44 protein-coding genes (2 of these 44 running past the window's edge) are annotated in these 57,671 nt (G+C 56.0%); 30 read left to right on the plus strand and 14 right to left on the minus strand.

The window, feature by feature from the left end:
• From recQ to KJW29_RS03200, 13 genes are all read left to right on the plus strand, one after another.
• Positions 1-801, plus strand: the 3' end of a protein-coding gene (gene recQ, locus KJW29_RS03140; RefSeq protein WP_214628726.1) for a DNA helicase RecQ. 1,410 nt of this gene lie to the left of the window's left edge; the window shows 801 of its 2,211 coding nt (coding positions 1,411-2,211); its start codon lies off the left edge, out of view; its stop codon occupies positions 799-801.
• 144 nt (positions 802-945) lie between these two features.
• Entirely contained in the window at positions 946-1,596 is a 651-nt protein-coding gene (gene mobA / locus KJW29_RS03145) for a molybdenum cofactor guanylyltransferase (protein ID WP_246608556.1), read from the plus strand.
• 22 nt (positions 1,597-1,618) lie between these two features.
• Positions 1,619-3,889: a formate C-acetyltransferase gene (gene pflB, locus KJW29_RS03150; RefSeq protein ID WP_214628727.1), complete on the plus strand. Its 2,271-nt coding sequence runs from the start codon at positions 1,619-1,621 to the stop codon at positions 3,887-3,889.
• A 29-nt stretch (positions 3,890-3,918) separates the two neighbouring features.
• On the plus strand, positions 3,919-4,659 hold the full coding sequence (gene pflA / locus KJW29_RS03155; protein WP_214628728.1) for a pyruvate formate-lyase-activating protein: 741 nt from the start codon (positions 3,919-3,921) through the stop codon (positions 4,657-4,659).
• A gap of 130 nt (positions 4,660-4,789) precedes the next feature.
• Entirely contained in the window at positions 4,790-5,500 is a 711-nt protein-coding gene (locus tag KJW29_RS03160; RefSeq protein ID WP_214628729.1) for a Crp/Fnr family transcriptional regulator, read from the plus strand.
• Between the two features lie 157 nt (positions 5,501-5,657).
• The gene (locus KJW29_RS03165; protein ID WP_214628730.1) at positions 5,658-6,161 is read left to right on the plus strand and encodes a hypothetical protein; all 504 of its coding nucleotides are present in this window, start codon (positions 5,658-5,660) and stop codon (positions 6,159-6,161) included.
• On the plus strand, positions 6,158-6,808 hold the full coding sequence (locus KJW29_RS03170) for a response regulator transcription factor (RefSeq protein WP_281426327.1): 651 nt from the start codon (positions 6,158-6,160) through the stop codon (positions 6,806-6,808). Before KJW29_RS03165 ends, KJW29_RS03170 begins: the two co-directional genes overlap by 4 nt.
• A 37-nt stretch (positions 6,809-6,845) precedes the next feature.
• Complete coding sequence (locus KJW29_RS03175; RefSeq protein ID WP_108993740.1) at positions 6,846-7,934, plus strand: PAS domain-containing sensor histidine kinase; 1,089 nt, start codon at positions 6,846-6,848, stop codon at positions 7,932-7,934.
• Positions 7,935-8,174: 240 nt separating this feature from the next.
• Positions 8,175-8,732, plus strand: coding sequence for a DoxX family membrane protein (locus KJW29_RS03180; protein WP_373271247.1), 558 nt, complete (start codon positions 8,175-8,177; stop codon positions 8,730-8,732).
• A 35-nt stretch (positions 8,733-8,767) separates the two neighbouring features.
• Positions 8,768-8,968, plus strand: a complete 201-nt coding sequence (locus KJW29_RS03185; protein WP_087566599.1) for a hypothetical protein — start codon at positions 8,768-8,770, stop codon at positions 8,966-8,968.
• Positions 8,969-9,100: 132 nt separating this feature from the next.
• Positions 9,101-9,520 carry a hypothetical protein gene (locus tag KJW29_RS03190; RefSeq protein ID WP_214628731.1) on the plus strand — a complete coding sequence of 140 codons (420 nt, stop codon included), beginning with the start codon at positions 9,101-9,103 and terminating at the stop codon, positions 9,518-9,520.
• A gap of 42 nt (positions 9,521-9,562) precedes the next feature.
• Entirely contained in the window at positions 9,563-10,519 is a 957-nt protein-coding gene (locus tag KJW29_RS03195; RefSeq protein WP_214628732.1) for a sugar kinase, read from the plus strand.
• Complete coding sequence (locus KJW29_RS03200; RefSeq protein WP_214630969.1) at positions 10,519-11,307, plus strand: DeoR/GlpR family DNA-binding transcription regulator; 789 nt, start codon at positions 10,519-10,521, stop codon at positions 11,305-11,307. The genes KJW29_RS03195 and KJW29_RS03200 overlap by 1 nt, the downstream gene beginning before the upstream one ends.
• Positions 11,308-11,913: 606 nt before the next feature.
• Here the strand turns inward: KJW29_RS03200 and KJW29_RS03205 are convergent.
• The 7 genes from KJW29_RS03205 to KJW29_RS03235 form a co-directional block, all read right to left on the minus strand.
• Positions 11,914-14,292 carry a glycoside hydrolase family 16 protein gene (locus KJW29_RS03205; protein ID WP_214628733.1) on the minus strand — a complete coding sequence of 793 codons (2,379 nt, stop codon included), beginning with the start codon at positions 14,290-14,292 and terminating at the stop codon, positions 11,914-11,916.
• 53 nt (positions 14,293-14,345) lie between these two features.
• A complete protein-coding gene (locus KJW29_RS03210; protein WP_214628734.1) occupies positions 14,346-16,382 on the minus strand; it encodes a DUF5107 domain-containing protein in 2,037 nt (678 codons plus the stop codon).
• Positions 16,383-16,401: 19 nt separating this feature from the next.
• Positions 16,402-18,045, minus strand: a complete 1,644-nt coding sequence (locus KJW29_RS03215; protein ID WP_214628735.1) for a response regulator transcription factor — start codon at positions 18,043-18,045, stop codon at positions 16,402-16,404.
• 66 nt (positions 18,046-18,111) lie between these two features.
• Positions 18,112-18,927 carry a carbohydrate ABC transporter permease gene (locus tag KJW29_RS03220; RefSeq protein WP_087566592.1) on the minus strand — a complete coding sequence of 272 codons (816 nt, stop codon included), beginning with the start codon at positions 18,925-18,927 and terminating at the stop codon, positions 18,112-18,114.
• A gap of 15 nt (positions 18,928-18,942) precedes the next feature.
• Complete coding sequence (locus tag KJW29_RS03225) at positions 18,943-19,854, minus strand: carbohydrate ABC transporter permease (protein ID WP_087566591.1); 912 nt, start codon at positions 19,852-19,854, stop codon at positions 18,943-18,945.
• Positions 19,855-19,947: 93 nt separating this feature from the next.
• A complete protein-coding gene (locus tag KJW29_RS03230) occupies positions 19,948-21,339 on the minus strand; it encodes an ABC transporter substrate-binding protein (RefSeq protein WP_214628736.1) in 1,392 nt (463 codons plus the stop codon).
• A gap of 141 nt (positions 21,340-21,480) precedes the next feature.
• The gene (locus tag KJW29_RS03235; RefSeq protein WP_214628737.1) at positions 21,481-22,848 is read right to left on the minus strand and encodes a carbohydrate ABC transporter substrate-binding protein; all 1,368 of its coding nucleotides are present in this window, start codon (positions 22,846-22,848) and stop codon (positions 21,481-21,483) included.
• A 136-nt stretch (positions 22,849-22,984) separates the two neighbouring features.
• Between KJW29_RS03235 and KJW29_RS03240 the strand changes: the two genes are divergently transcribed.
• Entirely contained in the window at positions 22,985-24,784 is a 1,800-nt protein-coding gene (locus tag KJW29_RS03240; RefSeq protein WP_214628738.1) for a cache domain-containing sensor histidine kinase, read from the plus strand.
• Here KJW29_RS03240 and KJW29_RS03245 read toward each other — a convergent pair.
• Positions 24,781-25,875 (minus strand): stalk domain-containing protein, encoded by a 1,095-nt coding sequence (locus tag KJW29_RS03245; protein WP_214628739.1) that lies wholly within the window; start codon positions 25,873-25,875, stop codon positions 24,781-24,783. The genes KJW29_RS03240 and KJW29_RS03245 overlap by 4 nt on opposite strands.
• A 296-nt stretch (positions 25,876-26,171) precedes the next feature.
• Between KJW29_RS03245 and KJW29_RS03250 the strand changes: the two genes are divergently transcribed.
• Positions 26,172-26,615: a cell wall hydrolase gene (locus KJW29_RS03250; protein WP_087566587.1), complete on the plus strand. Its 444-nt coding sequence runs from the start codon at positions 26,172-26,174 to the stop codon at positions 26,613-26,615.
• Positions 26,616-26,681: 66 nt separating this feature from the next.
• Here the strand turns inward: KJW29_RS03250 and nagA are convergent, their stop codons facing one another.
• Positions 26,682-27,872: an N-acetylglucosamine-6-phosphate deacetylase gene (gene nagA / locus KJW29_RS03255; RefSeq protein WP_214628740.1), complete on the minus strand. Its 1,191-nt coding sequence runs from the start codon at positions 27,870-27,872 to the stop codon at positions 26,682-26,684.
• Positions 27,873-28,598 (minus strand): glucosamine-6-phosphate deaminase, encoded by a 726-nt coding sequence (nagB, locus tag KJW29_RS03260; protein WP_214628741.1) that lies wholly within the window; start codon positions 28,596-28,598, stop codon positions 27,873-27,875.
• Between the two features lie 270 nt (positions 28,599-28,868).
• Here nagB and fni point away from each other — a divergent pair, with 270 nt between their 5' ends.
• From fni to KJW29_RS03310, 10 genes are all read left to right on the plus strand, one after another.
• Positions 28,869-29,945, plus strand: coding sequence for a type 2 isopentenyl-diphosphate Delta-isomerase (gene fni / locus KJW29_RS03265; protein ID WP_425517548.1), 1,077 nt, complete (start codon positions 28,869-28,871; stop codon positions 29,943-29,945).
• A gap of 20 nt (positions 29,946-29,965) precedes the next feature.
• Positions 29,966-30,970, plus strand: a complete 1,005-nt coding sequence (locus KJW29_RS03270; protein WP_246608557.1) for an MBL fold metallo-hydrolase — start codon at positions 29,966-29,968, stop codon at positions 30,968-30,970.
• A gap of 1 nt (position 30,971) precedes the next feature.
• Positions 30,972-32,801: a sensor histidine kinase gene (locus KJW29_RS03275; protein WP_214628743.1), complete on the plus strand. Its 1,830-nt coding sequence runs from the start codon at positions 30,972-30,974 to the stop codon at positions 32,799-32,801.
• On the plus strand, positions 32,794-34,323 hold the full coding sequence (locus KJW29_RS03280) for a response regulator transcription factor (RefSeq protein ID WP_214628744.1): 1,530 nt from the start codon (positions 32,794-32,796) through the stop codon (positions 34,321-34,323). The genes KJW29_RS03275 and KJW29_RS03280 overlap by 8 nt, the downstream gene beginning before the upstream one ends.
• A gap of 192 nt (positions 34,324-34,515) precedes the next feature.
• On the plus strand, positions 34,516-35,982 hold the full coding sequence (locus KJW29_RS03285; protein WP_425517483.1) for an ABC transporter substrate-binding protein: 1,467 nt from the start codon (positions 34,516-34,518) through the stop codon (positions 35,980-35,982).
• 93 nt (positions 35,983-36,075) lie between these two features.
• Positions 36,076-37,014, plus strand: coding sequence for an ABC transporter permease (locus KJW29_RS03290; RefSeq protein WP_087566580.1), 939 nt, complete (start codon positions 36,076-36,078; stop codon positions 37,012-37,014).
• 18 nt (positions 37,015-37,032) lie between these two features.
• The gene (locus KJW29_RS03295) at positions 37,033-37,950 is read left to right on the plus strand and encodes a carbohydrate ABC transporter permease (RefSeq protein ID WP_246608558.1); all 918 of its coding nucleotides are present in this window, start codon (positions 37,033-37,035) and stop codon (positions 37,948-37,950) included.
• A gap of 60 nt (positions 37,951-38,010) precedes the next feature.
• Entirely contained in the window at positions 38,011-39,330 is a 1,320-nt protein-coding gene (locus KJW29_RS03300) for a glycoside hydrolase family 125 protein (RefSeq protein ID WP_214628746.1), read from the plus strand.
• A complete protein-coding gene (locus KJW29_RS03305; protein ID WP_214628747.1) occupies positions 39,327-42,485 on the plus strand; it encodes a beta-galactosidase in 3,159 nt (1,052 codons plus the stop codon). The genes KJW29_RS03300 and KJW29_RS03305 overlap by 4 nt, the downstream gene beginning before the upstream one ends.
• 35 nt (positions 42,486-42,520) lie before the next feature.
• A complete protein-coding gene (locus KJW29_RS03310) occupies positions 42,521-45,268 on the plus strand; it encodes an alpha-mannosidase (protein ID WP_214628748.1) in 2,748 nt (915 codons plus the stop codon).
• A gap of 590 nt (positions 45,269-45,858) precedes the next feature.
• Here the strand turns inward: KJW29_RS03310 and KJW29_RS03315 are convergent.
• On the minus strand, positions 45,859-47,124 hold the full coding sequence (locus KJW29_RS03315) for a response regulator (RefSeq protein ID WP_214628749.1): 1,266 nt from the start codon (positions 47,122-47,124) through the stop codon (positions 45,859-45,861).
• 6 nt (positions 47,125-47,130) lie between these two features.
• Positions 47,131-48,936 (minus strand): cache domain-containing sensor histidine kinase, encoded by a 1,806-nt coding sequence (locus KJW29_RS03320; RefSeq protein WP_214628750.1) that lies wholly within the window; start codon positions 48,934-48,936, stop codon positions 47,131-47,133.
• A gap of 165 nt (positions 48,937-49,101) precedes the next feature.
• Here KJW29_RS03320 and KJW29_RS03325 point away from each other — a divergent pair, with 165 nt between their 5' ends.
• From KJW29_RS03325 to KJW29_RS03340, 4 genes are read left to right on the plus strand one after another with little or no spacing between them, the layout of a single operon-like run.
• Complete coding sequence (locus KJW29_RS03325) at positions 49,102-50,448, plus strand: ABC transporter substrate-binding protein (RefSeq protein ID WP_214628751.1); 1,347 nt, start codon at positions 49,102-49,104, stop codon at positions 50,446-50,448.
• Between the two features lie 26 nt (positions 50,449-50,474).
• Positions 50,475-51,359 carry a carbohydrate ABC transporter permease gene (locus KJW29_RS03330; RefSeq protein ID WP_214628752.1) on the plus strand — a complete coding sequence of 295 codons (885 nt, stop codon included), beginning with the start codon at positions 50,475-50,477 and terminating at the stop codon, positions 51,357-51,359.
• A 13-nt stretch (positions 51,360-51,372) separates the two neighbouring features.
• Complete coding sequence (locus tag KJW29_RS03335; protein WP_214628753.1) at positions 51,373-52,203, plus strand: carbohydrate ABC transporter permease; 831 nt, start codon at positions 51,373-51,375, stop codon at positions 52,201-52,203.
• 8 nt (positions 52,204-52,211) lie between these two features.
• Entirely contained in the window at positions 52,212-53,999 is a 1,788-nt protein-coding gene (locus KJW29_RS03340; RefSeq protein WP_214628754.1) for a glycoside hydrolase family 66 protein, read from the plus strand.
• Here the strand turns inward: KJW29_RS03340 and KJW29_RS03345 are convergent.
• Together KJW29_RS03345 and KJW29_RS03350 are read right to left on the minus strand one after the other, a co-directional pair.
• On the minus strand, positions 53,971-55,575 hold the full coding sequence (locus KJW29_RS03345; protein ID WP_214628755.1) for a response regulator: 1,605 nt from the start codon (positions 55,573-55,575) through the stop codon (positions 53,971-53,973). The genes KJW29_RS03340 and KJW29_RS03345 overlap by 29 nt on opposite strands.
• A 31-nt stretch (positions 55,576-55,606) precedes the next feature.
• The gene (locus KJW29_RS03350; RefSeq protein WP_214628756.1) at positions 55,607-57,334 is read right to left on the minus strand and encodes a sensor histidine kinase; all 1,728 of its coding nucleotides are present in this window, start codon (positions 57,332-57,334) and stop codon (positions 55,607-55,609) included.
• A gap of 277 nt (positions 57,335-57,611) precedes the next feature.
• Here KJW29_RS03350 and KJW29_RS03355 point away from each other — a divergent pair, with 277 nt between their 5' ends.
• On the plus strand, positions 57,612-57,671 hold the 5' end (the start) of the coding sequence (locus tag KJW29_RS03355) for an ABC transporter permease (protein WP_246608795.1). It continues 795 nt past the right edge of the window; the window shows 60 of its 855 coding nt (coding positions 1-60); its start codon is at positions 57,612-57,614; the stop codon falls past the right edge of the window.

Here is a 57,671-nt window from a genome sequence, read left to right on the forward strand (position 1 = left end):
GCGGAAGGGTATATGCGGCTCAGCGAAGGGCAGTATCCCACGGTATCTTTGACGGCGAACGCCTTGCCGGTGCTGGAAGGCAAACAAGTGATCACGCAGCGCGTACGAGCTTCGGTGCGGCAATCCAGCGGCGGCATGACGGCAGCAGAATCATCGCCGTTGTTCGAAGCGTTGAAGCAATGGCGGAGAGAAGCGGCAGCCCGGGAGAGCGTGCCTCCGTTCATGATATTTTTCGATTCTACGTTAAAGGATATTGCAGGCGCACGGCCGAGGCATGCGGAGGAGCTCATGTCCATCAAGGGAATCGGCGCGGCCAAGGTGAGCAAGTACGGCGAGGACATCGCGCGAATCGTTGCGGAGTTCGGAGGCGAAATATCCCATGGGGACGCCGGATCGGTCGGGACCAGTGCAGCGGATCGGTTGACCGGACATGCCGGAGGAGCCGGATCCGCAGGTAAGCAGGGAACTTCATCCCAAGTGACGCGAACTGCCCCCGGAGATGAACAGCCGAGCCATCTGCTCTCGCTGGAGATGTTCAACGAAGGGATTACGACGGGGGACATCGCCAAGGAGCGGGGACTGGGTCAAGTCACTGTGGAAGGACACATCATTCGCGCGGCGGGAGAAGGCTACGAGGTAGACTGGGATCGTATCGTTCCTCCAGGGCAAGAGCCGCTCATTCTTGCGGCCATCGAGAAGGTTGGCGCGGAAAAGCTGCGTCCCATCAAGGACGAGCTGCCGCCGGATGTTTCCTACTTTGCCATTCATGGCGTGCTGTGCAAGCACGGAATTACCTCATAAACGATTCTAATTCGCCCGCCGGATCCTACCGGCGGGTTTGTTTGTGAATTCCCCCTATAAGTTCGAGCGATCCAATTACCGACATAAACCTAAAATCGTGATTTTTTTCACAGCGCCAATATGCTCCTTTATGGTGAAATAGAGATGATCAAAGCAATAGCGGGAGGAGTGATCTCATTGTTATCCGGCGTTATTCTGGCTGGCGGCGCACACCGCGGAACGAACGGAAAAAATCGCGCATTCCTCACAATCGGGGGAGAGACTCTGCTGGAGAGGCAAATTCGTGAAATGAGAACCTGCTGCGACGAAATAACGATCGTGACAGGCGAGCCGGATTTATTGCGCCGTTCGGTGGACCGGGATGTCCGTATTATCAGCGATTACTTCGGCGGCGAGGGGTTGCTTAGCGGGTTCCATGCAGGCATTGCCTTGTCTGGAAATGAGGAAGTGTGGGTGCTGGGCTGTCATATGCCGTTCCCCTCATCACAAGCAGCTATGCTTCTCTACTCGCGAATGATGCAGGGGGGAGGCCTGGCGGCAATTCCGTTTATTAGAGGGGCGGCGATTCCGTTGCACGGGATTTACGATAGATCCGTGTCCGAGATTAGCGGCAAGCTGCTGGATCGCGGGCGGACGGAGTTTTCCGAGCTGCTTGCGGCCATTGACGTCGTCAAGGTTGAAGCCTATTCATTCGAGAGCGAAGGCGTAAACGGCAAGTTCGCAAGATCCGTTAGGACGGATGAAGAGTATCAGGCGCTTGTTGCGGAAAGCGAAGCTCGAATAGCGAAAGCGTGAATCTGAAGTGGAGGCGAATAGAATGGCAACGACGGAGAAGGATAGAGCGATCAGAACTACTGTGAACGAAGCTTGGCGGGGGTTTGCGTTCGGCGAATGGACGAAGGGAATCGACGTTAACTCCTTTATCGAGAAAAATTTGACGTCCTACGAAGGGGACGAGCGCTTCCTGGCCGGACCGACCGACCGTACGACTTCTTTGTGGGATCAAGTCAGCATCCTGCTTAAGGAAGAACGCGAGCGCGGCGGCGTGCACGACATTGATGTTCATACCATATCGACGATTACCTCGCATGGTCCCGGTTATATCGACAAGGAGAAGGAGACCATCGTCGGCCTGCAAACCGACGCGCCGCTCAAACGTTCGATTCAGCCGTTCTGCGGCATTCGGATGGCGATTGACGCGTGCGAGGCGTACGGCTATAAGCTGGATCCCGAGATCGAAGCTATATTCCGCGATATTCGCAAGACGCATAATCAAGGCGTATTCGATGCTTACACGACTGAGATGAGGCTTGCCAGGAAGGCGGGTATCGTCACGGGGCTGCCCGACGCTTACGGCCGCGGCCGCATCATTGGGGATTACCGGAGAGCCGCGCTTTATGGCGTGGATGCGCTCATTGAGGCGAAGAAAGCCGATCAGCTGGCGCTTGAGCCGGATGTGATGAGCGAGGATGTCATACGTCTCAGGGAAGAGCTGTCGGAGCAGATTCGGGCGCTGTCGGAGCTTAAAGAGATGGCGGCCGCTTACGGGTACGACATTTCGAAGCCGGCCCGCCATGCGGGCGAGGCCGTGCAATGGCTTTACTTCGCTTATCTTGCCGCCATCAAGGAGCAAAACGGCGCGGCGATGAGTCTGGGCCGCGTATCGAGTTTCCTCGATATCTATATCGAGCGGGATCTGCAAGAGGGCACGCTAACGGAAGCGGGCGCACAAGAGCTGGTCGATCACTTCGTCATGAAGCTGAGACTTGTAAAATTTCTTCGCACGCCGGATTACAACGAGCTGTTTAGCGGCGATCCCACTTGGGTGACGGAGTCGATCGGCGGCATGGGGCTGGATGGCCGTACGCGGGTAACAAAGAACTCGTTCCGCTTTCTGCACACCTTGTACAACCTGGGACCGGCTCCCGAGCCGAACTTGACCGTCTTATGGTCCAGGAGCCTGCCCGAAGCCTTTAAGACGTACTGTGCGCGCGTCTCGGCGGAGACCAGCTCGATCCAATACGAAAACGACGATCTGATGCGTCCGCAATTCGGCGACGATTATGGCATCGCTTGTTGCGTATCGGCCATGCGGATCGGCAAGCAAATGCAATTTTTTGGCGCCCGCGCGAATCTGGCGAAGGCGCTGCTATACGCGATCAACGGAGGCAAGGACGAGAAGCTTGGCATTCAAGTGGGGCCAGTCATGGCGCCGATCACATCGGAGGTGCTGGATTACAGCGAAGTGATGGCCAACTTTGATCTCGTAATGGATTGGCTGTCCAAGCTGTACATGAATACGCTGAACGTCATCCACTACATGCATGACAAATACGGCTACGAGCGCATCGAGATGGCGTTGCACGACCGGGATATCGTCCGGACGATGGCTTGCGGCATCGCGGGCTTGTCCGTTGTGGCGGATTCGCTCAGCGCAATCAAACACGCAAAAGTGCGGCCAATTAGAGACGAGCGCGGCATTGCCGTCGACTTCGAGATTATCGGCGACTATCCGCAATACGGCAATAACGATGATCGCGTAGACGACATAGCGGTTTCGCTTGTAGAAGGTTTCATGAATCGGCTGCGCGGTCACAGGGCGTATCGCGATGCGATTCCGACGTTGAGCGTGCTGACAATTACGTCGAACGTCGTCTATGGCAAAAAGACGGGAACGACGCCTGACGGCCGCAAAGCCGGAGAGCCGTTCGCGCCAGGGGCGAATCCGATGCACGGCAGGGACCGCAAGGGCGCCCTCGCTTCGCTGGCTTCCGTGGCCAAGCTGCCTTACGAGCACAGCCTGGACGGCATATCGAATACGTTCTCGATTATTCCCAAGGCGCTTGGGAAAGAAGAGGATGCTCGCCATCGCAACCTGTCCGCGCTGCTCGACGGTTATGCCGCTAGCGGCGGCCATCATCTAAATATCAACGTTTTCAATCGCGAGCAGCTTCTGGACGCGATGGAGCATCCGGAGTCGTATCCTCAACTCACGATCCGGGTCTCGGGTTACGCGGTCAACTTCATTAAGCTGACAAGGGAACAACAGCTTGACGTCATCGGGCGCACATTCCACGGAGAAATTTAGATTTTGCATGCGATAGGAGCGTGGCACTCATGTCAGGACGAATTCATTCGATAGACACTTTTGGAACGGTGGACGGACCGGGTATTCGCTTTGTCCTGTTCATGCAGGGCTGCGCCTTGCGCTGCGGCTTCTGTCACAATCCCGATACTTGGGACACGGCGGGAGGAAAGCAGGTGGAGGTAGAGGATATTCTTAGCGAGATTGAACCGTACTTGCCATACTACCAGGGTTCGGGAGGAGGCATTACGGTAACGGGAGGCGAGCCTACCCTGCAGGCGCCGTTTGTCGCCAAGCTGTTCAAAGCATGCAAGGAGAGGTACGGACTTCATACGGCGCTGGACAGCTCCGGCTTCTGCGACCCTTCTCATGCAGGGGAGCTGATGAGTTATACGGATCTTGTGCTGCTGGATCTGAAACAGCTTCATCCGGATAAGCATGTCCGGTTAACCTCGCAGCCCCATGATCGCATTCTGAAATTCGCAAGCTGGCTGTCGGAAATCCGCAAGCCGGTCTGGATCCGCCACGTCCTAATACCCGGATATACAGACGATAAAGAGGACTTGAGCCTGCTGGGGCAATTCGTGGGCGAACTAAGCAATGTCGAACGGCTCGAGCTGTTGCCGTACCACGAGATGGGCGTGTACAAATGGGAGCGGCTTGGCAAAGACTATCCGCTGGCAGGCGTGCGGCCGCCCGATGAGGAAGAAGTCAAACGGGCGCGTCGCATCATCGAGGAGTCCGCCCGCTCAGTCGGGACGGCTCATGCTTGACAGGGATCCTCGCCATCCGTCGAATATTCAGGGAGATTCCTCCCGTTTAATCAGTGCATTCCCCGATGCGGCTGCCGCGGTCCATAGCGTATGATAAATATAGAAGAAACGTACGGGAGGGATTGGCGTCATGACAGTGACTGCGGGAAGACAGAGCGGATTCGGAGCGATATTGACGGACGAGAGCTTCGAGAGGCTGCGGGGCATCATGTACATCAAGAACGTAGAGAAGGGCAGCTGCCTGTTTTGGGAGGGAGACGCAGCCGACAAGTTGTTCTACATTTTCGAAGGTCGAATCAAATCGACGAAGATGTCTGACGCAGGCCGTTCTTTGACCCTCTATCTGCATCAAAACGGAGATCTCATCGGTCAGATGGAGCCTTTTAAAGATTCCACGCACAGCACCTCTGCAGAGGTGACGGAGGATGCCAAGGTGGGCGTTATTCAGCGCAAGGATCTGGAGACTCTGCTCTGGCAGCATGGCGACCTGGCTTTGGAATTTATGAAGTGGATGGGGCTGATGCATCGGCTGACCCAGACGAAATTCCGTGATCTCATGTTGTTCGGCAAGACCGGCGCCCTCTGTTCGCTGCTGATCCGTCTATGCAATTCTTACGGAGAAGAGAACGAAGAAGGTATCCGGATCGATCTGAAGCTCAGCAATACCGAGATGGCGGACATGATCGGCGCAACCCGCGAGAGCGTCAACCGGATGCTTGCCGATCTTAAAAAGGAAAATGTGATTACGTACAAAGACGGTCACTATACCGTTAATCGGATTGAATACTTGAAGGAAGTATGCTGCTGCGAGAATTGTCCGAAGGAAGTATGCCGAATGTAACGTAGTTGGGAGTGCGTGTCCAAAAGTCCGGTTTAAGACTTTTTGACCAATCTCTAGAAGTCCCCGCCCGCAGACAGCCGGCGGGGACTTCTCGTTAACGATGCGGCCGGGCGCATACCCAGGTGGGGACAAGCGAGGCTTGAGAGGAGGAGCAATTGTGGAGTCATGGGAAGATCTAAATGGTTACGATAGGTTGGCAACGGCGCTGGAAGATGCTGCACGGGAGCTAGGAGGCGATTTTGCGGCATTGGCGAAGTTTGTCTTCCCCGAGCGGAGAGGCATATGGATCGGCACTTATGGTGCAAGCAGTTCGCGCCTTGCGCGAATGGAGCTGAGATCGGGCTTGGGTGTAGGCGGCATGGCTATTCGGCTCGGAGTACCCTATCAGGCAAGCACCGAAAAAAATGCCCATATGCTTGGCGAATGTCCCGTCATGCTGGCAGAGCGGCTGGCAGCCGCGATCGCCATTCCTTTGCCTGCGCCCGCGAACGAATACGGAAGCAGCGTTCTTGTGGTTGGCAGAAGGGAGGAGGCACATTCGTTTGAGGAGATAAAAATTCGGCAAATTTCCTCCAAAATGCCTTTATGGATTGAACTATCGGCACTCTGGCGGTATGATGGGGGGAAATGGAATGTCATGATGAATGGAGGAGTGGGATGATTAGGATTGTCATCGTGGATGACCATGCCATGGTTCGTTCCGGCCTGAAGATGCTGCTTAGCAGCAAGGGAGAAATCGAGGTCGTGGCAGAAGGCGCCGACGGAGACGAAGGCATTCGGGCGGCGATGGAGCATCATCCGGACGTCGTCCTTATGGATCTGAGCATGCCTCAAGGGAAAGACGGAATTACAGCTGCGTCGGAGCTCAAAAAGCTGCTGCCCGATGTGGCTGTTCTTATGTTGTCGATGCACGACGATTCGGAATATCTATTCCGCGCGATTGAGGCGGGGGCATCGGGGTACGTTCTAAAGAGCGCTCCCCACGAAGAGCTGCTGAACGCGATTCGCACCGTATCTTCGGGGGCAGCTTACTTGTATCCGTCGGCAACCAGGCAGCTGATGAATCGTTATGTGGCTGGCGCGAAAAAGGATGCAAGCGACGCCTTCGACTCCTTGTCGGAGAGAGAGAGGGAAGTGCTGTCCCTTGCGGCCAAGGGGTATGGCAATAAAGAGATCGCCGAGCTTCTCTTTATTAGCGTGAAGACGGTAGAGTCTCATAAGAGCAACGTCATGGAGAAGTTGGGACTGAAGACCCGGCCGGAGCTGATCCAATACGCTATGAAGAAGGGACTGCTGCAATTTGACTAAAGGCGAGAATGCTGGGGAGAACCTTCAAGGCAACAGAATGATTGCGGGGCGGGTCGACGCTTTGTTGTCCCAGCTGGCAGACCATGTAAGTGACGTGAGGTTCCGCGAGGAGCTGCGCCAGTCGCTCAAGCAACTTGCGGACGTGAAGTTTGCGCTCGATGAATCGTCGATTGTAGCCGTTACGGATGCGAGAGGCAAAATCGTATACGTGAATGATAAATTTTGCGAAATTTCCAAGTATCCGCGCGAAGAGCTGATGGGAAAAGATCATCGGATCATTAATTCAGGTTATCATCCCAAGTCATTTATGCGGGAGCTTTGGGCGACGATCGGTTCGGGCAAAGTATGGTCGGGCGATATTAAGAACCGCGCCAAAGATGGATCGAATTATTGGGTCAATACGACGATTGTGCCTTTTGTCGGCGAGAACGGAAAACCGTATCAGTATTTGGCCATCAGAAGCGAGGTTACCCGTCTCAAGAAGGTGGAGGAAGAGCTGAAGGAGACTCTGGAGAAGGTGTTGACGATCCAGGAGGACGAACGCAAGAAGTTTTCCAGGGAGCTCCATGACGGCATCGGACAAAGCTTGTTCTCGTTGCTCATCCAGTTGGATCGCGTTATTGCGAATCCGGATCGGGAAGTCGGCGATTTGCGGTTCTTGCGGGAAAATGTAGCCGGCATCATCGAGGAGGTCCGCGGTCTTGCATGGGAGCTGCGCCCATCGGTATTGGATGATATGGGCATTGAACCGGCGATTCGCTCGTACATCGGCAATTATGAGTCGCATTACGGCATCGAAATCGATTTTAAATGCAAGCTTGCGACCCGTCTCGGTATCCGAGTCGAGACGGTGATGTATAGAGTTATCCAGGAGGCGCTGACGAATATCGCCAAGTATGCAGACGTGTCCGATGCCGCGGTATCGATTCTTGAAGACAGCGAAGAGGTTGTAGTCCGGATCGTCGATGATGGCGCCGGCTTCGATACCACTGCAGTCTCTGTAGGCGTAGGACGTTTTAGCATGGCGGAGCGGGCCCGGATAGCCGGAGGCAGTCTTAACGTGGAGTCGGAGCTTGGCAGGGGGACGATCGTTACGCTCAGAATTCCGCATTCGCGGAAAAATTAATACATTGTGATTTAAATCACATACCCATTCAAAATCGTAGCTTATAATAAGAATCAAGAAGGAGGTTGAAGGCCATGAACAAAACGGCTTTCGTCATCGGATGCCAAGGAATCCGCTTCGCCAGAGTCAAGCGGCGATCCTGCCGCAGAAAATCGCAAGAGTCGTATTCGTCTAAATGACGGATTCCTCTACTCAATAATGTGAAATAAATCACATACTATACTATGGGAGTGAACAATCATGATGAAATGGTTGAGAGAAAATGTGTACGCTGCTGGTATCGTAACGATTGTAAGGTTGATTGTCGGCTGGGCTTGGCTGGATGCGGGCTTCCATAAACTGAAAGGCGGCTTTGACGCAACAGGATACTTGAAAAACGCCGTTGCCAACCCTGTCATGGATAAAGCAACGAACGAACTGGTGTATCCGACATTCACCAAATTCATCGAGCACTTCGCATTGCCTAACGTAAAGCTCATTAACATCTTGATCCCCGTCGGTGAGTTCCTGGTCGGCGTAGGGTTGATCGTCGGCGGACTGACGGCGGCGGCCGCTTTCTTCGGACTCGCGATGAACTTCATGTTCCTCTTCGCGGGAACGGTAAGCACGAACCCTTGGCTGGTACTGCTGGGCGTAATCGTACTCCTTGCAGGAACCAACGCCGGCAGATTCGGACTTGACCACTACCTGCTGCCGATCATTCGCAAAGGCTGGCTTCGTGTAAAAGGCAGAGGCGGAGCGGCGGGAACGGGAACAGGTGCGGGAGCGGGCGGCAAACTGAACGGCAATACGCTCTAATAAGATCACAATTCAAGGAAGCGGAGGCGTTGAACATGACTGCACAGGCAAAGAACGAGGACGTCGACAACGAGCTGACCCAATTCATGCTGCATCATTGCTATACCTGTCCCGACGCGAACGAGTGCGACACGGAGGCCAGATGCCGGGCTTGCATGGAGGAGAAGCGAGAGAAGAGGGAGGAGGAAGAGGGAAGGCAGCTGACTCGAAATCAATTAAAAGAATACGCGCTGTAAAGCGCGAAGCGCCTCAAGAGGCCAAGGGAAACCACGGCGCCTGAGGCGCTCTTTTTTTATCGTACATTTGAAAATATCGCGGATTCTGATAAACTATTAGCTATAGGTAAATTGAAACAGGAGGAATAGGACATGTATGAAGCAATGGTATTGTTACACGTGTTAGGAGCAGTCGGAATGGGGTTTTATGTCGTGCTGCCGATTATGCTGGGGGGAGCCTCCAAAAGCGACGGGAACGGACAAGCCGGTTTGGCGAAGGGACTATTATCCGCCAATCGCATTGCGCAATACTTTCTCATTGTGCAGCTGCTGACGGGCGGATATCTGATGTCCCAAGGCGATTACGCCGTCGCATGGATGATTATCATAACGCTCTTGTTTCTTGGCATTGCCGCTCTCGGCGGAATCGCATCCAAGCCGCTTAAGGGAATCGTATCGGCTATCCAGTCGGGTCAAAGTACGACAGCTTACGTCAATAAGGCAAAGATCATGAGCTTGATTATTCTCGTGCTATATGTAGCAATCGTTTATTTTATGGTATTCCGATTCTAAAATCATAATTTGAGTTGTCAGTACATTGAGGGGGAAGTTGCCGTGCGTGAGGGTTCACCACAGATTGTAACGTTCGGAGAGACAATGGCTCTCTTTATGCCGGAGGAGCACAAAGCGATTGAGAGGGCTTCCAAGCTGGAGCAAGGATTCGGAGGCGCGGAAAGCAACGTGGCCATCGGACTCGCGAGGCTGGGTGCCTCCGTAGGCTGGTTCGGCGCGCTTGGCAACGATCCGTTTGGCAAGCTGATCTTGAAAACGCTTCGCGGCGAAGGCGTCGATGTATCCCGCGCCAATCTAAGCGGCGAAGCACCGACAGGGATGATGTTTCGCGAGCATGTGGCGGGCCGTCTCGCCGTCCATTATTTCCGCAAACATTCGGCTGCCAGCCGCATGCGTCCCGAGGATCTCGACGAGGACTACATCCGCGGAGCAAAGCTGCTTCACATCACCGGCATTACGACCGCGCTCAGCGATAGCTGCCGCAGTACGGTCCGCCGCGCCATAGACGTCGCCAAGGAAGCGGGCGTGCAGATTAGCTTCGATCCTAACCTTAGGCTGAAGTTATGGTCCATCGAGGAAGCTCGCGAGACCTTGCTGCCGCTTATACAGGAAGCGGATTATTTCCTGCCGGGCTGGGACGAGCTGAAGCTGTTGTATCAGACCGACGATTACAAGGAGGTCAAGGCCAAGCTTGCAGAGCTTAAGGCAATCAGCGTAGTGAAAGGAATGGGAGACTCGACGATTGTGCTTAATAAAGGCGAAGAGACATCCGTTCCCTTCTACCCTGCGGAGCAGGTTGTGGATACCGTCGGCGCAGGCGACGGCTTCTGCGCGGGTTTCCTTGCGGGTCTGATGAAGGGCATGTCGCCCGTAGATGCCGTTCGTCTCGCCAGCATTAACGGATCGCTCGTCGTTCAGATGCGCGGCGATTGGGAAGCGTTGCCGGAATGGGAAGTCGTGGAGCAGCGGATGTCGGCGAAGGCGTGGGTGGAACGCTAATGACGACGGAGCTTACCGGAGGTTCCAAGGGCCAGCGACGGAGGGAAGCGATTCTGCAGCTGCTGAAGCAGCAAGGACGCATTACGATTACGGAGATGGTGGAGCGGTTCGGCTGCTCGGAGGCGACCGCGCGCAGAGATTTGGAGCAGATGGAAGGCGTATATCCCGTTATTCGCACGATCGGCGGAGCCATGTACGATGGCATGGGGACGATGCGAGAGCTGCCTTTCGCGGAGAAGGAAGGACTCTCTATTCTCGAGAAAGAGAAGATCGCGGCGCTTGCCGCGACACTGATTCAAGAAGGGGACGTCATCGGCCTTTCCGGCGGGACGACCAACTTCCTGCTCGCGAAGCTGCTCAAGCTGCGCAAGGGCATTACCGTCGTGACAAACGCGGTCAATATCGCGATGGAACTGGCAGGCAGTCAGATCCAGGTTGTCGTCACGGGCGGCATTATGCGCCATAACAGCTTCGAGTTATGCGGGCCTTTGGGCGAAGGGATGATCACGAATCTCCATATCGGCAAGATGTTCATCGGCATAGACGGCATTTCGGCAGGGGGCGGCATCTCTTCTTATTCCGAGCAGGAGGCACAGATCGCGAAGGCGCTTATCAAGCGCTCGCAGGAAACGTATGCCGTATTCGACCACACGAAGAGCAACCGCAACTCGTTGTTCTCGGTAGCGGACGTCGCAGAGCTGAAGGCTGTCATTACCGATCGGCCTCTGTCGGGAGACCTCGCCGCAGAGCTTGAGAGGCACGGCGTTACGGTTTATGTAACGGACTAATCAACGGACTATTGAACGGCTACGAGGACAAAACCGATTAAGCCGGCTAAGCATGCGACGAGGGTCGAAGCGGTCAAGTTGATTTCCAGAGCTCTGAAGCGGAAGGCGCAGTTGTACTAGAAGGACAGAGCTCTGTCTAGTTTGGCGGAGAGTTCAACAAGTAAAATGAAAAGCGCACACTTAGGGATTCCATTATCCCTTGGTTTGCGCTTTTTATAACTATATATTTCTCAGCAATGTTACGCGCTGTTTTGCCAAAGGACGGCGACAGCCGTTTTATCTTGCCTACAAGAAAGCGTAAGAGTTCGTTCATGCTTTCTCTATACGTTTATCGATGAAGTAAAATTGTTTGTGTACCAACACTTGGAACCTTCACAGGCAACAAAAAAGTAGGGTATCCGAAGAGTAAAGGGAAAATCACCCTCTAATCTAGCTAATATAACGGATTTTTCGGCTTTAATGGGAAATCCTCCCTCTAATCTCCATCCAATTGACGTCTGCCTTCTAGTCCACTTGATTTAGAGGGAGCATTTCCCTCTAACACTTCGAAGAAACAAAAAGGTAGTCAACTAGAGGGAGCATTTCCCCTTATTTCTTGTGACCCCGCTATTGCATGTTTACATCGTCGAAGTAGAAGGTGCCGCTCTGTTGCTTGTAAGCATGCAGCACGACGCGTACCTGGGAGCCGGCGGCGGTAAAGGTGAGCGACTTGTTCTGCACCAAGCTGCGGTAGTCGCCGACCTCATGAACGGCTGAGCCGTTGTAAACCCGCAAATAGCCGTATGTCGCGTTATCCGAGCTCCACATGTCGGCGCTGATCGTATAGGAGTGGTTCGGCGTCACGGCTACGTATTGCTCGGATTCGGCGGAAAAGGCGGTTGACGGGCTTAGGTTCAGCTTACCTCCCGAGATCAACGCCGATGCGGGAGATGCCGAAATATCCGTCCAGCCGGTCGTGTCCGAGAAGCCGCCATTGACGATCAAGTTCGGGCCGGAGGTCGGAGTGGGCGTGAGCGTAGGCGTCGGACTTGGCGTTGTTGTCGGACTCATCGTAGGCGTAGGAGAGGGACTTGGCGTAATCGTAGGCGTTGGATTCGGCGTCGCTGTCGGCGAAGGCGTGCCGCCGGTAGATTGCGCCTTAGGATACTGGTCGAAAGAAGCCCAATCGTTCGTGCCAGGGAAATACGATTCCGGAACGGAGACGTCGCCTGCTTGGTTGAACGGCGTAATGCGAACCCAGTCGACGACCATCTCCGTCGTGTCGAAGTTGGCTTTGCCAGCCCAGTTGCGAGGGAACCACGCCGCGATCCAGAATCTTGCCGTGTTGGTTGGGACATGCGTATAGGTCGTGTTCACCAGTTGATCGTCGACGTAGAATTCGACGCGCGGCGTCTGGCCGGAGTCGCCCGTATGCCAATCGAAGCGATACGTATGGAACTGGCCGTCGTCCTGAGGCGAACCCAGATCGGTGTAGTTGGTCGTATATTCGTCTTCGTTCTCGCCGACCCATGTATTCAGAAGCGCCTTGCTGAACGAGAAGTTTTCGTGCGCGGCGTTCGGCCGTCCCGGGAATTCGATGTCGATCTCGTGATTGATCGCGTAGTAGCCGTCATCGTCGATGCAGCCCACCGGTTTGCATTGAAAGCCGGGATCGGCCGGATACAGCTCCTGGTAGTGGAAGGTCCAGAGGGCCGACGAGACGCCAAACTTCGGAGCAACCTTCATTCGCACCTCGTACGAGCCCGAGCCGTAGTAGGCGTTGGTCGCCACGGCGGCTCCGACGCGCTTGCCGTCGGTTCGCTGGCTGCCGTCCTTGTTGATGCCCATGACGGGTCCGGTGTATTTGTTGCCATGGGCTTCGAGGATCAGATTGCCGTCACGCAGCTTCACGTTCTGCGGCACGACGCCGCCGTTAAAGCTCATCTGCCCGCCGAGCTGCCCGCCCCAGTTTTTATTGGCGATCTTCCATTTGCCGGGATCCAGCGCATCGCCCGTGAAGTCGTCGAACAAAACGTCGGTCTGGGCGGCAGGATCACGGTCGGACCAGCCGTCGTTCGGGAACGACTCCGGGAACCAATCGTCGCCAGGCTGTTCGAATGGCGTAATGCGTACCCAATCGACATCCAGCGTCTCGGTGTCGAAGTTCGGCGTGCCCGCCCAGTTGTTCGGGAACCAGGCGCCGATCCAGAGGCGGCTCGCGTTGGTCGGCACATGGTCGTAGTTGGTCTGAAGCAATACGTCGTCGATGTAGAACTCGACGCGCTTCTGCTCGCCGTCGCCGCCCGTATGCCAGTCGAACCGGTACGTGTGGAACTGGCCGTCGTTGACCGCTTGCCCCAGCTCCACGTATTCGGTCGTATATTCGTCTTCGTTTTCTCCGATCCAAGTATTGAACAGTCCGCGATCGTAGGAGATATTGGCGTGCGCGGGACCGGGTCTGCCCGGGAACTCCATGTCGATCTCATGGTTGACGGCGTAATAGTCTTGACCGCCGACGGGCTTTTCCTTGTAGGCGGGGTCTCCCGGATAGAACTCTTGATAGCTGAACGTCCAGATCGCGGAGGCAACGCCAAGCGAAGGCGCAACCTTCATGCGAACCTCGTAGCTGCCCGAGGCAAAATAATCTTTGGTAGCGATCGCTCCGCCAACGCGCTTGCCGTCGGCGCGGTGCGAGTAGTCCTTGTTTATGCCTTTGACAGAACCGGAATATTGATCTCCATAAGCCTCGATGATCAGCTTTCCGTCGTCAACCGACACGTTCTGAGGCAGAACGCCGCCGTTGGCGCCGCTGCCACCCCATTGTCTGTAAGCCTTCAGCCATTTGTTGGTGTCGAGCCCGTCGCCTTCAAAATCGTCGAAGAACACTTCCGTCTGATACGCGTTCGTAGAGTTCGGTTTCTCCAGCGCTATCATCCCCATTAATAGTGCGATGACCAGGAAGGCGATTGCAGGTACAGAATAAAATCTGAATTTTAAACTCACCATTCATTCCTCCTCTTCATTGTGAAATTCCTCTGACTGAACGCGCTCGCATTCTTCTACTCGCCTACAATTCGGAAGTCGATATTGTTAGGCGGCGGAAAGGACAGCTTCACCTCCTCGATGTGCTGCTCGCCGAATGGCTCTCCGAGCTCTTTCGCAAGTTTCCTCGAGTGATAGCCGTACCAGAGATCGATGATCAGCAGCTCTCCTTCGCGGATGACCGCGAATTCCTGCAGGAACAGGCGGTTGATAAAAGCTTCTTCTCCAAGCTCCAGAGCAGCCGCCCCGACGATGATCTGAATGCGGTCCGCGGATTGTTGCTTGCCCGGCAGAGATTTATAAAAGCTCCAAGCATCTTGGTAGCGTTCGGCCTCGATCAGCAGCCGGATATATTCTTCGGAGAGCGACTGATCCGGGAAGATTGGAGTCAAAGACAGCGCCTCGTCCCAATAGGCTAGTGCTTCCGCCAGCTTCCCGTCGCGTCGCATGGCTTCAGCCAGATTGCGGTACGCCCATATGGACGGCTGCAGGGAGAGCGATGTACGCCACGCCTCGATGGCTTCTTCCTCGCGGCCATGCTCGTATAACATGACGCCGAGATGGAGATGCTCGTTCCAGCTGCCATGGCGGACTGTCGACACAATGTCGGACAGCAGCGTCAACCACTCGTCCTGTACCATCCAGGAGCGCGGCTGCTCTTCCGGTTTTCGCTCCGGCATGCGACCATCCGCGAGCAAGCGGAGCCAATCCGCATATTCGGCATTCGCGTCTTCCGGATCGAGCGGAGGGAATACAAAGCCTTGCGGAAGCGATCTTCGGCCTTGCCGCTCGCGGCGCGCCTGTTCGAGCGATCCCCAGCCGGAGCCCGCGAACAGCGTTTCGCCAGGCGGCTTCAAACTTTCCTCCGCCAGCGTTTCGTGCAGCCTCAGCAGCTCCTCTTGCGGAATCTGCAGCTCCACTTGATCCCGGACATATCCGTTCGCCGGGTGCCAGTCTGGTCCGATCGCCCGATCGACAACCACGTCCGACATGCCGAATACTTGGGTAAAAGACCACTCCGTGTCCGGCGGCATGTCCAGCCCATGCATTTGCGTCGGAGCGAAGCCGCCTTGAATCTCGATATAGTTGCCTTCGCCGGGACGCGACAGGAAGTCGCACCAGCGCCTGCCGCCGGCATGATGGCCCCAGCAGAACATCTTGCGATAACGCAGCAAAGAGGAGGAACGCTCGTAGAACATCCTGCCGTCTTCATAGACGACCGCTTCCCATGGCGCCTTGACCGTCTCCGGCGTCTGGAAAAAATATTCGTTCGAGAACGGGAAGTTCATCGGGTACGACACGTCGGCGCCGGGAACGGTCGGCAGCAGGGGGAGGGTGCCAAGCCCGAATCCCTTGACGCCATGGTCGATATAGATCACCTCGTCCGTTTCCGAAAATACGCGCGCCTGCGGTGTCTCCGTAACCGCGATATTCGTCCACCAATACATGGGCACCGAAACGTCGTTATCGTTGACGATCCGAACATGGAGCTGCAATTGCTCCGAGCCGGGAGGCAGATGGAAATCCATTTGCCAGAACACGTTTTTGCAGCGCTCGTAATCAAACAGGCGAAGGAACTCATGGCCGTTTGCGTCGGTCAACTTGGCGGCGTGCAAGGGGGAGCAGGTGCCGAACGTATGACCGACCTGCCCGATGTTCCATTCGATGCCTCCCGAGAACCAGGCATTTAGAATCGCGAGATTGCCGGGGCGGAAGACGGGATTGGCATACAAGATATCGCGATTGGTCTCTTTGTCGACGAGGGAATACAGCCTGCCGCCATAGCGGGGGAGAAAGGTGGCGCGCAGCTTCTCGTTCTCGAGCACGATCGTTTCGATATTCATCGGCTGGAGCTTGCGGGAGTAACGGTCTTGCATTCGGTAAGGCAAGTAGCGCTCCCCCGTCTCGTATCCGAGCTTTTCGCGCTGCCGTTCGGTCAACGTCCCGTTGTCGTTCGTTTCCCGGTTCCGATTGCGGCTCATGAACATGGGCAGCGGATTGTTGCCTTCTATAGGGGCTCCGTCCAACTGAAGCATGGATGGATACACAGCCATGAATCTCAGCCTCCTGACGTTAGGTATGATGGCCCTCCAACACGTTTTTGCGGTATTCGGAGGGGCTTACGCCGACCATTTTCTTAAACAGCCGGTTAAAATAGAAAGGGTCTTCGATCCCGACCGATAATGCGACTTCCTTGATGCGCGCGTCTCGTTGCTTCAGGAGTTCCACGGCGCGGTCTATTTTGAGCTCGTTAATATATTGAAAAATGCTCTTGCCGGTGTCCTGCTTAAAGATCCGGCAGAGATAACTTTCGTTGAGGCTGACGCTTGTGGCCAGCATATCCAGCGTCATCTTGTCGTCCAGGCGCTCGTGCAGGATGGCGATGACCTGCAGCACTTCCTTGCGGCAGCTATGCCGCTTGGCGTCCCGCAGCATGGACGAGAGATGGCGCAGCGCCTCCTGTGCCGCTTCCGTGAGCTGTCCCAGCGATTCGGCCTGCATAATGCGCTGCCTGAACGCTGTCATGGAGCCGCCGCCGGACGACTCGCCGCTGCGGTCGTTCAGCTTTCGCCACTTGGCGACGATGTGCTCCAGATCCGTAAATAGAATCAGGAAGACATTGCATACGAGCTCCGGCGCGCAGCGCGCATCCGACATTTCGCCCAGCATGCCGGACATTAGCGCATCGAGCCGTTCTCCGTTTTCTTCTTCGAAGGCGGACTTGAAGCCGGCGGACCAATCGGGAAACCGCGTGCCCGTCAGTCTCTCGTCAAATGTGACGGAAGAAGCCGTCAGCACGAATCCCGCCTCCCGATAGAAGCTGATGACGGACGCGCCGCGGCATATCCGGAATTGCTCGCGCAACTGGCCCAGTCCGTCAAACCGACCGCTGATCGCGACGTTGACGTCCAGGTTCAAATACGTGCGTATTAGCCTAACGATATGGGAAGCAAGCTGCAAGCTGTCCGCGCCTTCCTCGGTCCAAGTCGTATCATACAGCAGGGCGGCATAGTGTCCGTCGCCAAAGTCGACCAGTTCCATGTCGGTCGCGTTCGACGCGATCTCTTTGATAATATTGATGACGGAGAAGTGCAGCAGCTTTCTGTTCTTCAGCTTGCCGGTCGCCAGCGTTTCCTTGTATCTGCAGATGGAGACGTAAAACAGATGCCCCTCCAGCCGGTCGAGCGGAATGGAGTATCGCTCCGCCTCGCGGATGGAGTCCTTTAATCCGCCGTCGTCCTCCAGAAGAAGCTCCTTCCAGGCGGCATTGCGCTTCTCGAGTTGCGTTTCGGTCAACTCGTGCTGAAGGCGCTGGCGATGCTCACGGTCCTTGCGGTCCCGGGACAGCAGCTCGCCCGCCTTGCCGATTGCCTGGAGTAGATCGTCGGGCTTCAAAGTCAGCTTAAGCAGGTAGTCTACGGCGCCGATCTTCATCGCCTCCCGGACAAGCTCGTAATCGCCATGGTTGCTGAGCACGACGCTTCGTCCGGCGAAGCCGCGTTCCGCCAAGGCGTGCAGCAGCTCGATGCCGTTCATGTTCGGCATCTTGAGATCGGTAATGACGATATCGATCGGGGAGGCGTCGATTAATTGAAGCGCTTGCTTGCCGTCGGCGGCGGTGTCGACCAACTCCAAGCCGTTTTCTTCCCAGGAGATCATGGTGCGCATGGCAACCCGGATTGTCCGTTCATCGTCGACGATAATAACGCGCAGCATCGCCTTCCCTCCTTCGTTCTATGTTGCGGATATAGAACCAATTCGAGCGAAGAGTGCCTTTATCCTTTATCCTTTAACCGCGCCTACCGTTATGCCGGATACGATTTTACCCGAGATAAAGATGTACAGTACGAATGTCGGAACGAATACGACCATCGAAGCGGCAAAGATGCCGGCGTAGTTGCCGGAATTGGTAAAACCCTGAACGATGGATTGCAGCGCCAGCGCCAACGTGTGCGTCTTTGGGTTGTTGGCGAAGATCAGCGCGAAAATATAGTCGTTCCAGATGGCGATGAAGTTGAAGATCGATACCGTGATGAGGCCCGGTTGGGCGACGGGGAGCATCACTTTGACGAACGACTTAACCGGACCGCAGCCGTCGATGGCGGCTGACTCCTCCAGCTCCTTCGGGATGGAGGAGAAGAAGCCCGACAACAGGAAAACGCTGAACGGCACGTTGGTGCAAATATAGATCAGCACAAGCGTCAGGAGGGAGCCCGTCAGCTTTAGCTGAACGAACATGGTGAACAACGGAATCGTGATGAGCAGCGCCGGGATGGACAGGGCGGACAAAAACATCGTCTCCACCAGTCTTCGGCCCCGGAAGCGGACTCTGCCCAAGATGTAGGCGGCAGGCGCGGCCACGACGAGGACGCCGATGCAGGCGCTCACCGTGTAGATAACGCTGTTGAGGAAATAACGGCCCATGTTCATGTCCTTAAACAGTACGAGATAATTGGAGACATGCAGGCCGCTCTCGAACAGTTCATTCGTGAAGATGCCTCTTGTCGTGCTAAACGACGCCAGGATGGCGAAGCCGAACAGGACGATCGTGAACATCAGCCAGAGATAAAGCGGGACGTAACGGATTTTATTAGCCATGGCGAAGTCCTCCGGTTAATATTCGAGACGCTCTTGGCGCCGGAACAAGAAGTTGATGATGGCCGAGATGACAAGAATAGACACCGTAATAATAACGCCGACGGTTGCTCCCGCCCCTACGTTAAAGGCAGACTCCTGATAGACGCTCGACTTGGCGCCGAACACCTTGATGTACATGTAGTAGCCGGGCGTCATCGTCTCGGGACTTTCCTGCCCGAACGTGGCGGACCAGACGAAGAAGTTGATCGCCGTAATCGTCCAGAGCACCAGGGTCATGCGGAAAACATCCTGCAGGAGCGGCAGCGTGATGCGGAAGAACTTGGTCAATGGACCGGCTCCCTCCAGCAGCGCCGCCTCGTAGAAGTCATGCGGGATACGTTCCATGCCCGCGTTCAGCAGCAGCATAAAGTAGCCGATGGAGCCGAAGCAATAAGCGATCAGCATGGACATAAACAGGTGGTCGTCGCTCGTCCATTGCAGATCGGCGAGGCCGTCCAGTCCGAGGAAGCGGAAGACGGTCGTCAGGAAGCCGTAGCTGGAATTGAAAATGTAATGCAGCCAAACGACGCTAAGCACGACCGGTGTGACGGTGTTGGGCAAATAGACGAGCGATCGCCAAAAGCTTTTGCCCTTGACGCCGGACGAGAGAATGGCAGCGAAGAGAAAAGCGAAAACCATGACGATGATGCCGCCGATCAGCCATATTTTGAACACGTTCCAGGCCGAATCGATGAAATAGGAGTTGTGGAGCAATTGCCAGTAGTTGTCGAAGCCGATAAACGACCAGTCCGACATACGGCTCGCGATGTTCGGAATTTCGAAGAAGCTCATGAGCAGCGCGCGAACGGTCGGATATAGGAAGATGCAGAGGTACAGCACGACCGCCGGCAGCAGAAATAAGGCAATGGTCGATCTGGTGATGCGCATGTCGTTTCCCTCCTGGGTGTAGAATGGGGCCGAAGACGACCTGTATGCAGCAACTCTCGCGAATTGCTGCACATAGTCGGCACTGCCCCCGGATTAGCCCGCGCTATGGAATTTCTTCGCCTCGGCGCTCATCTTGGCGACGTACTCTTCGGCGGTCATCTTGCCCGAGACAAGCTCCATAAAGACGGGAATGATCGTGCTCATGGCAAGGTCGGCGTTATTATTGATGCCGGCTCCCCATGGCTGATTCAACTCCGCGCGATCCATGGCCGCGCTGGCTTCCGCGAGCGCGGCCGGCCACTCTGTGTCGACCGTGGCGGGAATCGCCTGCGCTTGCTGGACCATGCCTTCTTGAGCGGTTTTGCCGATCAAATATTTGACCAGCTCCATCGCCGCCTCTTTGTTTCCGCTTTTTTTGTTCAACATTAACGCCTGAGCGCCGAAGGTCAGCTCCTTATGGCCGCCCTTGCCGTTGCCGTTAGGGATTGTAGGGAATTGGAACGCCCCCCACTTGAAGTCCGGGCCGGCAGTCGCGGACACTTCGTTCGGCAGCCAGGTGCCGTTGAGATAGGCGGCGGATTGTCCAAGCACCAGATCTTGCTGACCGGCCGGGTACTTGCTGCCGGCGATCTTCTTGGAGAAGTAACCTTTCTCGCGCATCGTTACAATGTCGTTCGCAAACTGGAGAACGATGGGATCCTTCCACATGTCGCCGGTTTTGTCGTTAACGAGCTGATCGACCCATTCGTGGCCCATCGCGCTGCTGAGGTAACCGCCGATAAACAGGTCGCGGTATGCATCGTCAAAGGTGATGGGATCGACGCCGGATTGTTTGATTTTTTCATTCGCGCTCATAAATTCATCCCAGGTCGTCGGAGGCGTAGTTACTCCGGCTTTCTCGAACACTTCTTTGTTGTAGAAGAACAGCACCGCGAAAGGCTGCTGCGGCAGGGCGTAGAAACCTTCCTCGAGACCCGCCGCGACCGACAACGACTTGGTCCAGCTCATGAGGCTCGGCAGCAAGGATTGCTCCACCGTTTTGCCGTCCATGCCGATCGATGGCTGGCCCAAATATTCGTCCAGCTTAAGCAAGTGGTCCTTGAGGCTGCTTATGGCGTTGGCGGGATCCCCTTCGAAAATATCGATTGCTTCGCCGCCGTCCAGCGCCGGCTTAATCAGCTTATTGATTTCGCGCCCCGTAAATTTGACGTTGACCTTTACGTCTGGATTTGCCGTCTCAAATGCCTTGACTGCCGTTTGGATGACTTTGGCCTGCGGCTCCGTGTCGCTCCACATGGACCAGAACACGACATCTCCGGACAGCTTGGACCCTCCATTGTCCGTATTCTCAGTTGGGGCCGGGCTAGGGTCCGCACCCGCGGGGGAAGGGCTGACGTTGTTGTTCGTTCCTGCATTGTTGCCGGAGCATGCGGCGAGCGTAAGGGCCGCGGCCAGCGTTAGCGATGCGATTGCCGTTTTTTTCATGGGTGACTCCTCCTTTTGTCGTAAGTATATCGCCCGCCGCCGCAGTCGGTACATGCACGATCTTGAACAGTACCTTGACGATCTTGAACAGATTGCATAAAAAAGACGCCAACAAGTTGGCGCCGGTTCGGCGATGCGAAGTTACTTCACTTTGTCCAACAAATCCCTGAGCCTGGCGAACGTCTTCTCGACGTGGTCGATCCACTGGTCGACCGACATGTCTCCTTTCATCACCGTGTTGATCGGGTTAAACACCTCGTCGTTGATGCTAAAAGGCGTCGGCGGCGTCACCCTCCATTCGAATAGAAACGGCTGGACGCCGCGCTCGAACACCGTCGCGGAGTCGTACACGGAGGCGGGCAGCGAGTCCTTGGCGAGCTCGGCTCCGCTCCGCACGGCGATGACGCCAGTCGATTTCTCGGCGTTTAGCCGAATGATGTCGTCCCGATACTGATATTTGATAAACTCCATCGCGAGCTCCTTGTTTTTGGCTTTCTCCGGAATAAACATCGCTTCGAAGCTGATCCGGGCAAATTGCGGGTCGTCCGGCTCGAAGGTCGGCGTGAGCAGGAAGCCGAATTCGAATCCCTCCGCGCGGGAAATATCCTTCATTTCGCCCTCCAGCCAGCTGCCGTTCGGGATAAACAGCGCTTTGTTTTTCAGAAATTCGGACTGCGCCTGAGTATGGTTAAGGGCGACAGTGCCTGGCATCAGCGCGCCAGTGTCGGCCATCTTCTCGAAGAGCTCGAGGACGCGCTTGACCTCCGGCGTGCCGAAGGAGCCTTTCTCGTAGTTCATAATGGCTTCGATCCCCGCAACCCCGCTCTCCGACGCGATGGAGGACCAGAGCATGGAGCCGATGTACCCCGGGTAGACGCCCGGATAAGTGAACAAGGCGATGCCTTCGGTGCTCGCCGCCTCGCCCAGCGCCCAGAATTCATCCCAGGTGCGGGGAGGCGACCACCCCTTTTCCTTAAAGAGAGCTTTGTTGTACCATAATCCCTCGGTCGTCACATAGTTGGGGGCCATATAAACTTTTCCATCCCCATAGGGCCTGGCGTAATCCAGAATGCCGTCCATCATGATCCCTTTAAGCGGCACGTCTTGTCCAAGCGCGGGGCTGTCGAACAGTCCCGTCAAATCCATGAACGATCGGCTGCCGATCATGCTCCGCACCATGTTGGTGCTCTCCGTAAACGGCGCGTACAGGAAGTCGGGGGGATTGCCGGCGATGTTCATCGGCTTGATGACGTCCATGATTTTGGGGTTGGCGATAATATTGACCCGCACGCCGGGATAGTCGGCTTCGAACCGCTTTACGACCTCCTCCCAATAGGATTTGCCGTAAGCGCCTTCAAATACCGCTATGGTCAACGCCTTGTTCGAGAAGCCGGTCGAGGCATTTTTGACGGTTTCGGGAGCAGGTTCATGAGAGACTCCCAGCTTGCAGGCTGTCAATGTTACTAAGAAAAAAACACAGAACAGGCCGATCGATATTTTCCGTATCACGACGCATGACCTCCAGTATGGGATGATTGACGGTTCTGCCATTTACTTGTACTATAAGGCCATTCCCGCGAATCGCGCAACGGGAGAGTGAGGAACCGAGAGTCTGGATGAGAGTCTGGCCGGAAGGATGAGCGGCATGCGATGGGTAAGTGGATGGTACAGACTGCTTAGGAATACAAAAATCAAATCGAGGCTTATCTTTGCGCTGCTTTTGCTGACGACGGTACCGATCCTGTTGTCCGGCATCTACTCCTATCTCAAAACCAGCGAAGCGATCGAATCGAAGATCAGCACCTATTCGGCGGAAATCATGAAGCAACTGCTCAAAAACGTACAGCTCGAAAACCGGAAGTATATCGGGCTCAGCGATTCCATTATGCTTAATGCGCGCGTCCAGCAATACGCGACGTCGTACGAGTCGCTCGACGAATTCGCCAAACGCGACATGAACGTCTACATCAATACATTGCTCAGCGATCAATTGGAGCTGCTCCAAAATATTAAAAACGTGCGGATCGTCTCCACAAAGGAGACCGTCATTTACGATATGGGCTACAGCTCCATCGGAGAAGCCGAATTCGCAAGGCTTGCCACGCTAATCGACCAAGCGGACGGAAGCGATCAGTGGTCCTACGTATCGACGGAGCAGGGCGAGCCCTGCCTTGTCATCGCCCGCAAAATCAATTCGCTCGAAGATTGGAACAAGCCGCTTGGCTATATTTACGTCAGCATCAGCGAACCTTTGTACTCGCAGCAGCTGTACGCGGACGTCGATATGGGAACCGGCACGGATCTGTTTATACTGGACGGCAACGGCAACGTCGTCTCCAGCCGCAACACCGAAATTCTTTTGCACGCTCCCTATCCCGACGCCGAATTGATTCCGCTTATCCGCGAGCATGAGGCGAGAAGCGAAGGCGTGTTCCAAGCCGAGGTTAGCGGCGGAACTCATCTCGTCGCCTATGGATTCGACATCTATTCCGGCTGGTATCTGGTGAGCACGATCCCTGACGCTTATTTGAATTTGGAAACCCGCAGCATTCAGCGGAACATTCTCTTGCTCAGCGGCGTGCTTGTCGTCGTGTCGTTAACCTTTGCGCTTCTGATATCCAATTCCATCTATCGGCCGCTGACTGCGCTCGTAGAGCAGACTTCGCGGATCATCAGAGGCAATTTAAATACGTCTATCTCCGACCCCGGCAAGGACGAAATCGGTTATTTGTCGGATAAATTCAACGTTATGGTGGATACCGTCAATGGGCTTCTGGAGCAGACGAAGCTGGAGCAGCAGCAGAAGCGAGAGGTCGAGCTGCAGATGCTGCAGGCGCAGATTAACCCGCACTTTCTGTTCAACACGCTGAATTCGTTGAAATGGACGGCTCAGCTCAGCCAGGCGGAGAGCGTCAGCATCGGGTTAAGCGCGCTTGCGGAGCTGCTTAGAAACACGATCGTCGATAAAAAGGAATACGTCACGATCCAGGAAGAACTCCGCAATATTGACAATTACGTCGAAATCCAAAAAATCCGCTACGGCTCGACCTTTGACGTCGCAGTGGAGGTCGAAGCGGGCGTGGAGACCTGCCTGGCGCCGAAGTTTATTCTTCAGCCCATAGTAGAGAATGCGATCATTCACGCCCAAGACGGCATCGATTACGACTTGCTCATTACGATCAGGTGCCAGTCGGAGGACGAGCTGCTTCGCATCACGGTCGCGGATAACGGCAAAGGCATGGCGCAGCATACCGTCGAGCATTTGCTTCAGGGGAGGGAGTCGTCGCCCGAAGGCAGGTTGTCCAACATCGGCATCTCCAACGTAAACGAGCGCATCCGTTACAGCTTCGGCAACGAATACGGCTTGCGGATCGAAAGCGCGGCGGGGGAAGGAACAACGGTAACTTTAACGATGCCCAAGATGGAGGCCGCGACCAAATTTTAATTTACTGACAGCATGACCCATCTTCGTTTGCCGTCCCACTCCAGATTGAAACCAAACGATTCGACTATAAATCGAATAGGAACCATCGTGTACCCATCCTCAATGTAAGGTTTAGCATCCATTTTCTGTTTCTTGCCATCTACGAGCATTTCATTGGAATCGATGGTTAAAATGATTTCCGAACCCTTATAGCTCATAGCGACCTGTCTGGTCTTTCCATCCCATATAAATTCAGCGCCGATCCACTCCAATAAGGCACGCAGCGGGACCATAACTCTTCCCTTATTCTGAATCGGACGAACCGGGAACATTTGAACCTCCTGATTGATGAACACCTTTGGCGACGTATAGGGGTTATCCGGATACACCGAATTTCCTACTGCTTTAAATTTTTCAATAAATTGTTTCGATCGTTCGTTTAAGAGTAAAGTATTCGCGCCGTAAATCACTTTTAATGTGCTCATCGTTTCCAGAGGTGAAAGATCTGTTATATCCGTATTGGATATCTCGACACTTAAAAACTTTAGTTGCTGTACAGGTGTCAGGTCCTTCACTTTATTGTTGGTAACGTTAAGCGTAAGCAATGCATCGAGATGTCCGAACGGGGATAAATCCGTGAACAGGTTCCCGTCTGCATTCAAATATTCGAGTTCGGTCATGTCCTGCAATCCGCTAAAATCCGCAATAAAATTATCGCTCAAGTCCAGACTCACCAGCTTCGTCAAAGCGTTTAACGGCTTCGGATCAGCTACAAAATTTACCGACAGGTCCAACGTTTTAAGAGCCGTCATGGATTGCAACGATGTTACATCGGTTATTTTATTCATGGATAAGTCCAGGTGAGCAACATGGTTTAGCTCCCGTAACGGGCTAAGATCCGATATTTTATTGTCGTACAAGGAAATGTTCTGTAGTTGGCGAAGTCCCGAGAGCGGACTCAGATCGCTGACATCCCCGTTCATAATACGAAGCTCTCTTAAATTGACGGCGTACTCCAGTCCTTTCAAGCTCGTAACCCTGTACCCTGCCACCGAGCGCAGGCTTGCCATATCTTCCTGGGTGAGTTCGCCTTCGGGCTTTTGCAAAGCCATTCTTACGATCCTTTCGAGGCTTGCGCTTTCGAGTTGCACCCCTGACTTCTCAGCATGAATTTCGGTCTCAGCGGCAAACAGAAAGCATAAACAAACGATCATAAGTACCTTCGCAAGCCGTACAAACCGACTTTTACCTAAGCAAACCATCCGATAACCACCTTCGAATCAATTTATATAATCAGACTAGAGGTATTGGGAAAATGTTGCAAGCCTACATTGGAGTGGCGCAGATAGGGTAACACTTCCGCTTCACCCATAATATGATGAGTCTAGAAATACAAAGAGGTGAGCCAATGGCAGTCGTAAAAGCCAGGAAACAGGATATTGATATGTTGGCAAGGTTGCTCCGCGCCGAAGCCGAGACCGAAGGCGAGATGGGCATGCTCCTTGTTGGAAATGTTGGTATTAACCGAATAAGAGCGAATTGCTCCGATTTTAAAGAAATCCGGACAATTCCACAAATGATCAACCAGCCTCATGCATTCGAAGCCTTGCAACATGGTATGTACTATCAAGGCGCAAGAGATAGGGAACGCCGTCTGGCGCAACGGTCTGTAAATGGGGAACGGAATTGGCCGGGTAAATTCTCCCTATGGTATTTCCGTCCAGGAACGTTCGAAAATCCCGGCCCATGTCCGCCAACCTGGTATAATCAGCCGTTAGCAGGACGATGGAAGAAGCACTGCTTTTATGAGCCCACCGCGGAAGAATGCGAAAATGTATATAATACGTTTTAATCAAAAGAGCCGAAGCGAATCTAATGATTCCCTTCGGCTCTTTTGTATGGATAAAATCTAAGCTTCTTATTGCTGCTCTGCCGAATAAATCGTGCGGCCAGCCGCCCAAGTATGCGTAACGTTGAGCGAAGAGTCGAGCAGCACCAGATCGGCTTGCTTGCCTGCGGCAATGGAACCGGTGCGGTCGTAGATGCCGAGCTCGCGCGCAGCGTTGCCGCTGGACATGGCGCTGACATCATTCAGACTGAGTCCGAAGCCGCCGTTTAGCATAAAGCGGAACGCAGCTATCATCGTCAGTGAGCTTCCCGCGAGCGCGCCGCCTTCGATAAGGCGGGCCGTTCCACCCTGCACGGCAACGGCCAGGCCGCCAAGCTCGTATTCGCCGTCCGGCATGCCCGCCGCTTCGATCGCGTCCGTGATCAGGATGACGCGATTTTTTGGCTTGGCCGCCAGCATGAGCTTGATGGCCGCGGGATGAACATGCTCGCCGTCGGCAATAAGCTCAGCGTGGATACGATCATCCGTCAACACGGCTCCAAGCGTTCCCGGCTGGCGATGATGCAGACCCCGCATTGCATTGTAGGTATGCACCGCGTGCGAGAGACCGGCGTTTGCCGCGCCGATGACATCGTCATACAGCGCATCCGTATGTCCCGCCGATGCAATAATCCCTTGACTTGCCAGCCAGGCGATGGCCTCGCGCGATCCGTCTTTTTCCGGGGCAAGCGTCACCAGCTTGACGAGACCCGGATAACGTTCCGACCATTCCTGCAGCCAAGGCAACTGCGGATCTCGAATGAAGGCGGGGTTCTGAGCGCCAGGCCACTTCTCGCTTATAAACGGTCCTTCGAGATGGACGCCGATCAGAGGGGTATGGGCCATGCCGTGCAATCTGTATTCCGCTACGGCCTCCAGAACGGCGTCGATTGCTTCCTTGCTTGCGGTCATGGTCGTTGCGAGCATGCCGGTCGTGCCATGTCTTGCGTGGAAGGCGGTAATTTTGTCGAAGCTTTCGCGGCTGGCATACATAAAGTCGCCGCCAAATCCGCCGTGAACGTGAAGATCGATGAATCCCGGAAGAAGTATGCCTCCGCCGCCGTCGATTACGTTCCAGCCCTCGCGTCCCGCAAGGCCATCCGACTCTCTGCCGATGGCAGCGATCTCTCCGTTCTCTACGGCAAGATAACCTTCCGTCACTTCGTCCTCCAGCACGATTGTCACATGATTAATGATGAAACGTTCGTCTGCGGTCGTCATCTATACCAGCATCCTTCCTGCTTCCCGATCCAGCAGCACGATTACGCGCGGATGAGTCTGCAGCAAGGAGGCGGGCACTTGCGTCGTAACGGGGCCCGTTAATGCCTCCTTGACGATGCTTGCCTTCTCCGCGCCGCGAACAACCAGCAGAATCGTATTCGCCTTCAATATGGAACCAACGCCCATTGTAAACGCAGCGGCAGGCACTTCGTCCATGGAAGCGAAAAAGCGCGCATTGGCTTCGCGCGTCTCGTTCTTTAGCTTCACGACATGCGTGCCGGCGGACAAAGCCGAGTCGGGCTCGTTAAATCCAATATGCCCGTTATGGCCGAGACCGAGCAGTTGAATATCGGCATGGCGTTCTTCGAGCATAGCTTCGTAACGCGCGCACTCCGCTTGCGGATCGCTCGCCATGCCGTTCGGCAGATGGGTGCGCTCCGGCGAAATATCAATGTGGGAGAAGAGATGTTGATTCATATAATAAGCGTAGCTTTGATCGTTGTCCGGAGTGAGGCCGACGTACTCGTCCAGATTATACGTCGTTACTCCGCCGAAGCTTACGTTTTGTTGTTTGGCTTGTTCTACTATTTTGGCATAAATGCCGACAGGTGTCGATCCCGTCGCCAATCCCAGTACGGCATCAGGCTTGGACTTAATCAAATCGATAAACAGGTCGGCGGCGAACCGGTCCAATTGCTCCGAGGTGTCGAAAACATGAATCTTCATATGAAATATCCCTCCAGCTCAAGATGTTGTTCTGTTTAATCTACTAATTTAAGTGTATATGATTCTAAAGAATAACACAACGAAAATGATTGCATGAAACAAATAAATGATTGAAAAAATCAAAATAATAGAATTGAAGGACTTCATTGTCGAAGAACAGTGATCACCCTCAGGAGCATGCGAGGACAAATTATGTTATGCTAAAACGAAAGCGCGGACTGTGCTGTCCAGGCGCAAAAATCGTGAAATCGCGATTAACAGGGGGAAAGCATCGTGACGGATCAACAACGGGGCGGTCAAGACGCGACTTCGGCACGCAAGGGAGAACACATCCGAATTTGCCTGCAGGAAGACGTGAGCGGAATGGGCGTGCGGACGGGCTTCGAGAATTACCGCTTCCGTCATAACGCGCTGCCGGAACTGAGATTGGATGACATCCGATTGGAAACGGAGCTGTTCGGCGTGCCGCTTCGCGCGCCGCTGCTTGTCAGCTCCATGACCGGAGGCAGTGACGCAACGGGGGCCATCAATCGGCGATTGGCCATGGCAGCCGAGGCGCGCGGCTGGGCGATAGGACTCGGCTCCATGCGCGCCGCCATTGAGAAGGAGGAGCTTGCGGCGACATTCCGCATTCGCTCCGAAGCGCCTACGGTGCCGATCATCGCGAACTTGGGAGCGGTTCAGCTCAATTACGGCTTCGGTGCGGAAGCATGCCGCAGGGCGGTGGATATGGCGGAAGCCAATGCGCTAGTGCTGCATCTTAACAGCATGCAGGAGGTGTTCCAGCCGGAGGGAAACACGGATTTCCGAGGATTGCTGGTTAAGATCGAAGAGGTTTGCCGGACGCTGCCGGTGCCTGTAGGCGTAAAGGAAGTCGGCTGGGGCATCGACGGGACGACGGCCCTTAGACTTAAGGACGCCGGCATAACGTTTATCGACGCGGCAGGCGCAGGAGGCACTTCCTGGAGTCAGGTCGAAAAATATCGGAGCAAGGATGACATGAAACGTCAAGCCGCGGAAGCTTTTGCCGACTGGGGCATCCCAACGGCAGATTCCGTCGCAGAGGTTAGAACCGTGCTTCCGGATGTCACGCTAATCGCGAGCGGCGGACTTTTTAACGGCGTTGACGCGGCCAAGGCCATCGCGCTGGGAGCCGACCTCGCGGGCTTCGGCCGGGCCTTGCTGCCTCAAGCGGCTAGCAAAGCGGGAGAGCACCCCGTGGAGGGGCTGATCTCTCAATTTGGACGGATCGAATTCGAGCTAAGAGCCGCCATGTTCGGTATTGGAGCAGCCAGCCTGGAGGAACTGAGGCAGACGGACCGTCTCGTCCGCTCCGGCAATAATTAACAATGGCAGGGAGAACAAATATGACAGACATCGATACCATAACGGAATTGCCGGATGGCTGGAAACGCGTGAAGGTTCCGCTTCCCTTCTCCTTGAAATGGGTCAACAGCTACATTGTGCCGGAAGGAACAAGCTATACGATCATCGATCCGGGATTGCGAACGGAACAATCGGAACGCGTTTGGGAAGAAGCGCTGCAGGCATGTGGAATAGGATGGGAGCAGATCGCCCGGATCGTCCTGACGCATCAGCATCCGGATCATTACGGATTAGCGGGAACGATCCAGGAGAAGAGCGGCGCGCCAGTCCTAATGACGGAACGTTCTCATCGATATGCAAGGCGTTTGTGGGGAGGAAGCAGCGAGTATGCCGAAGCGCTATCCGCCCTGTTCCTCTCGCACGGCATGCCGGGAGAACTCATGCAGAGCATCGCGCTCAATTTGGAAAGCTTCGTCGAGAAAGTATCTCCACAGCCCGGAGTCACCTATATCGAAGCAGGTGGCCAACTGACACTGGGGAAAAGGGATTGGCTGCTGATTGACGCTCCCGGACATGCGTATGGAGCCCTGTGCTTGTACGATCAAACGAAACGTTGGATGATATGCGGCGATCAAGTGCTGCCGCAAATAACGCCCAACGTAAGTGTCGTCCCGGGAGAGGAAGCCGATCCGCTCGCGGATTTCCTGGAAAGTTTGGCGCATCTCGAGCAGTACGACGTTGAGCTGGCTTTGCCGGGCCACCGCGATCCATTCGCCGGTTTTCGAAAACGAATTGTGGAATTGCAGAGCTTCCACCAGCGCAGGCTTTCCGAGATGAGAAATCGTCTGGCACGGCAGCCATTGACGGCCTTTGAGCTGTGCGAAGACTTGTTCGGGGCGCGATTGCGGGATAACCCGCACAATCTGCGCTTTGCCATGGCCGAGACGCTAGCGCATTTATTCCACATGGAGAACAGAGGTCTCGTCAGCTCCCGCTCAAAGAGCTGTGTTTTCTTATATGATAGCGAATCCCCGGAGGCGGGCTAACGTGTTCGCGAGTTTCTACCGCAAGCGCATTCGGAACAGTTTATTCGGCAAATGGATTCTGTTATTCGCTTTGATCGCGGTCGTCTCCATCTTGACGCTGGCATACGGAGCTTATTCTTACATGTCCCAATCCGTCGTGGAGGAAGTGCTGGATAACCAGAAGAAAACGATGGATGCCGTTGGCGAAGAGATGACCAGAACGTATGAGGCCGCTCAAGCTGCCGTAGAGAATTTGTACCGGGACCAGGTGCTTGCCGATCATGCGTCGTTCCTGCTGCAGCATTCCTTTGACGAATATATCCGGCATAAGCTCGACAGCTTCTACGAACAGAGCGGAAAGGGCGTCAACGTGCTGACGTATTTCGATAATTGGATCGACGATCATCCCAGCGCCGAGCATTTGCTGCTGTACAGCACGGATCGGCAATTTCTCTATGCGTTCAAGCAGCAAGGGCAATCCAGGCTGATCGCAGCCCATGCCGCCCGTTCCTACATCCCCGACGCGATGTCGCTGGACGCGCAGCCCGTCGGTCCCCCCAATGCCTGGCTTCTCAAGGAGCTGGGATTAAGCGCCCGCGCAAGCGGTCTGATCTCCTTCAGAGTTCCAATCAGTGATAAAAATACTTACAAAAACATCGGGCAACTGCTTGTATTCTATCGGAACGACGCCATCGAACGCACCGTGCGACGAATAGGGGGAGAACAGAAGGGCTCCATCCTCGTGTTGTCCGCAGAAGGGTTCGTCTTGTATGACTCCTCCGGCAAATACGTCGGAGCAAGGCATCCTGACGCGGATATTCTGCAATCGCTGGATGCGGAAGAGAAGCTGAAGGAGCGGGCTTACGTCAATAAACTGACGAACAGCCAAGCCGGTTACACCGTCGTCGGCATTGCTCCAAAAGCGGAGGTGTCGGAAGCGTACGGCGGATTCCGGCTCGTGATCCTGCTGGCGGCCGCCTTGAGCATCGTCTTCGTCGTATTGCTGCCCGGCGCGCTGGTTGTCAATTATGCGAAACGGACGGGCAACATCATCCGCTTTATGCGCAAGGTGGAGCAAGGGGAGCTGACGCCGCGTATTCCGGATGAGAAAGATGATGAGCTTGGACAAATTGCCCGGAGCTTCAACGAGATGCTGGACGAGCTGTCCCGTTACATTGATCGGGTTTACAAGGCCGAGATCCGCCAGAAACGGACGGAATTCGCGGCGCTTCAAGCCAGGGTGAATCCGCATTTTCTATACAATACGCTGGAGGTCATCCGGATGAGAGCCTTGTCCCAGGGGGCCGATGACGTGGCGGAGATGATTTACAGCTTATCCGCGCTGTTTCGCGGCGTTGTCCGGGACAAGACCGTGTACACCGTCAAGGACGAGATCGAAATGTGCCGTTTGTATTTGGAACTGTTCCGGATACGATATAAGGACAAATTCGCCTATGAAATCAAGGTGAAGCCGGGGACTGGAAGCGCGGAGACAGTGAAGCTTCTGCTGCAACCCGTCATCGAGAACTACATCGTGCATGGCATGCGGCACGACAGCTTCGATAATTTGATCGAGATCGAAGCCTATACGGACCAAGAGAACGTTGTCATTGAAGTGCGCGATAACGGCACGGGGATACCGGAAGATAAACTGAAAGCCATCGAATCGTATCAGAATCAGAGAGAAGAAGAGAGCGAAGGAGGTTCGTTCGGTCTTCGGAGCGTGCGGGAGCGCATTCTGTTGATGTACGGAGAGGAAGGCGGGCTGACGGTTGCTAACCGGTCCGAGGGAGGCGCGCGCGTAACGCTCGCATTCCCTTTCAGGAAAGGAGAGCAAGGGCTGCATGTATAAAGTATTCCTGACAGATGACGAACCTTTTATTTTGGAGGGTCTTCGCGACGCTCTGGATTGGTCCAGTTTCGAGCTGGAAATCGTAGGGACGGCGGAGAACGGACGGAGCGCGCTGGAAAAGCTTCGCGAGATGCGCGCGGATATTCTCATCACCGATATTTCCATGCCGGTGATGAACGGTCTGGAGCTTATTCGCGAAGCCAGATCCATCTATCGCGATTTGCACGTCATTATTTTGAGCGGGTTCAATGATTTCGATTATTTAAAGCAAGGGATGAGACTCGGGATCGAAAATTATTTGCTGAAGCCCATTAATCTTCACGAGCTAAAGGCAACGCTGGAAGGGATCATCGAGAAGCTGGACAGTCGAATCAAAGGTTCGCAGGACTGGCTGCAGGAAGATATCGGAGTGCTGCGCGACAATATCGTGAACCGTTGGCTGCGCGGCGAGATCGGTCCGGGCGAGCTGCATGAACGCGCCGAGATGCTTGGCTTGGACCTCGACAAGGAATGGATTCAGGTTGCCCTGGGAGAGGGAAGCTTCCATAAGGAGGACTTGCGTCTGGAACTCCATCGTCTCGCGGAGCGGGATGGCTTAGGCATTCCCTTTACCGACAGAGATGGAACGGCGGGCGTCGTCATGTTTCCTGAGCATCCGGAACAAGGCGAGAAGATCGTTCGGGAGCTGCTGGATCTGCTTCACTCGGCGCTGCCCGGCGAGGATATAAGAATCTCCATCGGCGATGTCGTATCGGGAGAAGAGCGAGCCGGGCATAGCTACGAGCAAGCGAAGAAGGCGATGGAATTCGCGTTTATCCATCCTAAGCTGGAGCTGCTGGAGTATGTTTCGCTGGCAAACCATTTGCTGTCGGCGGATCAGTCGTTGTCGCTGGATTGGAGCGGTTACGCCAAGCTGCTTGCCGCAAAGGAGACGGACCGGATGCATGCGAAGATCGACGAAGATTTCGCCAGGCTGGCCGAAGCCCCCGGCATGACGCCGGCACGGCTCCAGAACGCGGCTTTGGAGCTGATCCTGCATTTGAAGCTGGAGCTTGGCGCCATCAAAAAAACGACGGAAACGGAGCTTATACGCGAAGATACGGCGAGGAGAGTGATGGGAGCGGAGACGCTGGGAGCCATGACGGCGATCGTCAAGGAGATCGGGGAGATTGCGGTAGATTCGCTTGTCAGCGACACCAAAAGTCCCGTCATCGGACAGATTCTGGCCAAAATTCATGAGAATTGCGCGGAAGAGCTGTCGCTGAAGTCGCTAAGCGCCAAATACAACATCCATCCCGTCTACCTCGGACGGCTGTTCCAGAAGGAGACGGGCGACAGCTTCTCGGAATACTTGAACCGCTTCCGGATCGAACGGGCCAAGGAGCTGCTGGGCAATCCCGCCCTCAAAGTAAACGAAATCGCCCGAATGGTGGGGTATTGGGAGATGGGCTACTTCTACAAGCAATTTAAAAAGCATGTCGGCGTTTCGCCGACGGATTACAAATCATTGCTCCAGGCTTAACGGCTTGGAGTTTTTTTTGTAGTCGGCAAAGCATTCTTCGCTTTTTAAAGACATGTTTTTGCAATAGCCAAGTTTATTTTGGAGATGATAGGTTTAATAAGTCGCCTATTTGTAACTGTTTTCATGCGGTACTGTTGTAGTAGGCCATCCGGCCGGACAAGATAGACATATTCAAGGGAGGAAATGACGAAAATGGGGAACTTGAAAAAGAGAATGCTTCCGATGACCGCGGTTGTGCTTGCGACTTCGCTCGTGCTTGGAGCATGCGGCAAATCCGAGGGAAATGAAAGCGCTAGCGGATCTGAAAAGCCGGTGGAGCTGATCTGGTACACGATCGGAACGCCGCAGAAGGACGTTAACCGCGTCATGGAGGAAGTTAGCAAATATACGGCGGAGAAAATCGGCGTAACCGTCAAGATGAACATGATCGACTGGGGCGACTACACTCAGAAGCTGCAAGTCATGACGGCATCGGGCGAGCCGATGGACATTATGTTCACGTCCTCGTGGGCGTTCGATTACGTGCAGAATGCGCGTAAAGGCGCATTCCTGGAAATCGGCAGCCTGCTCGACGAATACGGCAAAGGCATCAAAGACACGCTGGACCCGGCCTTCCTCGAGGGCTCCAAGGTCGACGGCAAAAACTACGGCATCCCGGCCAACAAGGAGCTTCCGGCGCAGGAAGTTTGGCGCTTCAACAAAAACCTGCTCGACAAATACAATCTGAGCATGGACGGCGTGTACACGCTCGAGAGCCTGGAGCCGCTTCTGAAAACGATCAAGGACAACGAGCCGGGCACGGCGGCGCTCGCGGTGGACAAAAACTACAAGCCTTACGTGCCGTACGACTTCATCATCGAGAACATGCCGTTCGCGGTGAAGCTCGACACGACCGACTACAAAGTCATTAACATTTTGGAAACGCCGGAGATGAAGCAAGCTCTGACAACGATGCACAAGTACTACAATGCCGGCTTTATTCCGACGGAAGCCGCTACGCTGGATTCCCTGACGGATATGCAAACGACGGGCAAATGGTTCTCGGACAAAGCGACGACGCAGCCTTTCGCCGACAATCTCTGGTCGCAAAGCTACGGCTACCCGGTCGTATCCACGCCTCAGAGCGAATCACTGATCTACAACTGGTCGGTTATGGGCTCCATGCAGGCGATCTCCGCCAACTCCGAATACCCGGAGAAAGCGATGGAGTTCCTGAATCTGCTGAATACCGATCCCGTTCTTCGCAACATGGTGGATTCCGGCATCGAAGGCGTTCACTTCAAAAAAACAGGCGACAACGTGATGGAGAACCTGGACGAGTCCAAAAACTACGACATGCCAACGTTCTCTCTTGGCAACGTCATGCTGACTTACCTGAACCCTACGGACCCTGAAAACAAATGGGAAGAGTTCAAAACCTTCAACGAACAAGGCAAGGAAGCTCCGTTGCTCGGCTTCAACTTCGATCCTTCCAAAGTAACAACCGAGCTGGCGGCAGTATCCAACGTCAAGGAAGAATATTGGTCCGCTCTTATGACGGGCACCGTAAATCCGGACGTACAATTGACGAAGGCGATCGAGAAATTTAAAGCTGCGGGTTTGGATACCGTCTTGGCCGAAATTCAGCGTCAAGTCGACGAGTGGAAAGCGACTCGATAATACGCATAACGAAAAAGCAAGGACGGATGGCAGCATTCGTCCTTCTTTCCGCGTCGGGCGGAGCACATTATGGATGACAAGGAGTGAGTGGACATGGGAGCTATCGGACGCTTCTTCAAGGATTTGAACCGCAACAAGGCCATGCTGCTGATGGTGCTGCCGGCATCGCTCTGGTTTCTGTTTTTCTCGTATTTGCCCATGGCGGGACTCGTCATCGCCTTTAAGCAGTACCGAGTGAGCCGCGACGGCTTCTGGGCGAGCATCGTAAACAGCGACTGGGTAGGTTTTACCAATTTTAAATTTTTGTTCAGCACGAACGACGCTTATATCATTACGAGAAATACGGTGCTGTACAACGTTTTCTTTATCGTAGTCGGGTTGATCCTGTCGGTCGGTCTCGCGATCGTCTTGTCGGAAATCGCGAACAAACGGCTGGCGAAAGTGTATCAAACGGGCATGTTTCTGCCTTATTTCCTGTCGTGGATCATCGTCGGTTACTTTGTGTTCAGCTTCCTGAGCCTTGACCGCGGCGTGTTGAATCAAGTGCTGGCGAACTTCGGGGTCGACCCCATCAACTGGTATTCCGATCCGACCTGGTGGCCGGTCATACTTGTCGTGGTGTTCCTGTGGAAAGCGGTCGGCTACAACAGCGTCGTTTACCTGGCCGCAATTATGGGCATCGACCGGTCGCTCTACGAAGCGGCGATGATCGACGGCGCGAACAAGTGGCAGCAGATACGCAACGTCACCATACCGATGCTGAAGCCGCTGATCATTATTTTGACTTTGCTTGCCATAGGCAAAATCTTCTACGCAGACTTTGGCTTGTTCTACCAAGTGCCTCGCGATTCCGGACCGCTGTATTCCGTGACCAACGTTATCGACACTTACGTCTATCGCGGCCTCAAGGCAACCGGGGAGATCGGCATGAGCACGGCGGCGGGACTTTACCAATCGCTGATCGGCTTTATACTCGTCGTTACATCCAACGCCATCGTACGCCGATTCGACAAGGACAACGCCTTATTCTAAGGGAGAGGAGCAATCGCCGTGATTAAAACCAACAAGAAACCCCGCGACTTCACAAGACTGTCGACAGGGTGGAATATCATCTTCAACTTCATCGCGGGAATCGTTGCTTTCTTGTGCGTATTCCCGTTCCTGTTCGTTACCATCATCTCCTTTACGGATGAAAGCACGCTGGCCATGAACGGCTACAGCGTGTTCCCGGAAAAACTCAGCCTGGAAGCCTACAAATACGTCTTTCAGACCGGCGACCAGTTACTGCGTTCCTATGGCGTCACGATTCTTGTAACCGTCCTGGGCACGCTGATCAGTTTGGTCATTACGACTTTGTTCGCGTATGCGATCTCGCGCAAGTCGTTTAAATATCGCAATTTCTTCGCGTTCTACGCTTTCTTCACGATGCTGTTCAACGGCGGTCTCGTGCCGACTTACATCGTGGCGACGCAGCTGCTGGGCCTCAAAAACTCCATCTGGGCGCTTGTGATGCCGCTGCTCGTCAACGCCTTCTACATCATGATCATGCGAACGTTCTTCGCGACGATGGTGCCCGGAGCCATTATCGAATCCGGCAAAATCGACGGCGCCGGCGAGTTCGGCATTTTCGCCCGGCTCGTACTTCCGCTGTCGCTTCCCGGCATCGCTACGATCGCGCTGTTTAATACGCTGGGCTACTGGAACGACTGGTTCAACGCGCTTCTGTATATCGACGATCCCAATTTAGTGCCGCTGCAGTCGATGCTGATGCGGATCGAGAACAGCATGCAATTTATTTTGCAGAACTCGCAGAACGCCTCCATCAACATGGGCATTCTGCAGGACATGCCGCAGGATACGTCGCGGATGGCGATGGTCGTGCTGGCCACGGGTCCTATCGTATTTGCGTATCCGTTCTTCCAACGTTACTTCATCCAAGGCCTGACCATCGGCGCTGTAAAGGAGTAAGACGGAGCGGCCGATAATTCTATTACCGAATTATAACGACAATTGGAGGATTACGTAGACATGGAACAATTCCGACTTCCGAAAATAAACATGCCGCATCTTCCGCTTCCCGCGGCGGTGCAAGAGGTGCTGGACGAAGCGCGCGAGAAGCTGGCGCACCGTCCGAAGCTGCTGAAGCAATTTCTTAATTGTTTCCCGAACACGCTGGAAACGACGACGAAGCTGCTGGATGACGGCACGACGTTCGTCATTACCGGCGATATCCCGGCTTGCTGGCTGCGCGACTCCGTCGAGCAGGTTATCCATTACGTGCCGCTCGCGGCCAACGATCCGGAGCTTCAGCGCATAATCGGCGGCCTCATCAAGCGCCACGCGCAATACATCGCCGTCGATCCTTACGCCAACGCGTTCAACGAATCGGCGAACGACTGGCATTGGAACGCGACGGATGTCACGGACATGGGGCCATGGGTGTGGGAGCGCAAGTTCGAGCTGGACTCCGCCTGCTTTACGATCCGCCTTGCGTTCGAATATTGGAAGGCGACGGGGCTGACCGACATCTTCGACAGCGGGTTCAAAGCGATGCTCCGCTCGATTTTGGCCATGTGGAAGACGGAGCAGCGCCATGCGGAGCTTTCGCCGTACCGCTTCACCCGCAACAACGGCATTCCGACGGACTCGCTTCGCGGCGACGGCTTGGGCATGCCGGTCAATTACACGGGCATGATCTGGTCGGGCTTCCGTTCCAGCGACGATGCCTGCGACTTCCATTACAACGTGCCGGCCAACATGTTCGCGGTCGTGGCGCTGCGCCAGATGCAGGAATTCGCGGAGTGGGTATTCCGCGACATGGACCTCCTCGCGGAGCTCAAGAGGATGGAAGAGGACGTCGCGCACGGCATTACGTTATACGGCATCTACCGCCATCCGGAATTCGGGCCGATCTACGCTTACGAGACGGACGGATTCGGCAACTACTGCCTCATGGACGACGCGGGCACGCCGGGGTTGATGTCGATCCCGTATTTGGGCTACGTGTCGGCCGATGATCCCATCTACCGGAACACGCGCAGATTCGCGCTGAGCAAAGAGAATCCGTTCTACTTCGAAGGCAAGGCGGCGAAAGGAATCGGAAGCCCGCATACGCCGGACGGCTACATCTGGCATATGGCGTTGTCCATGCAAGGACTAACCGCCGGAACGGCCGAAGAGAAGCTGGCGATGATCGACCTGCTGGAATCGACGGACGCGGACACGGGCTTTATGCACGAAGGTTTCCACTCCGACGATCCTTCCGTGTTCACGCGGAGCTGGTTCGCCTGGTCCAACAGCCTGTTCTCCCAGCTCGTCTACAAGGCGATGAAAGAGGGATTGCTATGACCGGCGTCATCATCTTGTGCGATCCGTCTTTCCCGTCCGCGGGAAGCGCGCCGTCGGCGGAAGCCCTTGCAGCACTTGCCGGGACGGGCAAGATCGTCTCCGCCGGCGAATTGGCCGAGGCGCTGCGCGAGGCACGGCCCGGCGCGTTCGTCAATCTGCATGCGCCTTTCTTCCCGAAAGATGCCTGGGGAGCAATCGCGGCGTTCCTGAAGCGGGGAGGCGGCTTGATCTCCGCCGGGGGAGCTCCCTTTAAGATGCCGGTCCGCCGCAATGACGGCGGGGAGTGGACTGTCGAAGCGGAGCAGACCGCGTACCATCAGGAGCTCGGCATTCACGAGGCTCTGCGCGTGGATTCCGCTTCCGTCGAATCCCTGGTTCCTTCGGAGGATATTCCTCTGTTGGCGGGCAGCGAAGGTTTATTCGACGCCAAGACGGATACTTGGAACCTGGTGCCCCATGTGACGAAGAGCAGCGACCTGCCTCATCAGATGGGCTCCACGGGACCGATGGACGCCCGGATCTATCCGCTGCTTGCAGGCACGAGCGCCGATGGCCGCCGCCGTACCGCGCCGGTCGTCCTGTGGGAGCGTCTGCTCGGCGATTATGCCGGCGGCCGCTGGCTATTCGTCGGCCAGCCGCTTGGCGAAGCCTTCTGGAACGGAAGCGGAAAGGAAGCGTTGGCGAGTTGGATCGCTTTCGTCGCGTCCGGCGTGACGGAATGGTGGCTCAAGCCGGATTACGCCAGCTACGAGCCCGGCGAACGGCCGCTTCTGACGCTGCAGGCGCAGCGCCTAGGCAGGGGACCGGCGTCGTCGGACGGCCCATGGAACGTGGCGATCGCCGTCTGGCGCATCGGCAAGGACGGCAACGGCGAGACGCTCTGGGAAGGTACGGCGTCGCTCGACGTAAGCGAACACTTCAAGCCAATCCGACTGTCATTGCCGATCGAGATCGCGGCGGGTTATTACCGGGTGAACGCGGTCGCAATTTCGGCCGGCGGCGAACGCCGTTCGCTGCGCCAGGGCTTCTGGGGTTTTGATAAGGAGCTGCTGGCGGAAGGCTCGCCGGTGACGGCGGGACGCGACTATTTCCAGCAGGATGGAAGACCTCTCCCTGTCGTGGGCATGACTTACATGACAAGCGACGTCGCCCGCAAATTTCTGACGCTGCCGAACGCCGCCGTCTGGGATCGGGACATGGCGCAGATCCGCGCCGCGGGCATCAACTGGATCCGCACGGGCATCTGGACGGCCTATCGCAATATTATGGAGGTCGACGGACACGCGTCGGAAGCGGCGCTTCGCGCCATCGACGCGTTCCTGATGACGGCCAAGCGCCACGGCCTCCAGGTGACGTTCACGTTTTTCTCCTTCACCCCGGAGACCTGGGAAGGACTGAACCCTTACCTGGATCCCCGCAGCGTGGAGGCCCAAAAGCGGTTTGTCCGCTCCATCGTCGGCCGTCATAAGGATACGGTCGGCGTGGACTGGGATCTCATCAACGAACCTTCCATGTTCGACCCGCCGCGCATCTTCTCGGACGGCCCTCGTTCCGTACGCGACCCGTTCGAGCGGGAAGCCTACTCCGCCTGGCTGCGGGAGAGGCATGGCACCATCGAAACGCTGCAAGAGCGCTGGAACATGACGCCGGGCCAGCTGCCGTCGTTCGAAGCCGCGGCTCCTCCGGAGCCGGAGGAGATCAACTTCGACGTGCAGGACATGCACAAGGCCAAGAAAGGCGGCAAATGGCTGGATTACGTCCTGTTCTCCATGGATATGCACAATGTATGGGCGAGCCGGCTTTACGAAGCGGTCAAGGAAGTTTGTCCGGACCATATGATGACGGTCGGCCAGGACGAGGCGCTCGGCGCGCAGCGGCCGTCGCCGTTTTTCTACGAGGACGCCGCGGATTACACGACCGTGCATTCGTGGTGGCTGAACGACCATCTGCTATGGGACGGGGTGTTCGCCAAGACGGCGAACAAGCCGAATCTGGTCCAGGAGACGGGCATCATGTACGTGGAGACGCCGGACGGCCGGGCGAAACGTTCGGAGGAGGAGCTGCGGTCGATTTTGGAGCGCAAATACGCTTACGCGTTCGCTGCCGGCGGAGCCGGCGCGATCCAGTGGATCTGGAATACGAACTTCTACATGGACAACGCGAACGAGTCGCATATCGGCGCCTTGCGGGCGGACGGCACGGAGAAGCCGGAAGCGGACGTATCCTACGATTTCGGACGTTTTATGGAGGGAATCCGCGATCTGTTCGGCGAGAGGGAAGCCGAGGAGATCGCCGTCGTGTTCCCGTATTCCAACGACTTCTCCAACCGGAAGCTGGCGTTCGACGCCACGACCAAGGCGGCGCGCGTGCTGGGCTACCGGTTAAACGCTCCGTTCCGGGGAGTGGGCGAATACAGGCTCGACGACTTGCGGATACGCCCGGCCAAGCTCATCATCGTGCCGAGTCCGCATAACTTCGACGATGAAGCTTTCGCGAACCTCGTCGCGATTGCGGCGGATACGGGGGCGACGCTGCTCTGGACGGGACCGATCGGCCTCGATCCGTATTGGCGGCAGGCGAAGCGGCTGCCGGAATTGCTCGGCGAGCTGCGCCACGAGAATATTCGTCGGGAAGAACGGCTCTGGCTGAACGAGGCGGCGGGCAGCGGCTTAGGCGCGGTATCGCCGGTCGAGCTGTCCTTCGGAGCCCGTCGAATCGCCGAAACGTTGAAAGAAACAACCTTGCGCGAGGACGGCTCGGCCGATGGAGATCGACTCGTTGAAGCGGAGATCGGAGCAGGAACCTTGCTCTGGAGTCCCGTCCCGGTGGAGCTGAACGAGCGCTCCGAATCGGTGGAGCGGCTGTACCGGCACGCGATGGAGAAAGCCGGCGTATCGGAGGACCTGATCTGGCTGGAGGGCGGTGAGCTGCCCGGCGTTTACGGACGCAAGCTGCGGTTCGGAGGCGGAACGCTGTTTACGTTCGTCTCGGAATGCGGCTTCGACGCGGGGATTGCCGTGAAGGATCCCGCTAGCGGAACCGTATATGCCTTCGAGCTTCCCCGCGAACGGTCCGTTTTGTTCGCGGCGGACGGAAACGGGGAGTTGCTGGCGACGTATCGGCCGAACGAAGTGAAGATCATGACTGAACGATAGATGGAACGATGAATGGAGAAGGAGGGCGGAACAACATGACCAACCGCACGACGGCGCACATCATCTCGCATACCCATTGGGATCGGGAATGGTATCTGCCCTACGAGAAACATCATGCCCGGTTAATTGCATTGATGGATACCCTGTTGGATACGATGGCTGCCGATCCGGCATACAAGAGCTTTTTCCTGGACGGTCAGACGATCATCATGGAAGACTACCTGCAAGTAAGGCCGGAGCGGAGAGGGGAACTGGAAGCTCTGATCGCCGCGGGCCGCATCGGCATCGGACCGTGGTACATTTTGCAGGACGCGTTCCTGACCAGCTCCGAAGCCAACGTGCGCAACATGCAGATCGGACATCGGGACGCGAAACCTTACGGCACGATCGCCAAGGTGGGGTACTTCCCCGATACGTTCGGCATCGTGGGGCAAGCGCCTCAGCTCATGAAGCAGTCCGGCATCGACAACGCCCTGTTCGGACGCGGCGTCAAGCCGACGGGCTTCAACAATCAAGTGGCGGATTCCGAATACGAATCGTCGTTCTCGGAGCTGATCTGGGAAGGTCCGGACGGTTCCCGCGTGCTGGGCATTCTGTTCGCGAATTGGTACAGCAACGGCAACGAGGTGCCCGTGGACGAGGAGGAAGCTCGCGATTACTGGACGCGCAAGCTGGACGACGCGAGGCGCTACGCCTCCACGGGCGAGCTGCTCTACATGAACGGCTGCGACCATCAGCCCATCCAGACGGATCTGCCTTCCGCGATCCGGAAAGCCAAGGAGCTGTATCCGGATATCGACTTCGTGCATTCGAGCTTCGAGGAATACCTGGCCGCGGTCCGTTCGTCGCTTTCGGGCGACCTGTCGGTCGTTCGCGGCGAGCTTCGCAGCCAGCGCACGGACGGCTGGTCGACCCTCGTGAACACGGCTTCCGCTCGCGTCTATCTGAAGCAGATGAATCAGCGCGGGCAAGCGATCCTGGAACGGACGGCGGAACCGCTCGCGGCCATGGCGCATCTGCTTGGCACGCCGTATCCGCATCATCTGTTCGTGTACGCCTGGAAGACGCTCATGCAGAACCATCCGCATGACAGCATCTGCGGCTGCAGCGTCGACGAGGTGCACCGCGAGATGGTGACCCGCTTCGACAAGAGCCGCCACATGGCGGAATCCATCGTCCAAGACAGCTTGGCAACCATCGTGAGCGGGATCGACACGAGCCGGTTCGCGGAATTCGGCGACGATGCTCTGCCGTTCGCGGTCTTCAACACGAGCGGCTGGGAACGCTCCGGCGTCGCGACCGTGGAGCTTGACGTCACCCGCTTGTACTTCCGCGACGGCGTGCCGCTTCCGGAGATGAACCGGCGCATGGAGGCGATCAGCCTGGAGAGCCGCACGCTCGTTAACGAGCTTGGCCAGCCGGTGGCTTGCGAGCTGGAGGATCTGGGTCTGCAGTTCGGCTACGATCTGCCGGACGACAAGTTCCGCCAGCCGTACATGTCCCGTAGAGTGAAGCTGACGTTTCGGGCTTCTGGCGTTCCCGCGCTTGGCTGGCGTTCTTACGCCTGGGTACGGGAGACTGTGTCCGAGGCCGGCGAGTCCAAGCCGGACTTCTCCATTCTGCAAGGGGAGCGAGCCCTCGATAACGGCTTGCTGCGCGTCGAGCTTGCCGAAGACGGCAGCATGACGCTCTATGACGCCGCAAGCGGCAGAACGTACCGCGACCTGCTCGTGTTCGAGGATGCAGGCGACATCGGCAACGAATATATGTTCAGGCAGCCGGCAGGCGAGTCTGCAATTCTGACGAAAGGCAAGCCCGCCGTCATCTCCGTCGCGGAGAACAACACATTCCGCGCGTCCTTGTCGATCGTGCACGAGCTGGACATTCCGGCTTGCGGCGACGACTTGTTCGAGAAGGAGAAGCGGGAAGCCGTGTATTTCCCCGATCGCCTTGGGGGAAGAACGAAGGAGCGTACGGTCAAGCTGGTCATCCGCGCTCTCGTGACGCTGGAGCGGGACAGCCGAGAAGTCGGCATCCAGGTGAGCTTCAACAACGAGGCCAAGGATCACCGCGTTCGCGCGTTGTTCCCGACGGATATCCAGGCATCCCATCACTACGCGGATTCCGTGTTCGAAGCCGCGAAGCGGGACAACGAGCCGGCCGCCGAGTGGCGGAACCCGAGCAACTGCCAGCATCAGCAGGCATTCGTGGACGTGAGCGGTGAAGCTGAAGGACTTGTCGTGTCCAATCTGGGCTTAAGCGAATACGAGCTGCTGCGCGACGGCCGCAACACGATCGCGGTCACGCTGCTGCGCGCCGTCGGCGAGCTTGGCGATTGGGGCGTCTTCCCGACGCCGGAAGCTCAATGTCTCGGCGAGCATTCCTTCGCCATGTCGCTGTTTCCTCATGACGGAGAGAGCGGCCGCTTCCAGGCTTACGCGAAAGCGTACCAGGCTCAGACGGAGTGGCAAAGCGCGCAGACCGGCGTTCATGGCGGCAAGCTGGAGCCGGCGGCGTCCCCGCTGACATGGACGGGCGAGGCGCTTGCGTTCTCGTCGATGAAGATCGCCGAGGAATCCGGCGATCTCATGCTTCGCTGGTTTAACATGGGCGGGGAGCCCGAAGCATTGCGGTTGCGGCTGCCCGAGGGAGCCGCGCAAACCTATGTTAGCGATATTCTGGAACGGCATTCGGATGAGGTTGCGGTTCCCGGCGAACAAGGCTACAACGTAGTGCTTAACGTGCGGCCTTTCGAAATCTTAACGGTTGGCTGTCGCGTATGACAACGTACTGAGAGCGGAAGACGCCAGTATTGAATCCTTGCCGGAATAAGAGAAGCGAGTCCAGCCATGCAGGCGGGCTCGCTTTATTTGTTTTATAGGAAATGATGCAACTCCCAGACTTGTGAACAAAAGATTAAAAAATCTAACGGACACCAGAAGGCTGTCGATTCATTGGAGGCCGTCTATTCATTGTGCAAATGCGAAATTGCGGGCAAGTGTCCAGTAAAAATGAACGGGAGTAACTGTAACGGAAATGAGAGGCGTTATTTCGGCAAAAAGCGGCACTTCGCAAATCTAATGGAACTGACAGCCTTTATGAGGGGCAAAAGTCCACGGTTTGCCTGGATTTCTCACGAATAACGTCGCAGAGTTCCGTTGGATTTTAAAATCGCGCCAAACGATCCATATAAGGGCCCTCACTTCCGTTAACACGTTGGCGATGATGGATTGCAGCTTCATTTCCAGTTTTGCACACCATGAATCGACGGCCTCCTGAGGTCCGTTAGCGATATGCGCGATGATGATGCGAATAAGGTCGTGTATGTCCGATAGACACTAAGGTTACTGGACGTTTTGTGTTTTTGAGCGCATTATTCAAGCATTTGGAATTCCCCCGGCGGCGTGCCGTAGTGTTGCTTGAACACGTAAGAAAAATGTTTGACGCTGAGGTAGCCGACCTTTTCGGCGACGTCGTACACCTTCTCCGGCGGTTTGGCCCTGAGCAGCTGTGCGGCGCGTTCCATGCGGACGCGAGTCAAATATTTGATATACGATTCCCCCGTGTTCTGATGGAAGAGGCTGCTGAGGTAGCCCGGCGACATGCCCATCTTGTCCGCGATTAGCGCAAGACTGATCGGCTCGGCATAATGCGCCTGAATATACTCCTTCATTTTGGTGACGGTCTCGTGCTGCTCATGTTCGCCGCGGCCGTCGGCCTGCGCGAGAAGCCGGTGCTCATCCGCGAAATGTCGACCTTTCATGGCGGCTCCGGCCGAGCGATACGAGGCGCCAAGCTGGAGCGCGTCCAGCTCCGCCGAGCCGGCCGCGCCCCACAGCCCAAGGCCGGTCATGCTTAAGACGGCCTGTGCGAGCAGGGCGTACAGATCGGCGCAGCGCCGGGCGACATCGTCGCCGTTGTCGCCCGGTACAAGCAGGGCGGTTCGTTGTTGATGATCCGCAAAGAGGACGATGCCGGCATCGTCTTCGGTCAGCTCTGCCGCAGTCTGGTGGACGATGTAACGGAACAAGGCCTGGTCGCTCGGCGTAATGCCGCGCTCCAGCAGCTGGCCTTCGTCCAGATCGACCAGGAGGATGGCGCCTTCCGCTTCCAGCAGATTGATCTTGAGCCGGTACAGGAGGGGGTGTAGCACTTTGAGCTCCATGTGATTGTCCGTCACGACGGCATGCAGGAAGTTGCGGGCGACTTGCTCCCGGGATTGTTCGGACAAGGCGCGGGAGGCGGCCAGCTCCGCTCGTTCCGCATCCAGCTCGGCCGCCATCCGGTCGAGCACGGCGATCAGCTCTTCGTTCACAAGCGGCTTCAGCATATATTCGTTCACCCCGTAACGCATCGCTTCCTTGGCAAGCGCGAACTCGTCGTAGCCGGACAAAATAACCATTCGCGGCTTCACAGGTCTGCCCGACAGCTCCTTGGCCAGCTCGATGCCGCTCATGACCGGCATTTTGATATCGGTGACAATGAGGTCGAACGTTTCCCCGCGCTCTATCAAGTCCAGCGCCTCCTGCCCGTCGCTCGCTTCGCCGGCGCAGACCCATGCTTGATGCAGCCCGCTTATCTTATTTTTTATATACTCCCTCGTCATCGGCTCGTCATCGACGATCAGCAATTTGTACATGTCGGCTCAGCTCTCTTTCGTATCCGGGTAAGGAATCGCCAGTGTTACGGTTGTGCCCAGTCCCGGCGTGCTCTCGACGGACAATCCGAACCCGCCGCCGTATTTGACCTTTATCCGTTTGTTCACATTCACGAGCCCGATGCCGGTACGGGGGCAATCGTCGTCCGCCGCATCCGCTGCATCCTCCGTCCGCTCGATCTTCCGTCTCAGCAACGCAATCATCTCCGCGTCCATGCCGGGCCCGTCGTCGCGCACCTCGAGCAGCAGTCTGCCCGGCTCCATCGCCGACGACACCGCGATCGTCGTCGGTTCCTTCCGCCGCTCGCAGGCGTGGACGACCGCGTTCTCGACGATCGGCTGCAGCAGGAGCGCAGGGACGGGATGGTCGAACAGGGCGGGATCGATATCGATCGTGTAGATCAGCCGCCCCTCGTACCTGCTGCTCTGAATGCCGAGATAAGCATGCAGCAGCTCGACCTCCTTGCGCAGCGGCATCTCCTTGTCCCATAACGACATCCCGCGCAAAATGCTGCTCAGCGCATTAATATGTTCGATCGCCTTCTCCTGTTTGCCGGATTGCATGGACAGGCTGATCAGGTTCAACGTATTGAATATAAAATGCGGCCGGATCTGGTTGAACAGCGCGTTAATTTGCGCTTCCTGCTGCAGCAGCTTCGATTCGTACACTTCCTTCACCAGCTCCGTATTCTCCCGCAGCATTATGCCGATCCGTCCGACTAACCGATTGAACGCCGCCGCGAGATAACCCATCTCGTCCCGCCGGTCGCTCTGGAAGGTGACGTCGGTTCTTCCCAGCTCCACCTCCTTCATCAGCTTGACGATCGACAGCAGAGGCTTCAGGAAATGCCGGGTCAAGACGATCAGCGCAGCCATGGCGATCAGCGCGGCGCCGACGGAGAACAGCAGCGCCCGGTTGCGGGTTGCGATCGCTTCGCGGTTCATTTCCGAGACGGAGCTGACGGCGACGATCGTCCAGCCGATGCGAGGCACGGCAGCTTTGTTCAGCAGATAGCCGCCCGAGATGGAGGCCGGCGAAGCCAGCTCGGACAATGCCGTATCCTGGTGTTCGTCGGCGGACGAATAAATAAATTCGTTGTCGGCATCCAGAATATAAAGTCCGCCTCCGGCCCCCATCCCCGCCTTCTCCAAAATATCGATAATGCCGCTATAATCGGCGTCCGCTTTAATAACGCCCAGAATAACCTGCGTATTGCTGATGCTGCGAAGCTGCTTGACGACGGAGAAGGTGCGCACCTTGCCGCCGCTCTCGCCCGCGGCGCTGCCGCTGTCCGGCACAAAGATGTATTCCCGGCTGGAGAGCGCTTGTTTGTACCAATCGTATTCCTTCATTTTCTCGTCCGGCACGAGCTTGGTCGGCAAGCGGGCGCTGGAGTAGATTTCGTCTGTCACGATAGAGACGCGCACGATGTCCCCGCGGGGGAAAATCATGATTTCGTCCAGATAATTTTCGATCAGCCGCCGCTTCTCGAGCTGCTCCAGCTCGGTGCCGCCGGGCGGCGCCTCAAGAGCTTCCATAATGCCTTCGTTCCGGTAAGGATACAGCGTCAGCCGGTACAAGTCGTCGAGATACGTATCGATATTAAGCGTCACCTGGTCCAAAATTTGCTGAACCTTCTCGGAGGATTGCCGTTGAAAGTCGCGCGTATAACGTGTATAAGACAGATAGGATTCAAAAAAAACGGAGCTGAGGAGCAGCAGGCCGGTCATGGCGAGCAGCTTCGTCTTAATGCTCCATTCGCGATAACTTCGGATCGGGACAATCGATTTCATGGCGCTCCTCCTCTTTTTCTCCATTGTATAGACGATCGCGGCGCCTTGGAAGACGATCTGAAAAAACCGTACCGCAATCTTATTTTTCAGGTATTCCAACAAGCCCCTCGCACCGTTTAAGCTTAACGTGCAGCACAAAAATCGATCCTCGGGGGAGGAAACACAGTGATTTTACGTAAAAAAACGAGTTGGTTCATTAGCGTCATCCTGATCTTGACCCTTGCCGCGGCTTGCAGTTCCGGCAACGGCGGCAACCAGGGAAGCGCCTCTACGGCGCAACCTTCGCCAAGCGCCTCGGCGACAGAGAAGCCGCAAGAGAAGGTTACGCTGAAATTTTTTACGGGCAAGGTGGAGACGGTGGATCTCATCAATGAGCTGATCGCGAAGTTCGAAGCCGACAATCCGAACATCAAGGTCGAGCAGGAATATCAGAAGGATGCGAGCAATGTCATTAAAGTCAAGTTCGCCTCCGGCGACATTCCGGACATTACGACCGTCTACGCGCAGGATTATGTCGATCAGGGCAAATATCTCGATCTCTCGAACGAGCCGTTCTGGTCCCGCGTCCTGCCGGCGATCAAGGAGCTGAACACCGACATCAAGTCGGGCAAACAGTATCGCGTCGCGACGAACGTGACGATGGCCGGCATCTTCTACAACAAGAAGGTGTTCGAGGAGCTGGGCCTGAAGGAAGCCCATACGTGGGCGGAGTTCAAAAGCAATCTGCAGACGATCAAGGACAAGAAACCCGACATGACGCCGATGTTCCTGGCCGGCAAAGATTCGTGGACGCTCGGCCATCTGATCGAATTTATGGCGCATGGCGTCATCAAGCAGAAGTACGGCGTGGCGGACGCCCGCGCGGCATTTATCAACAACGAAGCGGATAAATTGCAATTCGACGCGCAGGGCGGAGGCATCGAGGCGTTCGCCGGCAGGCTGATGGAGCTGAAGGAATCGGGTCTTATTAACGGCGACGCCCTCACGGCGACCTACGACAACCAGAAGGAAGCGTTCGTCACCGGCAAGTCCGCGCTGTTTAGCCAAGGTATGTGGGTGCTCGGCGATCTGCTGGCGCTGAACCCGGACATCGCGGGCGATATCGGCTTCTCGCCGTTCCCGGCTATCGCCGACGGCACGCAGCCGGTGACGCTGTCGGCGGAGGATTCCGTCTACGCGATCGCGGCGGAGTCGAAACATCCGGAAGAAGCGAAGAAGTTTCTGGAGTTTCTGTTCCAGCCGGACAATCTGAAAGCTTACAGCGAATTTCTGAAATCGCCTCCTGCGTTCACGGACGTCAGCGCGGATTGGGGACCGCTCAAGGACCTGGCGGCAGCCGCGCTGCAAGCCGGCGTCAACATCGCGTTTACCGACACGCCGTCTGGTTTCTCCGGCGACGATGCGGGGCGCATGGTGCAGGAGCTGCTGGCTAGCAAATACAAAACATCCGTCGACTTCGCTTCCGCTTACAAAGAAGCTTGGGACAAAGCGTGGAACGCAACGAATAAATAAAGTCCGAACGGCGGGAGAGAGAAACCATGCGCATCATGTTCCGAAAAATAAACGGAAACCTGCATCACTTTATGGCGGTTCCGGCGATCCTGCTGTTCGGTTTGTTTTTCCTCTATCCGCTTATGCAGGGGATCGGGATCAGCCTGACGGATTCCAACGGCATGACGGAACCGAACTTCGTCGGATTGCAAAACTTCTTCGACTTCTTCCGGGACGACCGGGCCCGGAACGACGTCATGATTACGGTCTGGTTCGCGCTAGGCAGCGCGCCGCTGCTCAATCTGTTCGGCTTGCTGTACGCGCTGTTCCTGGACAGGAAGCTGGCAGGCAGGGGGATCGTCCGCGCGGCGGTCTACCTGCCCGCCGTTATCAGCCCGCTCATTATGGGCTACATCTGGTATTTCATCCTGCAGCCGGAGCGGGGGTATCTCGCTCACGTGCTGCAAGGAATCGGACTTGGCTCCCTTGACGTGAATTGGCTGGGCGAAAGCTCCTCGGCGCTGATCGTGCTCATCGTCGTCAACGTCTGGCAATACGTCGGGATGACGATGATCGTCTACCTGGCCGGCTTGCAAGGGATTCCGGCGGATATGTACGAAGCTGCGCGGATGGACGGGGCGGGGAGATGGGCGGCGTTTCGTTATCTGACGCTGCCGCTGCTGTACCCGTCGATCAAGATCAACGTCGTAACGAACATCATCGGCTCGCTGTCGGTGTTCGAGATTATCGTGGCGTTGACGGACGGGGGGCCGGGCTACGCGACGGAGTCGCTCAGCATTTACATTTTGCGCATGCTGTACGGCAGCTTTACGGGTTATTCCACGGCAGTCGCGTTGATTCTGTTCGTCATTATTTTGATCCCCGTCGCGTTGTTCCTTCGATTTACGAGAAAGTCCGAATACGAGCTTTGAGAGGGTACCCGCCATGACAATGAATCGAAAGTTATCGGCCGCGGCCAAATATACGATTGCGGGGATCATGGTGCTGATCGCCCTGATTCCCTTCTACGTCTTGCTTTATCTGTCCATGAACACGCCGTCGGCGACCGTCTTCGGCGGCCTGCTCCTTGTGCCGGACTTTCACCTCGGCAACTTCGCCGACGCGTGGGCTGGATCGAAGCTGGGACGGTCCATGATCAATTCCTTGATCATTACGTTCGGGGCGGTGGCGCTGATCGTATTCGTCGCCAGTTCCGCCGGTTATTCCATTGCCAGGTTCCGCAGCAGGGGGAATTTGGCGATTTTCAACACGCTGCTCGCTTGCCTGATGATCCCTGCGATCATTATTACGGTGCCGCTGTATACGCTCATGCGATCCATCGGCGGCATCAACACCCACTGGGCGATGATTTTGCTGACGGCGGCGAACGCGCTGCCCTTGTCGGTATTTCTGTATACAAGTTTTATCCGCTCGCTTCCTAAGGAAGTCGAGGAGTCGGCCGTCATGGACGGCTGCACGTACTTTACCGCGTTCTGGCGGGTTACGTTCCATTTTCTCCGACCCGTCACTTCGGCGGTTATTATATTGACCGGGCTTGGCATCTGGAACAACTACGGACAGGCGGTCTTTTTCCTGCAAAGCCAGGAGATGCGCACCGTGCCGCTTGCGGTGTCGATGTTCTTCCAGACGTACGGGGCGAAGTGGAACCTGATGGCGGCCGCGGCCTTGATCGGTCTGGCTCCGGCAGTGCTGGCGTTTCTGGCGTTCCAGCGGTATTTCATTAAGGGCATTACGGCGGGCGCGCTGAAAGGATGAGGTTATAGTTGGAGGCAAATGAAAACGGGATCGCGATAACGGATATTTATCCCTTGAAGGCGCAATATCGCAGCGGGGAGACGGTCACGCTTGCTGTCGAGCTTGCGAACCGCTCCGGCGCAGCGGCGAAGGGGAGCTTGCGCTGCGAAATCCGCGAGCTGGACGCCGTCGTGCAAGTGGCCGAGCGGCAAGTGGACGTCTCGGCGAACGGAACGGCGACGATACAGTTCGACGTCGGGCCGTTCGTTACCGATTTTGCCGGTTATGGGGCCGACGCCGAGTTGATGGAGGCAGCTGCCGGACCAGCGGGCGCGGATGCAGTCCCGGCGGGCGAGACATACGCCAGTCCGTCCGTTTCCCGCATGTCCACGGCGTTCGACGTCGTCTCGGATTGGCGGCGGGCGGCACGCTACGGCTTCCTGAGCGACTTCGGTCCGGAGGAGGCCGGCGATGGCGGGGATATTCGGTGGATGTCGAAGCTGCATGTCAATCTGGTGCAATTTTACGACTGGATGTATCGGCATGACGACCTTGTGAGCGGGGAGGCGGCATATACCGATCTGATGGGCAGAGTCGTAAGCCGGCGCGTGGTCGAGGAGAAAATAACGTTATGCCATGAACATGGCATGAAAGCAATCGCCTACGGAGCGGTGTATGCGGCCAGCAAGCCGTTCGCCGAGCGGCATCCCGACTGGCGGTTATACACGGGAGCGGGAGAGCCGTACGATTTTATCGGCATCTTCAACATTATGAATATCGCGCGGAATTGCCCGTGGCATGGCCATATCGTCGGCGAATACCGCAAGGCGGTGGAGGCGCTGGACTTCGACGGCATTCATATGGATACGTACGGGTTCCCGAAGACGGGGTGGTCGAGGCTGGACGGACGGCCGCGGCTGGAGCGGCTTGCGGAGCAGTTCCCGGCTTTGATCGAGTCGACGCGGGAGGCGCTGGCGCCGCTTAAGGACGACATCTGCCTGATCTTCAACAACGTAGGCAATTGGCCGGTGGATACCGTCGCAAGCGCGAGCCAGGATGCCATCTACGTGGAAGTGTGGAAGCCGTATGAGCGTTACCATCACCTTAGGGATATCATTGCTTGGGCGAAACACTTGAGCGGCGGCAAAAATATCATTCTCGCGGCCTACTTGAAGCCGTTCCGGGAAGTGGGGCCGCTTGGCGAGGACGGAGCCGAACACGGGTTCCGGCTGCTGAATGCGGTCGTAACCGCACATGGAGCGAGCCACTTGCTGCATGGGGAGAACGGCGGCGTGCTGACGCAAGGTTATTACGTCGACCATTCGAAGCTTCGCGGCGGTTTCCTGCGGACGGTGCGGGAGTATGCCGATTTCGGCGTGCGGTACGGCCATTTGTTGAACGCTCCCGGGCTGCGTGAAGTGTCCATGACGCATGCGGATGGCGACAATCTGGAATACGCTTTCGAAGGGTTCCATTACAGCACGTATGGGGAAGCGGGCAAAACGTGGACCATTATCCGGGAAAATGAGCAATTGAAGCAGATTCATTTCGTCAATCTTGCGTCCGCAACGGACGATCTCTGGAACGAAGCCAAGGAGCAACCGATGCCAGTCGCAGGGCGCATCGTCCGGATCGAAGTGGCGGATGCGCCTGCGTCGGTCCTGCTTGCAAGCCCGGATTCGAACGGGGGACGGCCGGTCGCGATCGACTACAGGCTGGAGAAGACGGACAGAGGCAACGTTGCCGTTATGGCGCTGCCGCCCCTCCAAGTATGGGATATGCTTGTGATTAGGAATCCCGGAATTCCTGAGGCGTGACGCCGTAACGTTCCTTGAACACCTTAATGAAATAGCTAGTTTTCTGATAGCCGACCATGGCTGCGATCTCGTAGATTTTTTCTTGCGAGTTGCGCAGCATATGGGCGGCTTTTTCCATTTTCAACCGGGACAAGTAGTCGCTGATCCCTTCGCCGGTCTCCAGCTTGTACACCTTGGACAAGTAAGACGGATTCAGGTACACATGCTCGGCAATCGTGCTCAAGGAGGCGCTGTCCAGATGGGAGGAGGCATATTCCTGCACCTTCTGAATGACGCCGGAGCGGGAGTCTTGGGCGCGTCCCGACACATTGAGGCGGTAGGCTCCAACGACCTCGGCCGTCCATGCTTCGAGCTGATGAATCGTATGGAAGTGGGGGCCGCTGAGCAGCTGATTGAAGTCGGGTCCCATAATATCCGCCATCCACAGCTTGTTCTTGTGAATGCTGTAGCTGAGCGAGCTCACGATGGAATAATAGGTTTCCAGAATATGCTCGTGGCTCTCTCCCCACTTCTGCGCGAGCTCCGCGAAGATGGCTCCGAGCTTTTCCTCCGCGGCATTCCATTGGCCTGCTTCCAGCAGGTGATGGAGAAGCGGAGGCTGATATAGCTGCGACAACGAGCTCGCCTCCGAGGATTCCTGATCCTCCCCGAGCGTGTAGAAGAAGTCGCGTTCGCCGCCGATCCGCTGGCGGAAGCTGCTCAGCAGGCTTTCGTAGGTGCCCGCTATATCCCGTGGGAACCTCGCTTCGCGGCTGGCGGCAAGCGATACAGTGCCCTTTAGATAAAGCTTCACGCAATGCTGCAAATGAGTCATTTTCTGCTCGATGGCGGGCAGATCCAGACCTTCTCCTTCGACTTTGGGAAGAATAAGGAAGACGCAATACCCGTAATCGTCCTTCATATGCCAGAGCTTGAAGCCGTCCGCGAATATTTCCTCGGCCATGTTTGCGATGGCGTATTGGAAGAGGGAGCCGTCGCTTTCCTTTTGGCCGACAAAATAATCCTCCATTCGCAGCAGCATCATGCACATGGACGATTCCGGGGCGAGGCCCAGCTCCAGCATGGCCAGCTTCTTCTTCCATTCCGCCTCGGCATGACGTTGGCCCTTGAGCAAGGCGCCAAGGAGATGGCTTCGCACGATGGGCAGATTGTCCTTGAGCGTCGCCACCGCGCTTTGATGGGAGCTGACCTCCATCCATCTGGTCTGCAGGGAGGCGATGGCGGCTTGCGCCGCGCTCAACAGCTCCTCGTCCTCGACGGGCTTCAGAAGGTAATCGCTCGCCTGGCTCTTCAGGGCGCGCTGGGCGTATTCGAAGTCGTTGTAGCCGGAGAGCAGAATGCAGCGAACGTGGCTCCACCGCGCCCGAATGGTCTCGATCAGGTCGAGACCGGATATGCCCGGCATTCGAATGTCCGAGATGACGATATCGATCGGCGTCTCCTTCATGATGCCGAGGGCTTCCGCCCCGGAGCCGGCCTGGAAGACAGCCCCGATGCCTATGCGATCCCAGGGAAGCATCGTCGCCAGGTCTTCCACCAGATCCGGCTGATCATCGACTATAAGTAATTGATACATGGCTTATCGCTCCTTCGATGAGTTCTAAAGGTCATTGGACGGGCCATCTCAGATAGACGGCGACTCCGCCTTCGGGTCTCGGCCGGAAGGTCAGCGTCGCGCCGTCTCCGAATTGGAACAACAGCCGCTGCCTGATATTCCAGAGCGCGCAGCCCGTGCTGTCGTCGGGCGTCTCGAGAATTTTGGCTTCCAGCCTTCGCAGCTCCTCATCGGTCATGCCAATTCCGTTGTCCTCTACGCAAATTTCGTGCCAGCCTTCCTCCGTCTTGCCGAAAATGGCGATCAGCCCGTCCCCGTCATAGCGCTCGATGCCGTGCAGCACCGCATTTTCGACCACGGGCTGCAGCAGCAGGCGAGGCACTTCAAGTTCCAACATTGTCTCCGGAACGTCGATGAAGTAAGACATGTGCTGGATATGGAAACGCTGGATTTCCAGGTAGCTCTCCAGCAACTGCAGTTCCTCGCGCAGCGTGGCCGTCAGCTTCTCGACACGGGTCGTGTAGCGATAATATTTGGACAGATGCATGGACAGCTTCATGACGGATTCCTTCTTGTCCAGACGGGCTAGACTGCGAATGAGCGCGAAGCAATTGTACAGAAAATGCGGATTGATCTGCGATTGCAGCTGTTTTACATTGGCTTCCCTGCGCCGGAGCTCCTCGACGTACACCTTGCCGATCAGCCTCTCCGTCTCGGCCGCCATGTCGTTGAAGCGCTGGAACAAATAACCGAATTCGTTTTTCGGATTTACGTTGATCCGGGTTGCGTAATTGCCGTCCTGCAGCCGCTTGACGTTGCGAATGAGCAGGCCGATCGGTCGTTGAACGTTGCGATACAGCAGGTAGGCGGCAAGCAGGCTCATCGCCAGCAGCAGAATGACGGAGCCGTAGAACAGAATTTGCGTCTTTACAATCGGCTGCATGACATCCTTGAGCGGCATGTAGTCGACGAGATACCAGCTCAGCGTCCGGATCGGCGCGATCGTGACGAGATATTCGCCTCCGCCCATCTTCACGATCTCGTTGCTGGCGGCGGCGAGAGATAGCTCCTCCTTGCGGAGAAGTTCTCCGATGCTGGCGATGATTTCGGGATCGGAGCTGCGGTTCAGAATGCTGTCACCGTCCTTGCTCATAAGGAACGGATCGCCTTTGCCCGTCTGCTTGAAAGCGTCGAGATCCTTGATAATATGTTCGTCGGGGAAGGAGATCTCCACGATGATGCCGGCCTGATCGACGTTCGAGATTTTGCTTGCGGGCTTGACGATGTGCCGGACGAACCTCATTTGTTTCAAATTCTGCGTAATCATCTCTTCGTATTGCCATGTCGGCGCAAGCAGCTTCTTTACGGATTCGAGATCGTATTGGAGGTATGTGTTGGTGGAGACGAACTGACCATTCTCCGGGGACAGGATGCTGTACTGGGTATCCCAGCGCTGGGAGACGTTGAGCAGGCGAAGCCGTTCCATGATGCGGAGCCGTTCGCTGTTGCGCTCATAGGCGCTCTCCAGTAGATGGATCGTCTGCAACTGCTGGATATGGATGTCCTCGCTGAGCAGGAAGCCGAGCGACGACAGCGTAGTGACGCTGCGGTCGATTTCGTTCGCCAAATAGGTGATGTCCTTCTGCTTGAGCGACTGCATTTCGTCCCGGATGACGTTCATGCTCGTCTGTGTTGAAAGCGTATACAACAATATGATCGGTATCAATAAGAGAACGATCAGAGTGATGATTTTGGCGAACGTGTTTTCTCTTAATCGCATCGGTATCCCCTCTATTCGTAATGGGAAGCGGACTTTTTAACAACCGCTAAAGAAAAGGGCATGGTTCTAAAGATTGCGGCATGTCGGCACAGGAGAGTCCGCTGATAGAATAAATCATACAGGAGAGTCAAAAAAATTCAATCCAAATTTTTGGAAGGGGGCAATTTCAATGGGTAGTGCGATAAACGAACCGCTTGGAAAGACAAGGCGGGGAAAACGAAGCACGCAGCATGAGCGCGCACAAGAGAAGCTGAGTCGCACTTGGCCCTTGCATCTCATGCTGCTGCCGGCGGCAATCGTTACTTTGATCTTCGCATATGTGCCGATGGGCGGCCTA

The organism is Paenibacillus agaridevorans, assembly GCF_018604145.1.
Classification (GTDB): domain Bacteria; phylum Bacillota; class Bacilli; order Paenibacillales; family Paenibacillaceae; genus Pristimantibacillus; species Pristimantibacillus agaridevorans.

Coding starts and splice junctions, on each gene's coding strand:
- mobA (WP_246608556.1), top strand. CDS start 946: ATGATCAAAGCAATAGCGGGAGGAGTGATCTCATTGTTATCCGGCGTT.
- pflB (WP_214628727.1), top strand. CDS start 1,619: ATGGCAACGACGGAGAAGGATAGAGCGATCAGAACTACTGTGAACGAA.
- pflA (WP_214628728.1), top strand. CDS start 3,919: ATGTCAGGACGAATTCATTCGATAGACACTTTTGGAACGGTGGACGGA.
- KJW29_RS03160 (WP_214628729.1), top strand. CDS start 4,790: ATGACAGTGACTGCGGGAAGACAGAGCGGATTCGGAGCGATATTGACG.
- KJW29_RS03170 (WP_281426327.1), top strand. CDS start 6,158: ATGATTAGGATTGTCATCGTGGATGACCATGCCATGGTTCGTTCCGGC.
- KJW29_RS03175 (WP_108993740.1), top strand. CDS start 6,846: ATGATTGCGGGGCGGGTCGACGCTTTGTTGTCCCAGCTGGCAGACCAT.
- KJW29_RS03180 (WP_373271247.1), top strand. CDS start 8,175: ATGATGAAATGGTTGAGAGAAAATGTGTACGCTGCTGGTATCGTAACG.
- KJW29_RS03185 (WP_087566599.1), top strand. CDS start 8,768: ATGACTGCACAGGCAAAGAACGAGGACGTCGACAACGAGCTGACCCAA.
- KJW29_RS03190 (WP_214628731.1), top strand. CDS start 9,101: ATGTATGAAGCAATGGTATTGTTACACGTGTTAGGAGCAGTCGGAATG.
- KJW29_RS03200 (WP_214630969.1), top strand. CDS start 10,519: ATGACGACGGAGCTTACCGGAGGTTCCAAGGGCCAGCGACGGAGGGAA.
- KJW29_RS03205 (WP_214628733.1), bottom strand. CDS start 14,292: ATGGTGAGTTTAAAATTCAGATTTTATTCTGTACCTGCAATCGCCTTC.
- KJW29_RS03210 (WP_214628734.1), bottom strand. CDS start 16,382: ATGGCTGTGTATCCATCCATGCTTCAGTTGGACGGAGCCCCTATAGAA.
- KJW29_RS03215 (WP_214628735.1), bottom strand. CDS start 18,045: ATGCTGCGCGTTATTATCGTCGACGATGAACGGACAATCCGGGTTGCC.
- KJW29_RS03220 (WP_087566592.1), bottom strand. CDS start 18,927: ATGGCTAATAAAATCCGTTACGTCCCGCTTTATCTCTGGCTGATGTTC.
- KJW29_RS03225 (WP_087566591.1), bottom strand. CDS start 19,854: ATGCGCATCACCAGATCGACCATTGCCTTATTTCTGCTGCCGGCGGTC.
- KJW29_RS03230 (WP_214628736.1), bottom strand. CDS start 21,339: ATGAAAAAAACGGCAATCGCATCGCTAACGCTGGCCGCGGCCCTTACG.
- KJW29_RS03240 (WP_214628738.1), top strand. CDS start 22,985: ATGCGATGGGTAAGTGGATGGTACAGACTGCTTAGGAATACAAAAATC.
- KJW29_RS03245 (WP_214628739.1), bottom strand. CDS start 25,875: ATGGCTTTGCAAAAGCCCGAAGGCGAACTCACCCAGGAAGATATGGCA.
- KJW29_RS03250 (WP_087566587.1), top strand. CDS start 26,172: ATGGCAGTCGTAAAAGCCAGGAAACAGGATATTGATATGTTGGCAAGG.
- nagA (WP_214628740.1), bottom strand. CDS start 27,872: ATGACGACCGCAGACGAACGTTTCATCATTAATCATGTGACAATCGTG.
- nagB (WP_214628741.1), bottom strand. CDS start 28,598: ATGAAGATTCATGTTTTCGACACCTCGGAGCAATTGGACCGGTTCGCC.
- KJW29_RS03270 (WP_246608557.1), top strand. CDS start 29,966: ATGACAGACATCGATACCATAACGGAATTGCCGGATGGCTGGAAACGC.
- KJW29_RS03280 (WP_214628744.1), top strand. CDS start 32,794: ATGTATAAAGTATTCCTGACAGATGACGAACCTTTTATTTTGGAGGGT.
- KJW29_RS03285 (WP_425517483.1), top strand. CDS start 34,516: ATGGGGAACTTGAAAAAGAGAATGCTTCCGATGACCGCGGTTGTGCTT.
- KJW29_RS03290 (WP_087566580.1), top strand. CDS start 36,076: ATGGGAGCTATCGGACGCTTCTTCAAGGATTTGAACCGCAACAAGGCC.
- KJW29_RS03300 (WP_214628746.1), top strand. CDS start 38,011: ATGGAACAATTCCGACTTCCGAAAATAAACATGCCGCATCTTCCGCTT.
- KJW29_RS03305 (WP_214628747.1), top strand. CDS start 39,327: ATGACCGGCGTCATCATCTTGTGCGATCCGTCTTTCCCGTCCGCGGGA.
- KJW29_RS03310 (WP_214628748.1), top strand. CDS start 42,521: ATGACCAACCGCACGACGGCGCACATCATCTCGCATACCCATTGGGAT.
- KJW29_RS03315 (WP_214628749.1), bottom strand. CDS start 47,124: ATGTACAAATTGCTGATCGTCGATGACGAGCCGATGACGAGGGAGTAT.
- KJW29_RS03320 (WP_214628750.1), bottom strand. CDS start 48,936: ATGAAATCGATTGTCCCGATCCGAAGTTATCGCGAATGGAGCATTAAG.
- KJW29_RS03330 (WP_214628752.1), top strand. CDS start 50,475: ATGCGCATCATGTTCCGAAAAATAAACGGAAACCTGCATCACTTTATG.
- KJW29_RS03335 (WP_214628753.1), top strand. CDS start 51,373: ATGACAATGAATCGAAAGTTATCGGCCGCGGCCAAATATACGATTGCG.
- KJW29_RS03345 (WP_214628755.1), bottom strand. CDS start 55,575: ATGTATCAATTACTTATAGTCGATGATCAGCCGGATCTGGTGGAAGAC.
- KJW29_RS03350 (WP_214628756.1), bottom strand. CDS start 57,334: ATGCGATTAAGAGAAAACACGTTCGCCAAAATCATCACTCTGATCGTT.